Source organism: Kiritimatiella glycovorans (assembly GCF_001017655.1).
GTDB classification, from domain to species: domain Bacteria; phylum Verrucomicrobiota; class Kiritimatiellia; order Kiritimatiellales; family Kiritimatiellaceae; genus Kiritimatiella; species Kiritimatiella glycovorans.
Genome location: NZ_CP010904.1, coordinates 1,604,044 through 1,661,714, shown reverse-complemented (window position 1 = coordinate 1,661,714; position 57,671 = coordinate 1,604,044). Strand labels below are relative to the sequence as shown.

At 63.6% G+C, this 57,671-nt stretch carries 39 protein-coding genes and 1 tRNA gene (1 of these 40 running past the window's edge); 30 read left to right on the top strand and 10 right to left on the bottom strand.

Features of this window, described 5'->3' with window-relative positions; genetic code table 11:
• Window positions 1–484 precede the first annotated feature (484 nt).
• The 3 genes from L21SP4_RS06865 to L21SP4_RS06855 all read left to right on the top strand — a co-directional run bounded on the left by L21SP4_RS06865 (window position 485) and on the right by L21SP4_RS06855 (window position 9,029).
• Window positions 485–4,429 carry a PAS domain S-box protein gene (locus L21SP4_RS06865; protein WP_082116596.1) on the top strand — a complete coding sequence of 1,315 codons (3,945 nt, stop codon included), beginning with the start codon at window positions 485–487 and terminating at the stop codon, window positions 4,427–4,429.
• Window positions 4,430–4,639: 210 nt separating this feature from the next.
• Window positions 4,640–6,538: a DUF4914 family protein gene (locus tag L21SP4_RS06860; RefSeq protein ID WP_052881958.1), complete on the top strand. Its 1,899-nt coding sequence runs from the start codon at window positions 4,640–4,642 to the stop codon at window positions 6,536–6,538.
• Window positions 6,539–6,611: 73 nt separating this feature from the next.
• A complete protein-coding gene (locus L21SP4_RS06855; RefSeq protein WP_052881957.1) occupies window positions 6,612–9,029 on the top strand; it encodes a heparinase II/III domain-containing protein in 2,418 nt (805 codons plus the stop codon).
• Window positions 9,030–9,043: 14 nt separating this feature from the next.
• On the opposite strand, the gene L21SP4_RS06850 is transcribed toward L21SP4_RS06855, so the two are convergent.
• On the bottom strand, window positions 9,044–9,463 hold the full coding sequence (locus tag L21SP4_RS06850) for a hypothetical protein (protein WP_052881956.1): 420 nt from the start codon (window positions 9,461–9,463) through the stop codon (window positions 9,044–9,046).
• A gap of 192 nt (window positions 9,464–9,655) precedes the next feature.
• On the opposite strand from L21SP4_RS06850, the gene L21SP4_RS06845 reads away from it, so the two are divergent.
• A complete protein-coding gene (locus tag L21SP4_RS06845; protein WP_052881955.1) occupies window positions 9,656–10,279 on the top strand; it encodes a class I SAM-dependent methyltransferase in 624 nt (207 codons plus the stop codon).
• Window positions 10,280–10,963: 684 nt separating this feature from the next.
• Here L21SP4_RS06845 and L21SP4_RS06840 read toward each other — a convergent pair.
• Window positions 10,964–11,050: transfer RNA gene (locus L21SP4_RS06840), tRNA-Leu, on the bottom strand.
• 185 nt (window positions 11,051–11,235) lie between these two features.
• Between L21SP4_RS06840 and gyrB the strand changes: the two genes are divergently transcribed.
• From gyrB to hisB, 3 genes are all read left to right on the top strand, one after another.
• Window positions 11,236–13,683, top strand: coding sequence for a DNA topoisomerase (ATP-hydrolyzing) subunit B (gene gyrB / locus L21SP4_RS06835; RefSeq protein ID WP_052881954.1), 2,448 nt, complete (start codon window positions 11,236–11,238; stop codon window positions 13,681–13,683).
• Window positions 13,684–13,747: 64 nt separating this feature from the next.
• The gene (gyrA, locus tag L21SP4_RS06830) at window positions 13,748–16,258 is read left to right on the top strand and encodes a DNA gyrase subunit A (RefSeq protein ID WP_074041409.1); all 2,511 of its coding nucleotides are present in this window, start codon (window positions 13,748–13,750) and stop codon (window positions 16,256–16,258) included.
• Window positions 16,255–16,851, top strand: coding sequence for an imidazoleglycerol-phosphate dehydratase HisB (hisB, locus tag L21SP4_RS06825; RefSeq protein ID WP_074041408.1), 597 nt, complete (start codon window positions 16,255–16,257; stop codon window positions 16,849–16,851). Before gyrA ends, hisB begins: the two co-directional genes overlap by 4 nt.
• A 14-nt stretch (window positions 16,852–16,865) precedes the next feature.
• On the opposite strand, the gene pyrF is transcribed toward hisB, so the two are convergent.
• Window positions 16,866–17,576 (bottom strand): orotidine-5'-phosphate decarboxylase, encoded by a 711-nt coding sequence (pyrF, locus tag L21SP4_RS06820; protein WP_052882988.1) that lies wholly within the window; start codon window positions 17,574–17,576, stop codon window positions 16,866–16,868.
• Between the two features lie 131 nt (window positions 17,577–17,707).
• Between pyrF and L21SP4_RS06815 the strand changes: the two genes are divergently transcribed.
• Complete coding sequence (locus L21SP4_RS06815; protein WP_082116595.1) at window positions 17,708–21,256, top strand: LamG-like jellyroll fold domain-containing protein; 3,549 nt, start codon at window positions 17,708–17,710, stop codon at window positions 21,254–21,256.
• Window positions 21,257–21,625: 369 nt separating this feature from the next.
• Complete coding sequence (locus L21SP4_RS06810) at window positions 21,626–21,892, top strand: hypothetical protein (RefSeq protein ID WP_144413787.1); 267 nt, start codon at window positions 21,626–21,628, stop codon at window positions 21,890–21,892.
• 161 nt (window positions 21,893–22,053) lie between these two features.
• On the opposite strand, the gene amrB is transcribed toward L21SP4_RS06810, so the two are convergent.
• Window positions 22,054–23,526, bottom strand: a complete 1,473-nt coding sequence (gene amrB / locus L21SP4_RS06805) for an AmmeMemoRadiSam system protein B (protein WP_052881950.1) — start codon at window positions 23,524–23,526, stop codon at window positions 22,054–22,056.
• A gap of 298 nt (window positions 23,527–23,824) precedes the next feature.
• Between amrB and L21SP4_RS06800 the strand changes: the two genes are divergently transcribed.
• From L21SP4_RS06800 to L21SP4_RS06785, 4 genes are all read left to right on the top strand, one after another.
• On the top strand, window positions 23,825–25,207 hold the full coding sequence (locus tag L21SP4_RS06800) for an ammonium transporter (protein WP_052881949.1): 1,383 nt from the start codon (window positions 23,825–23,827) through the stop codon (window positions 25,205–25,207).
• Between the two features lie 62 nt (window positions 25,208–25,269).
• Entirely contained in the window at window positions 25,270–25,611 is a 342-nt protein-coding gene (locus L21SP4_RS06795) for a P-II family nitrogen regulator (protein ID WP_052881948.1), read from the top strand.
• Window positions 25,612–25,686: 75 nt separating this feature from the next.
• Window positions 25,687–26,433: a TorF family putative porin gene (locus tag L21SP4_RS06790; protein ID WP_052881947.1), complete on the top strand. Its 747-nt coding sequence runs from the start codon at window positions 25,687–25,689 to the stop codon at window positions 26,431–26,433.
• Between the two features lie 157 nt (window positions 26,434–26,590).
• A complete protein-coding gene (locus L21SP4_RS06785; RefSeq protein ID WP_052881946.1) occupies window positions 26,591–27,379 on the top strand; it encodes a hypothetical protein in 789 nt (262 codons plus the stop codon).
• 21 nt (window positions 27,380–27,400) lie between these two features.
• Here the strand turns inward: L21SP4_RS06785 and era are convergent, their stop codons facing one another.
• Window positions 27,401–28,318, bottom strand: a complete 918-nt coding sequence (era, locus tag L21SP4_RS06780) for a GTPase Era (protein ID WP_052881945.1) — start codon at window positions 28,316–28,318, stop codon at window positions 27,401–27,403.
• Between the two features lie 126 nt (window positions 28,319–28,444).
• On the opposite strand from era, the gene L21SP4_RS06775 reads away from it, so the two are divergent.
• Both L21SP4_RS06775 and L21SP4_RS06770 read left to right on the top strand, forming a co-directional pair.
• Entirely contained in the window at window positions 28,445–29,080 is a 636-nt protein-coding gene (locus tag L21SP4_RS06775; RefSeq protein ID WP_052881944.1) for an endonuclease III domain-containing protein, read from the top strand.
• Window positions 29,081–29,512: 432 nt separating this feature from the next.
• Window positions 29,513–29,701 carry a UPF0175 family protein gene (locus L21SP4_RS06770; protein ID WP_052881943.1) on the top strand — a complete coding sequence of 63 codons (189 nt, stop codon included), beginning with the start codon at window positions 29,513–29,515 and terminating at the stop codon, window positions 29,699–29,701.
• Between the two features lie 115 nt (window positions 29,702–29,816).
• Here L21SP4_RS06770 and L21SP4_RS06765 read toward each other — a convergent pair whose 3' ends face one another.
• On the bottom strand, window positions 29,817–30,689 hold the full coding sequence (locus tag L21SP4_RS06765; protein ID WP_052881942.1) for a PTS sugar transporter subunit IIA: 873 nt from the start codon (window positions 30,687–30,689) through the stop codon (window positions 29,817–29,819).
• Between the two features lie 144 nt (window positions 30,690–30,833).
• On the opposite strand from L21SP4_RS06765, the gene L21SP4_RS06760 reads away from it, so the two are divergent.
• From L21SP4_RS06760 to L21SP4_RS06750, 3 genes are read left to right on the top strand one after another with little or no spacing between them, the layout of a single operon-like run.
• Window positions 30,834–32,048, top strand: coding sequence for a cofactor-independent phosphoglycerate mutase (locus L21SP4_RS06760; protein WP_052881941.1), 1,215 nt, complete (start codon window positions 30,834–30,836; stop codon window positions 32,046–32,048).
• 28 nt (window positions 32,049–32,076) lie between these two features.
• Complete coding sequence (locus tag L21SP4_RS06755; protein ID WP_074041406.1) at window positions 32,077–33,654, top strand: DEAD/DEAH box helicase; 1,578 nt, start codon at window positions 32,077–32,079, stop codon at window positions 33,652–33,654.
• A complete protein-coding gene (locus tag L21SP4_RS06750) occupies window positions 33,651–34,286 on the top strand; it encodes an SGNH/GDSL hydrolase family protein (RefSeq protein ID WP_052881940.1) in 636 nt (211 codons plus the stop codon). Before L21SP4_RS06755 ends, L21SP4_RS06750 begins: the two co-directional genes overlap by 4 nt.
• Window positions 34,287–34,302: 16 nt before the next feature.
• Here the strand turns inward: L21SP4_RS06750 and rplT are convergent, their stop codons facing one another.
• Window positions 34,303–34,665 (bottom strand): 50S ribosomal protein L20, encoded by a 363-nt coding sequence (gene rplT / locus L21SP4_RS06745; protein WP_052881939.1) that lies wholly within the window; start codon window positions 34,663–34,665, stop codon window positions 34,303–34,305.
• 23 nt (window positions 34,666–34,688) lie between these two features.
• Entirely contained in the window at window positions 34,689–34,886 is a 198-nt protein-coding gene (gene rpmI / locus L21SP4_RS06740; protein ID WP_052881938.1) for a 50S ribosomal protein L35, read from the bottom strand.
• Window positions 34,887–35,698: 812 nt separating this feature from the next.
• Between rpmI and L21SP4_RS06735 the strand changes: the two genes are divergently transcribed.
• The 9 genes from L21SP4_RS06735 to L21SP4_RS06695 all read left to right on the top strand — a co-directional run bounded on the left by L21SP4_RS06735 (window position 35,699) and on the right by L21SP4_RS06695 (window position 49,656).
• Window positions 35,699–36,964: a transposase gene (locus L21SP4_RS06735; RefSeq protein ID WP_052881937.1), complete on the top strand. Its 1,266-nt coding sequence runs from the start codon at window positions 35,699–35,701 to the stop codon at window positions 36,962–36,964.
• A 108-nt stretch (window positions 36,965–37,072) separates the two neighbouring features.
• Window positions 37,073–38,782 (top strand): sulfatase family protein, encoded by a 1,710-nt coding sequence (locus L21SP4_RS06730; protein ID WP_052881936.1) that lies wholly within the window; start codon window positions 37,073–37,075, stop codon window positions 38,780–38,782.
• A complete protein-coding gene (locus L21SP4_RS06725) occupies window positions 38,779–41,451 on the top strand; it encodes a hypothetical protein (RefSeq protein WP_052881935.1) in 2,673 nt (890 codons plus the stop codon). Before L21SP4_RS06730 ends, L21SP4_RS06725 begins: the two co-directional genes overlap by 4 nt.
• A 6-nt stretch (window positions 41,452–41,457) precedes the next feature.
• Complete coding sequence (locus tag L21SP4_RS06720) at window positions 41,458–42,420, top strand: hypothetical protein (RefSeq protein WP_144413786.1); 963 nt, start codon at window positions 41,458–41,460, stop codon at window positions 42,418–42,420.
• Between the two features lie 13 nt (window positions 42,421–42,433).
• Window positions 42,434–43,801 carry a sulfatase gene (locus tag L21SP4_RS06715; RefSeq protein ID WP_052881933.1) on the top strand — a complete coding sequence of 456 codons (1,368 nt, stop codon included), beginning with the start codon at window positions 42,434–42,436 and terminating at the stop codon, window positions 43,799–43,801.
• Between the two features lie 23 nt (window positions 43,802–43,824).
• Window positions 43,825–45,309, top strand: coding sequence for a sulfatase family protein (locus L21SP4_RS06710; protein ID WP_052881932.1), 1,485 nt, complete (start codon window positions 43,825–43,827; stop codon window positions 45,307–45,309).
• Window positions 45,310–45,880: 571 nt separating this feature from the next.
• On the top strand, window positions 45,881–46,792 hold the full coding sequence (locus tag L21SP4_RS06705; protein ID WP_201774603.1) for a Druantia anti-phage system protein DruA: 912 nt from the start codon (window positions 45,881–45,883) through the stop codon (window positions 46,790–46,792).
• On the top strand, window positions 46,792–48,231 hold the full coding sequence (tnpC, locus tag L21SP4_RS06700) for an IS66 family transposase (RefSeq protein ID WP_074041560.1): 1,440 nt from the start codon (window positions 46,792–46,794) through the stop codon (window positions 48,229–48,231). The genes L21SP4_RS06705 and tnpC overlap by 1 nt, the downstream gene beginning before the upstream one ends.
• Window positions 48,232–48,480: 249 nt before the next feature.
• Window positions 48,481–49,656 carry a hypothetical protein gene (locus L21SP4_RS06695; RefSeq protein WP_144413785.1) on the top strand — a complete coding sequence of 392 codons (1,176 nt, stop codon included), beginning with the start codon at window positions 48,481–48,483 and terminating at the stop codon, window positions 49,654–49,656.
• A 3-nt stretch (window positions 49,657–49,659) separates the two neighbouring features.
• Here the strand turns inward: L21SP4_RS06695 and L21SP4_RS06690 are convergent, their stop codons facing one another.
• Window positions 49,660–51,279: a right-handed parallel beta-helix repeat-containing protein gene (locus L21SP4_RS06690; RefSeq protein WP_160300732.1), complete on the bottom strand. Its 1,620-nt coding sequence runs from the start codon at window positions 51,277–51,279 to the stop codon at window positions 49,660–49,662.
• An 80-nt stretch (window positions 51,280–51,359) separates the two neighbouring features.
• Window positions 51,360–52,601 (bottom strand): ISL3 family transposase, encoded by a 1,242-nt coding sequence (locus L21SP4_RS06685; RefSeq protein WP_052881181.1) that lies wholly within the window; start codon window positions 52,599–52,601, stop codon window positions 51,360–51,362.
• A 337-nt stretch (window positions 52,602–52,938) separates the two neighbouring features.
• Here L21SP4_RS06685 and L21SP4_RS06680 point away from each other — a divergent pair, with 337 nt between their 5' ends.
• The 3 genes in view from L21SP4_RS06680 to L21SP4_RS06670 are tightly spaced (at most 59 nt apart) and all read left to right on the top strand, a layout consistent with a single transcriptional unit that may run on beyond the window.
• Window positions 52,939–54,396, top strand: a complete 1,458-nt coding sequence (locus L21SP4_RS06680; RefSeq protein WP_052881928.1) for a sulfatase family protein — start codon at window positions 52,939–52,941, stop codon at window positions 54,394–54,396.
• 18 nt (window positions 54,397–54,414) lie between these two features.
• Window positions 54,415–55,962, top strand: a complete 1,548-nt coding sequence (locus tag L21SP4_RS06675) for a sialate O-acetylesterase (protein ID WP_052881927.1) — start codon at window positions 54,415–54,417, stop codon at window positions 55,960–55,962.
• Window positions 55,963–56,021: 59 nt separating this feature from the next.
• Window positions 56,022–57,671 carry the 5' portion of an alpha-L-rhamnosidase gene (locus tag L21SP4_RS06670; RefSeq protein ID WP_144413784.1) on the top strand. 1,380 nt of this gene lie beyond the right edge of the window, so 1,650 of the gene's 3,030 nt are visible here — the first part of the coding sequence; its start codon is at window positions 56,022–56,024; its stop codon lies off the right edge, out of view.

The following is a 57,671-nucleotide window of genomic DNA, read 5'->3' as shown; positions in this document are numbered from 1 at the left end:
GCCCTGGCACATGACGCAAAATGGGTGCAAGAAAAAAACGATGTGTCCCGGTGGACGGTTGAACGGTTGAAGTCGGCGGCGGTACTTTGTCCGCTGAAGTGGCTTGTTCGAACCTTTTTTCTCTCGCCAAACCGCCAGGGTCGCCGGGGATTTTCTTCCGAACGTTCGTAGTCGCGCCGCAAGGCCCGAAGGGTCAAGGCGCGTGAGATCGTTCGTAGTAGCGCCGCACGCCTGCCCCCCCGGCAGGCCAGGCGCGTGAAGATCACGGCCCTTGTCCGCTGCGCGGACCTGCGGGCCTACTACGAACGTAAGAGAGAACGCACGATTTGTTTGCCCGTGCTCTTCTCATTCATCTTTGCGATCCCGGCGCCTTTGCGAGAGTCATTGTTTGTGTTTTCGAACAGTAAGATTGATGTTCGACTTTTTCCCGCTATAATCCTCTCAAGTTCAGACTGATGCAATACAGGCTGTGGGGAGGCTGTCGATGGAGTTGTTTGCAATGCGCGGCAGGAGGTCTCCCGACCCGTATCGTGTGCTGATCTCGATTCTTCTGGGATGCGCCGGATTCGCGGTGAATTTTCTGGATATCGAGATCGTTCATTTTCCGGAGCTGAAACTGAGCATCCTCGCGGGATTGATCTTCCCGCTTCTGGTCGCCCTGGCCTGGGGGTGGAAATACGGGCTTCTCTCCGCGCTGGCGGGGGGCGGCCAGTCGATGTGGTGGCTGTGGCGTGCGGACGGATACGGGCTTTTCTACTCGGTGCCGGTCTTCACGCTCTGGATCGTGTGGCACGGATACTGGGCCGAAGTCCGGCAACGCATGGAAGAGCCCCGGTGGTACCGTTCTTCCTTTGCGGTTGAACTCCCATTCAGGCTCGTGGTCGAGCTGGGGTTCTTCACGGTGTTTCGCGGCCTGATCGCCCTGAATCCCCCGTTCTGGGACCCGTCCATTACGACGCGTACGGTATCCATGGCCTGGCTGCAGGCCATGGCGGTCAAGCATGTGATCTCGGCGTACGTTTTTCTCATGGCCGGCCATGCGCTCCTGAGCCTGACACCCGTCCGGCGTTTCTTCCGCCTTCCGCAGGAACAGAGCGGACGTCTCAAGAATGCGATCTACAGCGCCGCCGTACTGCTCGGCCTTCTTCTCTGGTGGCTGGACAGTGTGTTCACCCATCTCTGGGTCGATCCGGGCGGCCGCACCTTCTGGCAGATTCTCGCCTTCGACGTCACCCCGGACCGGCTGCTGACGCGCAATCTCTACCTCGTCGTGGCGGTTGCGGGCGGCATCGGTGTGGCCCGGCTCATCGACAGGCGACTGGATCTCGAAGCGGTTCAGGACCGGCTAAACCGCGTGCTCAAAACGGTACGAAACGTAAACCAGCTCATCACGCGGGAGTCCGACGCTTCGAGGCTGCTCGACAGGAGTTGCCGCACGATGGTGGAAATCAACGGCTATGCGCACGCTTGGATTGCGCGCACCGACCCGGAGGGCGGGATCGTCTCCCTCCACGGCGCCGGCGTCGGGGAGTCCTTCGAGACCATGCGGACACGGATCGAAGAGGGGTTCAGGCCGCCCTGCGTGGAGCGGGTGCTCGGCACCGATGCGGTTCGGGTTGTGAAAGATCCGGCCGGGGTCTGCGGGGAGTGTCCCTTGGTCCCGGCGTGTGAGGACCGGATCGGTATGACCGCGCGCCTCCAACACGGAGGGCGCATCTACGGCTGGGTTTCCGTGTCGGTGCCGGAGGGCCGGACGGATCTCAACCAGGAACGAGAGCTGCTCCAGGAACTGGCGGGCGACCTCGCCCTCGCTCTGGATCACAGCGAACAGGAAGCGGCGCGCGTTCAATCGGAACAGGCGCTGCAGCGGGAACGGGATCGGGTCAAGCGCATCACGGAATCGACGCCGGTCGGCATTATCCTGCTGGGCTCCGGGGGATTGATCAATCGCGTCAATCCCGCCGCCGAAGAAATCCTGGGTTGGTCCGCCGAAGAGGCGCTCGGCCGGTCCTTCGACGACCCCTGCCACCCCTGCTGGGGGGTCGATGACGATCCGTCCACGCGACCGGCGGAGCCCCTGCCGTTCGAGCAGGTCCGCCGCACAGGCCGTCCGGTGTACCAGGTCCGGCGCGGTTTGACCCGCCCGGATGGGGCGCGGCGGGTGGTGTCGGTGAGCGCGAGACCCCTCTTTGACGCGCAGGGGGACTTTGACGGCGTCGTGGCGGTGATCGAGGACGTCACCGACCGTGAGAAGGTGGAGTCGGATCTCGAATGCATCGAGTGGCTCCTGGAGCAGGAATCCCTCGCCAACGATCCGGTCGCGCCCTACACGCCGTATTACGGGGATGTCACGGAGCTGAATACCGACCGGACCATTCTGGAGGCCGTGCCGGGCGAGACGATGGAGATGCTCGCGGAGGATATCATGGTGCTGGTGGACAGTTCGGTGGCCGTCTACGAGCGCAGCGGCGATTATGCCTACGGGATCTTTGCTTCCGGGTGGTGCCAGCTGCTCGACGCCGCCTCGCGGCGGCTCTGCGGCACGGACGACAACCGGGAGGCCCTCGACGGCGGCCGCTGGCTGTGCCATGAGTGCTGCTGGAACCGTTCGGCGCGCCCGGCCATGGAAACGGGCGCCCCCACCGATATCGAATGCGTGGGCGGGATCCGGCTCTACGCCGTGCCGATCCGCGCCAACGGCGAGATCATCGGCGTGATCAATCTCGGGTACGGCGACCCGCCCCGCGATCCGGACCGGCTGCGCGAGCTGGCGGAACGTTTCCGGGTCTCGTACGACCGGCTCGAAGAAGCGGCACGGGCCTACAAACCCCGCCCCGCCTTCATCGTGGAAGTCGCCAAGCGGCGCCTCCAGAGTGCCGCCCACCGCATCGGCAGCATAGTCGAACGCAATCGGGCCGAAGCGGCGCTGGCGAGATCGGAACAGAGGCTGAATTCGATTCTGAACGCCCAGACCAACGCGGTCATCATGCTGAACACGGACCTGACCATAGCCTGGACCAATCGGGCGGCGTGTGAATCCGTCGGGGAGGACCCAGACGGGCTGAAGGGGCAGTACTGTTTCGCCCGGTGGGGTGAGAACAGCGGCCCCTGTCCCGGGTGTCCTGCGCTGGAGGCGATGCACCTGCGCCGGACCCGGCACGCACACCGCGTCACGCCCGACGGGTGCGAGTGGGAGGTGGTCGCGACCCCGGTGTTCGACCGGGCAGGGGAGGTGAGCGGCATGGTCGCCGTAGGTGAGGATGTGACGGAGAAACGGGAGCTTGAAGAACAATACCGACAGGCCCAGAAGATGGAGGCGATCGGCCGCATCGCCTCGGGCGTCGCGCACGACTTCAACAACATCCTTCAGTCCATCACCGGCTATACCGAACTGGCCCGCTCCCAGGCAGCGGACCGGGATCCGGACCTGAAGGCCTACCTCGAAGAGGTGATGCACGCGACGGCGCGGGCGCAATCGCTGACGCAGCAGCTGCTGATCTATACGCGCAAGCAGCAGATGCGGCCGGTCACGCTGGACCTGAACGAGAAGATCGAGGCCATGGACTCCGTGGCCCACCTTACGCTGGGCGAGCACGTAGCCTACGTGTTCCATCCGCAAACCCCGCTCGATTCCGTGCGGATCGATCCGAATCAGCTCGAACAGCTGTTCATGAATCTGCTGGTGAATGCACGCGACGCCATGGACGGGGGCGGGCGGGTCACGGTCGAGACGCATGCGGTGACGCTGGATGAGGAGTTTGCGGACCGGTACGCGATGCCGCGGCCGGGACGCTATGTTCAGCTCGTGGTCGCCGACACCGGATGCGGTATGGACGCCGAGACCCGAAAGCGGATTTTCGATCCTTTCTTTACCACGAAAGACGTGGGCAAGGGGACCGGGTTGGGGCTCTCCACGGTCCAGGGCATCGTGCGTCAGCACGACGGGCGGATCCTCGTCTACAGCGAACCCGGAAGGGGCACGGCCTTCAAAATGTATTTTCCCGCCGTCACCAGGCCGCGTCACGAGGTTGAAACGGCGGAGGAGACAGACGCGGCGGGCGGTGATGAGACGCTGTTTCTGTGCGAAGACGACGAAGACGTCCGGAAGTGGGCGTCGTCGGTTCTCCGTCGGGCCGGCTACACGGTGCACGTCAGCCGCGACGGGAGCGAGGGCCTTGAAAAGGTCGGGGAACTCGCGGACGTCATCGATCTCGCCGTGCTCGACGTCATCATGCCCGGTGGGGATGGCCCCCAGGTGGCCGGGCGGCTGGCGGCGAAAAAGGGGAGCCCCCTTCCGGTGGTTTTCATAAGCGGCTACAGCGACGCTCACATGCCTGAGGCGGAAGAGGTCGACTATCGGTTCACCCTGCTGCAGAAACCCTGCTCCGCGACCGCCCTGCTGGACGCCATCCGCGCCATGCTGGACTGAGCCCGTCTCTTTGATGCGTGTCCGCGGTTGAATCCCCTGCGCATCGGTTTGACACCTCTCCGCGGGCCCTGTAGCCTTCCGGCTCGATTTTGAAGGGGGGCCTCCGGACGGGACGGCGATCCGGGCCGGGAGAAGGGGCGGTGACGTGATGTCGGTGTGTTCATAGGCGGCCTGACTCCACGAGAGGCCGATCAGCAAAGGAGTGTTCTCATGCGTGAAGTGTATCATCCCCTCAAGTTCAAACTGCCCCCGAAGGTCAACGAGATCCTGGAAGCCTGCCCCGGATTTGTGGTCGCCGGCAGCGTTCAGGACCTGGTGGAGCTGGCCACGCGGGATGCCGTCCACGGCTGGCAGGAGGTTTCGTACGACGTGCCCGGGCGCGGACCGGTCACCGAGGCCCGCGTCTGCCGCACCCGCAACGGGGTCGCCGCCAACTACCTCGAACCCTACATGCGGCGCCGCGACCCCGAGTGCATGGTGATCGCCGACGACCGGCCGACCAACAAGCAGCATTTCAGGGAGCGGTTCGGGGAGGACTTCGACCCGCTGCGCGAGGAGACCTTCGAATGGCTCAAGACGCAGGAGCTGGCCCTGTACCCCTTTATCGCCGGGCAGCGGGGGAGCGGACTCGACACGCTCGTCATTGCACCGGCCAATGCCGGTTTCTTCGCCCTGGGGCTGGCGCTGCTCCAGGGGATCATCAGCCCGGAGAACCTGACCGACGACTTCAATCCGGCCGCGGTCATCTATGTGGCCCCGCCGTTCCGCCATACCCGCTTCGACGGCAGACAGGTCGTCGTCCATAACCGCCAGCCGGACATGTACGAGCTGTTCAGCTATAATCTCTACCCCGGGCCGAGCGCCAAAAAGGGCGTTTACGGTATGCTGATCTCGCTGGGCGAGGAGAAGGAATGGGTGACGATGCACTGTTCGACGGTGCAGGTGATCACCCCCTACGACAACAAGATCACGATTTCGCACGAGGGGGCCAGCGGCGGCGGCAAGTCGGAGATGCTCGAGCTGATGCATCGCGAGGACGACGGACGGCTGTTGCTGGGGGAGAATCTCGAGGACGGCGAGCGCCGCTACCTGGTGCTGCCGCGGGCCTGCGAACTGCGCCCGGTCACGGACGACATGGCGCTGTGTCCGCCCTCGCTCCAGTCGGGCGACGGGCGGCTTACGGTGACCGACGCGGAGGACGCCTGGTTCGTCCGCGTCAATCACATCGAACACTACGGCACCGATCCGCATCTCGAGGAGATGACCATCCATCCCAAGGGGCCGCAGCTGTTTCTCAACATCCGCGCCGTGCCCGACAGCACCGCCCTGATCTGGGACCACGTCGAGGATGAACCGGGCGTGCCGTGCCCGAATCCCCGCGTGGTGATTCCGCGCGAGTCGGTGCCCGGCGTACTCACGGGCTCCGCACGGGTGGACATCCGCAGCTTCGGCGTGCGCACGCCTCCCTGCACCAGCGCGGACCCCACCTACGGTATCCTCGGCATGCTGCACGTGCTGCCGCCGGCGCTGGCCTGGCTGTGGCGGCTGGTCGCCCCGCGCGGGCACGCCAACCCCAGCATTACGGATACCAAAGGGCTCACCTCAGAGGGAGTCGGGTCGTACTGGCCGTTCGCCACCGGCCTGCGGGTGGACCAGGCCAACCTGCTCCTCAAGCAGATGGTCGATTCGCCCCGCACGCGCTATGTCCTGATTCCGAACCAGCACGTGGGCGCGTGGAAGGTCGGCTTCATGCCGCAGTGGGTCGCGCGCGAATACCTCGCCCGGCGCGGGGGGTTCCACTTCTATCCCGGCCAGTTGAAAGAGGCCCGCTGCCCGCTGCTGGGATACAGCCTGCGCAACCTGATGGTCGAAGGCCAGACCATCGGCTCGTGGTTCCTGCACGTGGAGAAACAGCGCGAAGTGGGCGAGGCGGCCTACGACGCCGGCGCGACACAGCTGCGGGAGTTTTTCCACGAACATCTCGGACAATTTCTGGTCGACGGGCTGGATCCGCAGGGACGCCGCATTATCGAGGCCTGCATGGACGGCGCCCACGTCGACGACTATATCGAGATGATCGAGTCCGATCCGATCATCGTCGATGAGTGACGGGCGGCGCGACTGTATGCGCGCATAGATCGATCCGGGACAGGCGCACGATCGGGGAAAAGAAGGGGTGTTGATGCGGATCTCAGTTCGCGATTGCAGGGTCTGCCCGCTGCAGCGTATTCCGGCGGCGGCCCTGGCGGGGATGCTTCTCGTCGCATCCTCCCCGGCGATGCCCGATCGGGCGCGGGTAGAGGAAATCGCGCGGATGCTTCCGGAAAGGCCCGTCGGCGTGGGGCCGTCGATCTCCGACCGTCGTGCCTGGAACGGGCTTGCACGTCAAAAGGCGTTTGCCGCGACGGTCGACAGGGCAAAGGCCATGGCTTCCAGGCCCATTCCCGAACTCACGGACGAACTCTACCTCGAGTTCTCAGAGACCGGCAGCCGGGCCGAGTGGGAAGTCGTCGCCAACCGGCGCCGCAGCCGGCTGCGCACCCTCGTGCTGGCGGAGTGCATCAGGGATGACGGGCTGTTCCTCGAACCGCTCGAGGATCTCATCCGCTCAATCTGTGCCACAAAAACATGGGTGATGCCCGCGCATGACCGGTCGTTGAAGAACTTCGAGGGCGAGTCGGTAACGATAGACCTGCGCTCCTCGTCGATCGCCTGGGATCTCGCCATGACGGATTATCTGTTGAACCGTAACCTTGCAACGGACGTGCGTGAGCTGATTGGCGAAGAAGTGCGCCGCCGGGTGCTGGACCCCTTCGCCCGTTCGCTCGGGGACGCGGGTAAACACGGCAACTGGTGGATCGACGGAGCCAACAACTGGAATGCTGTCTGTCACGCCGGAGTGGTCGGCGCGGCACTGGCACTGGAACCGGATCGCGGACGCAGGGCCGCGTATATCGCCGCCGCCGAGGAAAACCTTCGTCACTTTCTGGGCGGGTTCGGCGAGGACGGCTACTGCTCGGAGGGGCTCGGATACTGGAACTACGGGTTCGGTCATTTCATCCTCCTCACGGAATCGGTGCGTCAGGTCACGGAGTCCGGGGTTGATTTTTTCGCTATGCACGGCGTGCGCGAGGCGGCGGCATTCCCCTTGGGACTGGAGATCAGCGGCGGAGTTTATCCCGCCTTTGCCGACTGCGGTGTGGCGGCGAAGCCCGCGGCGCACTATGTCCGTTATATCAGGTCGAGGATGCAGTGGTTTGAAGCGGACACGGCCGAAGAAACGGATGAACAGGATGGAGACGAAGGAAGAGGGTCCGGCACGGCGGTGCTGGGGCCGCTGGCGGAAACCCTGATGTTTGCGTTTCCCGAAAAATGGAGCGAAGCTCCGGTTGCCGGAGCGGACGGGCAGGTCCAGCTCGATCCCCTGCGGACGTGGTTCGAGGCCTCGGGCGTGCTGATCAGCCGTGTAGCGGACACACCCTTCGGAGTCGCCGTCAAGGGCGGTCACAACGCCGAACATCACAACCACAACGACGTCGGTTCATATATCGTGGTCGTGGAGGACCGCCCTGTGCTGCTCGATCCGGGGCCGGAGGTCTACACCGCACGCACCTTCAGTCAACAGCGATACGTGAGTGCTGTACTCAACTCCTTCGGCCACCCGGTGCCGGTGGTTGCGGGGCAGCTGCAGCGCCGGGGACGCAAGGCCGCAGGACGTGTGGTCCGGAGCGATTTCACAGATGAACGGGATACGCTCATCGTGGATATGACCGCGGCCTACGCGGCGGAATCGCTCGAAACGCTCGAGCGCACGTTCATACTGGATCGTACCGGGAAGGGTGCCTTCACGGTGAGCGATCATGTCGAGTTCGCGGTGCCCGACCATTTCGAAACCGCCGTGATCTTTCAGGGACGGAAAATCGATCAGGCGGCGGGAGATTTCGTGTTGGTCCACGAGGATTCGCTGCTCCGCGTCCGGATCGATGCGGGCGGACTTCCTTTCACAACCCGGAAACAACGGATCGAGGAGGACCATAAAGTTCCCGGCCCCCTGAGACGACTGGGGATCAGACTTGAGGAGCCGGTTGAAGAAGCGGTGGTCACCGTGCGCATCCAGCCCGCAGAGCTGACCGATTTTGTGGAAAGCAACGGATTGCTGCCCAACGGGAATTTTGAACTGAGGGCGGTCGGGTGGAGTATTCTGGACGAGGGTATGGGGACAATCGTGAAAAAGGATGCAGGCGAGGGGACCTGGTCGCTGCGTGTCCGCGACCGGCGCGAGAATGACGGGTCAAGCATCTATTCGCCGCTTTTTCCCGTGCGCCCCAAACAGGATTACGAACTCCGCGGCATCGCCAGGCACCTGGAGGGAGAAGGGCTGGGTGTTTACGTTCGTTATTACGACGCGGACGGAGAAATGATGTCCGACCTCAGGAAAGAGGGAGCCCTCGGGGCGCTCTCGCCCTCGGACGAATGGGAACCTTTCTCCTTTTCTTTCGAGGGCGAAGGGGACGCCGCGTATGCGCGAATCTGGATTCACAGTTACAACAGCGCGGAAGTCGACGTCCTGATCGACGATCTGGCGGTGGAAGAGGACTGAGCCCGTCTGTTGCTCTATTCCCCGTTCCCGTCCCCGGCGCGCTGTCTGCGGGCCAGCTCGAAAACCCGCACGATTACAAACGCGATCAACGCGAAGACAAAGAAGACCAGCAGCATCCACGCGATACCCTGCAGCGTCTGGATAATCGTGCGGTAAATCTCCAGCACCCAGCGCGAAGACGTCAACTCCACGATCTTGGCATCTTTGTATTGCGGCGCCGTGACATACTGCTCGATTTTGCGGAGGTTGACGCCGCTGGAAATCCCCGTCACGTAAATGGCGAACCGGAGGTACTTTGCCCACGCGCGGCTGATGGTGTCCGCGATGATGCGATGAAGGATCGACTCGATCGGCGTGCGGAACATCCTGACCACCACAAAACAGACCGCGAACGAGATCAGGAACGTGATGCCGAGAAGTGGAATAAAGGGCATGGGAACCTCCGTGTTTATTGTGGCGCTGCCAAAGCCGCGTAAACCATAAGCATAATCGTGGCCGTAATTCCAGTTCCAACCGGTCGGAACTGGGATGGGCCGATGAAAGGTCGCATGCCGGAGCATTACGTATGTGGCTGCTTCACTTCTTTGATAAGATGTGCTGTCGCAGGCACACAGGAGGAGACGGACATGGATGGGGATATGCGCAAGGCCTATGCTCGACTGGCCGGGGATTACGATCGCAACCGCGGCGCATTCGACATGACGGAGGTGCTGGAATCTTTCTACCGCCGACTGGACACGAGACACGGTACACTGCTGGACCTCGGGTGCGGCGCCGGCGAACCTTTCGCGCGCTGGTTCGTCGATCGCGGATGGGAAGTGAGCGGAGTGGATGGCTGCCCGGAAATGCTCGACCTCGCACGGAATTACGTGCCCGAAATGCAGCTCGTTTGCGAGGATATGCGGAAGCTGAAGTATGGCGACGGGATCTTCGATGCGGTGACGTGCGTCTACAGCCTGTTTCATATTCCGGCCGACGATCAGTTCGCGCTGCTCGCGAACATCTTCAACTGGCTGCGGCCCGGCGGGAAGCTGCTTTTTACTTACGCGACCCGGGAGTACACGGGGGAGGAGACGTTTTCGGGGTGGAAGGAGTTCATGGGCGAGCGGCTATTCTACAGCCATCGTACGCCGGAGGAACTGAAGCGTCGACTTCAGGAGATCGGCTTTGTCGTGAACGAGCTTACCTTCCGCGCGATAGGCGGCGAGACGTTCCTGTGGGTAACCGCAACCAAAGCAGACGCATCATGATATGATGGCCCGCATCCCGCCTCTTCCCTGACGAGTTTTCACAAAAAGCGGACTCTACGTATATTTTGGGTTCTTCGTGGATTTTTATGGAAAGTCGTTCGGGGGAAAGGGCGGGGTGCGGAAGATCAGGGAGAGCGTAGAATCGCGATCGTGGGGAAAGAATGAGATTCACCATGAAGGCCATGAATCGCATGAAGGGGTGAACACAATTCGTACTCGTACTCGGAGCGCCGAAGGCGCGATCCCGCTCCCCCGGTTCAAGGAACTCGAGTACGAATTACGATCTCTATGAATCCCGATTTCGACTTCGATTCGGATTTCGAGATCCCATCCGTGTCATCGGTGTAATCCGTGGTCGAAAACACAAGAAAGGTCTCTCGCCAAGGCGCCGGGATCGCAAAGATGAATGCGAAGAGCGAAGGCAAAGAGATCGTGCGTTCTCTCTTACGCTCGTATTAGGCCCGCAGGCCTGCGAAGCAGGGTCAGGGCCGTTATCTCTGTGGTGAATCCCCATCCCCGCGCGGGAAGGCGGGGAGAAATCATCGTGGAAACGTCCTGCCGTACGGCAGGGCAGCAGGACTCGTCGAAATCGTGACCCGAGGCGCGCGGCGCCGTTGACACGTGTTAAACGTGCGGCGTAACCCCCGTGCTCTACCTGTGGGGGACGTGACCCCTGGGGACGAATGGTGCCGGAGGAGGGATTTGAACCCTCACGGTATTGCTACCGCTGGATTTTGAGTCCAGTGCGTCTACCGATTCCGCCACTCCGGCCTTTACTGGGGGAATGCATCGCATACCGCATCGGGGAGCGGGGTTCAAGGGGATTCACAGCGGGACCGTTCCCGTTCCGGTTATTCCGCTGAAAAGCGGGTCATTCCGCGCACTCGCGTGTTGCCCCGGCTGCGTACTTTGCGCTACAATCACCCGTTTATAACAGACCCAACCCGGAGACCGAAATGACGAACGAACCGCAGCCCGCGTCGGGGGCGTATGACGCCACGCAGATTACCGTGCTCGAGGGCATCGAGGCGGTGCGCAAGCGGCCGGCCATGTACATCGGGGATACCGGTGAACGGGGCGTTCATCACTGCGTGTACGAGGTCGTCGACAACAGCATCGACGAGGCGCTGGCGGGACATTGCAGCCGGATCCAGGTGATCATCCATGCCGACGGATCGATCGCCATCAACGACGACGGCCGCGGCATTCCCGTGGACATGCACGCCACGGAAGGCAAACCCGCGGTCGAGGTCGTCCTGACCACCCTGCACGCGGGCGGCAAGTTCGACAACAGCAGCTACAAGGTCTCGGGCGGGCTGCACGGCGTCGGCGTCTCGTGCGTCAACGCCCTCAGCGAATGGCTCGAGGTGGAAGTGCGCCGCGACGGCACCGTCTACCACCAGCGCTATGAGCGCGGCGCGCCGAAAACCGGCCTGGAACGCATCGGCAAGACGCGGGAGAGCGGCACGCAGATCACCTTCAAACCCGACGAGCAGATCTTCGGCGCCACCACGTTTCAGTGGGATATCCTCACCTCCCGGCTGCGCGAACTGGCTTTCCTGAACCGGGGCGTCTGCATCGTGCTCGAAGACGAGGGTCAGGGCCGCCGCGAGTCGTTCCAGTACGAAGGCGGTATCCGCGAATTCGTCGAACACCTCAACCGCAGCAAACAGGCCGTCCATCCCGAAGTCATCTGCTTCGAGCAGATGCGCGACGATATCCAGGTGGAAATCGCGATGCAGTACAGCGATGCGTTCACCGAAAACATCTACTCGTTCGCGAACAACATCAATACGATCGAGGGCGGCACGCACATGAGCGGGTTCCGCTCCGCGCTGACCCGTACCATCAACCAGTACGCGCGGGCGAACAAGCTGCTCAAAGACAACCAGGACGCCCTCAGCGGGGAAGACGTGCGCGAGGGCCTCACCGCCGTCATCAGCGCTAAGATCCCCGACCCCCAGTTCGAGGGGCAGACCAAAACCAAGCTGGGCAACGGCGAGGTGCAGGGCATAGTCGAATCGGTGCTCAACGAGAACCTCTCCACCTTCTTCGAGGAACACCCGAACGTCGCCCGCGCCGTGATCCAGAAGGCGCTCACCGCCTCCCGCGCCCGCCAGGCGGCCCGCAAGGCCCGCGATCTCACCCGCCGTAAAGGGGCGCTCGACAGCGGTTCGCTTCCGGGCAAGCTGGCCGACTGCTCCTGCCGGGACGCGTCGAAGACCGAGCTGTACATCGTGGAGGGCGACAGCGCGGGCGGTTCCGCCAAACAGGGGCGCGACCGTGAATTCCAGGCCATCCTCCCCGTGCGCGGCAAGGTGATCAATGTCGAAAAAGCGCGCCTCGACAAGGTGCTCAGCAACGAAGAGATCCGCACGATGATCACCGCGATCGGCACCGGGATCGGAGAGGACGAGTTCAATATCGACAGTGCACGCTATCACCGGATCGTGATCATGACCGACGCCGACGTCGACGGCGCGCACATCCGGACCCTGCTGCTCACTTTTTTCTACCGCCAGATGCCGGAACTGGTCGAACGCGGCTACATCTATATCGCCCAGCCCCCGCTCTACAAGATCAAGCGGCGCAAACACGAGCAGTATATCGAAAGCGAAGAGCAGCTCACCCGCGTACTGCTCGAACTCGGCATCGAGGAACAGGTTTTCGAGGCGGTCGACTCCGGCCCGCGCCTGGCGGGCGATGAACTGCGCGACTTCCTCATGCTTCTCTCGCATTTCGAGCGGCAGGCCGACCAGGTGCGCGCCAAGGGCATTCCGTTCGAGGAATACCTCCGGCACTGCGATCCCGAGAGCGGGGCGTTTCCCCAGTACCGCGTCGAGATCGACCGCGGCGAAGAGGGACTCGAATACCGCTACGCCTTCGACGAGACGTCGCTCCGCACCCTGCGCGAGGAAGCCGAACGCGAACTCGGCGGCGAACTCGAGATCGAGCTGAAAGGCGGACCCCGCGCCCTGAACGACCGCCCCGTGCTGCGCTGGACGGAGGTCTTTTCCGCGCCCCGCCTGAGCGAACTGGCCGTCCGGCTGAAGGAGGCCGGGTTCGAGGTGGGCCGGCTCTGCCCGGGCGAACAGCCGGTGGGGCACCTCTACGACCAGGAAGACTGTATCCCGGTCGACTCGCTCTTCGGACTGCTCGAAAGCCTCCGGCGCGAAGGGCGCAAGGGACTCACCATCCAGCGGTACAAGGGCCTGGGCGAGATGAATCCCCAGCAGCTGTGGGATACGACGATGGACCCCGGGCGGCGCAAGATGACCCGGGTGATGCTTGAAGACGCCGTGAAGGCGGACGAGATGTTCAGCATCCTGATGGGCGACGACGTGGAGCCGCGCCGGGCGTTTATCGAAGCCAACGCCCTCAACGTGCAGAATCTGGATATATGAACGAGTGCATTTCAGGAGAACCTGCCCGTCCAGCGGACAGGGCAGAGCGGAAGGAACGGAGACTATGATCGAGCCCGGGCAGGAAAGGATTGACCGCGTCAATCTCGAAGAAGAAATGCAGCGCGCCTACATCGACTACTCGATGAGCGTCATCGTGGGCCGCGCGCTACCGGACGCGCGCGACGGGCTCAAGCCGGGCCATCGCCGCATCCTCTACGCCATGCGCGAACGCGGGTGGAGCAGCTCCAAGCCGTACGTCAAATGCGCGAAAGTGGTCGGCGAAACGATCGGGAATTACCACCCGCACGGCGATATGGCCGTCTACGATACGCTCGTGCGGATGGCGCAGGACTTCTCGATGCGCTGCGGGCTGATCGACGGGCAGGGGAACTTCGGGTCGATCGACGGGGATAACGCCGCCGCCTACCGCTATACGGAATGCCGGCTCACCGCCGCCGCCGAGGAACTGCTGGCCGACATCGATAAGGAAACGGTCGATACGCGGCCGAACTTCGATGAAACGACCACCGAGCCGGTGGTGCTGCCCGCGCGCCTGCCGAACCTGCTGCTCAACGGCAGTACCGGCATCGCGGTCGGAATGGCCACTAATATCCCTCCGCATAACCTCGGAGAAATCGTCGACGGTATCATTCACCTGATCGACCGCCCGGATACCCCCTGCACCGAGCTGCTCCAGTTCGTCAAAGGCCCCGACTTCCCCACGGCCGGGATCGTGCGAGGCGCCGCCGGTATCCGCTCGTTCTACGAGACGGGCCGCGGGCGTATGAAGATGCGCGGGCGGGCCGAGATCGAGGAGGACGACAAGGGCAGGGCGCGCATTATTATCACGGAGATCCCGTACGCCGTGAACAAGGCCGCGCTGATTACCAAGGCGGCGCAGCTCGTGCGCGACAAGAAGCTCGAGGGCATCTCCGACATCCGCGACGAATCCGATAAGCGCGGCATCCGGGTGGTGGTCGAAATCAAGCGCGGCGCCGTGCCGAAGGTCGTGCTCAATAATCTCTACCGCCACACCACCCTGGAGTCGACCTTCGGCGCCATCATGCTCGCCCTCGACCACGGGCGCCCGCGCGTTATGAACCTGAAGGAAGTGCTCCAGTGCTTCGTCGACCACCGGCTGGAGGTCCTGACCCGCCGCACCCGCTACGAGCTGGAGAAGGCCGAGGCCCGCGCCCACATCGTGGAAGGCCTGCTCAAGGCGCTCGATCACCTGGACGAGGTGGTCCGCACGATCCGCGAATCGCGGAATCGCGACGAGGCCGAATCGAAACTTATCGCCCGCTTCGAGTTCAGCGAGGCGCAGGCGAAGGCCATCCTGGAGATGCGGCTCTACCAGCTCACCGGCCTCGAACGGGAAAAACTGGAAGAGGAATACGGCGAGCTGCAGGAACGGATCGCCTACCTGCGCAGCCTGCTCGAAAGCCGCCGCAAGATGCTGGAAGTGCTCAAGGGCGACCTGGTCGAGATGAAGGAGCGCTACGCCGGACCCCGCCTCACGGAACTGCAGCCGGGCGAGGACGACATGGATATGGAGGACCTCATCGCCGATGCCCCGTGCGTGGTCACGCTCTCCCGGGCCGACTACATCAAGCGCGTGCCGGTCGATACCTATCGTCAGCAGCGTCGCGGCGGCAAGGGCGTACGCGGCATGGCGACCAAAGATGAGGACGCGGTCAAGCACGTGATGACCGCCATGCTTCACGACACCATGCTCTGCTTCACCGAAACCGGGCGCCTCTACCGCCTCAAGACCTGGCAGATCCCGGAGGCGGCGCGCCAGTCGCGCGGCCGGTCCGTCGCCAACCTTCTCCAGCTGGAAGAAGAGGAATCCCTGGCGTCCATCCACTGCGTACGCGAGTTTACCGACGACTGCTGCCTGCTGATGGCCACGCGGAAGGGCATCGTCAAAAAAACGCCGCTCTCCGCGTACCGCAATATCCGTACCGTCGGCATCCGCGCCGTCAACGTGGAAGACGGCGACCGCCTCGTGGGCGTGCGCCTGGTCCGGGAAGGCGACGACGTGCTGCTCACGACCCGCCGCGGAATGACGATCCGCTTCAGCGAGGCCCAGGCGCGGCCGATGGGGCGCGTGGCCCGCGGAGTGCGCGGCATCTCGCTCTCGTCCGGCGACGAAGTGGTCAGCCTCGAAATCGTCGACCCCGAAACGGACCTTCTTACGGTCACGGAACAGGGTTACGGCAAGCGGACGTCGTTCGACGAGTACCGTCGCCAGAGCCGCGGCGGAAAAGGGCTGATCGGTATCCGCCTCACGGAGCGCAACGGGAACGTCGTAGGGGCGCACGCCGTGCGCGAGGAGGACGGCGTGATGCTGATCACGCAGAGCGGACAGCTCGTCTGCATCGCCGTGAACGAAGTGAGCCGCATCGGCCGCAATACGCAGGGGGTGAGGCTCGTCCGGCTGAATGAGGACGACCGCCTCGTCTCCGCCGCCGTCCTGCTTCAGGATGCGACGGAAGGGGAGGACGAAGCGGACGCGGAACAGCAAAGCGCGGAACCGGAAGAAACGGAACCGCCGAGGGAAGAAGGTGAATGATGGATGCACGCACCGCCACGCTCGAGCGTGAAACCCGGGAGACGCGCATACGGGTCGAGCTGAACATCGACGGCGCCGGCGTTTTCGATATCGAAACCGGCATCCCCTTCATGAACCATATGCTCGAACTGTTCGGGCGGCACTCGGGGCTCGATCTGACCCTGAAGGCGACCGGGGATATCGAGGTGGACTATCATCACGAGGTGGAGGACATCGGACTCGTGCTGGGCGAGGCACTCGACAAGGCCCTGGGCGACCGGGCCGGCATCCGCCGCTACGGCGACGCACTGCTCCCGATGGACGACGCCCTGAGCCGCGTCGCCGTCGACCTCGGCGGCCGACCCTTCCTCGTGTACCACATGGCGAACCGCACGAAGAAAATCCGCGACTTCAACCTGTGCCTGATCGAAGAGTTCTTCCGGGCGTTCACCATTCAGGGGCGGATGAACCTCCATATCGAGCAGCTCTACGGCAAGGAACCCCACCACGCCTACGAGTCGGTCTTCAAGGGTGTGGCGCGCGCCCTGCGCGCTGCCTGCGAACCCGACCCGCGCTACGGCGGCGAGATTCCCAGCAGCAAGGGCCGGATCTGAACGGGCGGCCGGATCTAAGCGGGCGGATTGCGCAACTCGTTCAGGATCGTCTGCGCGGCCGCCGCCGGATCTTCGGCCTGTACGATCGGGCGGCCGACCACGATATGGCTCGCGCCTTCCCGGGCGGCCAGCGCGGGAGTGGCGATGCGTTTCTGATCGCCCGTCTCCTGGTCGGGCAGCCGGATGCCCGGCGTGACCAGCCTGGCTGCGGGATGCCGCGCGCGGAGCGCCGCCGCTTCCCAGACACTGCAGACCAGACCGTCCAGCCCCGCTTCGATCGCCAGATCCCCCAGCGACCCCGCCTGCTCATCCACGGTGCGATCCACCCCCAGCTCGCCGAGATCCTCACGGTTCAAACTGGTCAGCACCGTCACCCCCAGCAGCAGAGGAGGGCGGTCGCAGGACGCGGCCGCTTCCGCCGCCTGCGCGCACATGGCACGTCCCCCGCCGGCGTGCAGGGTCATCATGTCGGCACCCGTCGCCGCAAGAGAACGCACCGCGCGGCCCACGGTCCTAGGGATGTCGTGGAGTTTCAGGTCGAGAAACACCTTTCGCCCGCGTTCCTTCAGGGCCCGTACTGCCGCCGGCCCGTCGGCGCCGAACAGCTCCAGCCCGACTTTGCACCAGGTCACCTCGTCCGGAAGCCGGTCCGCCAGCTCACACGCCCGGTCAAGCTCCGGTACATCCAGCGCGACAATCAATTCAGGTTGCGATCGAATGTTCATGAGATACATGCTAGCGGAACCCGCAGGGTTTGTCAGCGGAACTCCTGCAAAACGGGGGCGCTCGTTTTTGATAGAAACAAAGCGAAAGGCATGCTAGCGTCCGAAAGGATGGCGTCAGGGGGGCGAAGGGCATGAAGACACGATCTGCGAGTTGCGTGATAACGGGCGCGGTGTTAGCGCTGGTGCTGGGATGCGTCATGTGCGGGGCTTCGCCGCGCGTGGTGGCCTGGTATCCGTTCGACGGGAATTGCGCAGACGCCGGAACGCGCGGGTACGACGGGATTCCGACCAACGTTTCGTTTTCGTCCGACGTTCCCGAGGCGCTGGGTGAGGGACAGTCGCTTTTTTTCAGTGAGTCGTTCGACGAGCGGTACGTGGAGATCCCCGACGTCACCGAACTGGCCGGCCGCTATGCGCTCACATGCTGGCTGAAGGTGCCCGCGGGCTACACCAATACCGCCGGGGGGCGGATGATCCTGGCTAACCGCGCCGCCTCGGAGGGCGTCTGGTTCTGGGTCAACGCCTGGAATCACGACACCCGCTCCATCCATGCGGGATCAAGGACCGTGGAAGGCGTTTCCGGCGAGGCCAATACGCCGCACGGCATCGTGCCCTACGGGGAATGGATGCACGTCGCGCTCAACTGCCACGGATCCAACGTCACGTTCTATCTCAACGGGCGCGAGGTCTCCACCGCCCCCGTTCAGCCCGGCTACCCCTTCGATCACGCCTGGCGGATCGGGGGGAGCTTCCAGGCGAACCCTACCTGTTGGACGGGGTGGATGGACGACGTGGCGCTGTGGAACGACGTGCTGCCCTCCAACCTCGTCTACCGCCTCGCCTACAACACGGCCTCGCCGGCCGATCACCTGCACCCCTGGTGGGACGAGCTGCTGCGCATGGGGGAGTTTCATCGCTTCTACCAGGCGACGAACGCCAATGCGAGTGCCGCCATGACCACCGGGGGAAGCGACCCGATGTGGGGATCCTTCGCTCTGCGCACCGCCTTCCTGCGCTGTGAAAACGGACTGGGCTGGGAGGCGATTGCCGATACCGAAATGCGCAGGATCGGCTGGATCGAGGCGTTCGGTACCTCGCATGGCTATCATGCCGAAGTGCGCACGAACGAGTTCGGCGAGTGGATCAAACGCGAGGACGATCCCGAATGCACCCGCATCTTCCGCAATTCCTGGGCGTGGAACGGCTACGAGCCGGAGGGCGAGGTCGTGTGGATCGGTGCGCCGAACTACTTTGAAGACGATGATTTCGCGCGGCCCTATACGCGGATCCACCCGGAATACGGCACGGACCATATCGTCCGCTACCCCGACGGAACGGTGGCCACGGGCTATCTCGACACGGTCGAGTCCTGGCATACCGGCCCCGAAGACCCGCGCCTGCTGCGCTTTTACGATGCCACCTGTGCGAAGAGCGTGAACAGCAACCGCGCCATAACGGGCTATACCAGTTCGACGAATGTGATCCCTTACGCGTGGGACGACGAAGGCCGATTAAAACCCGGCTATCTGCCCGATCCCGACGATCCCACCAATTCGGTCGCCCTTACGGTGCACGTGCTTAAAGACCCGATGTGTCCGACGTGGGAGGTGTATCTCGACGGCTGTCTGCGCCAGCTTCTCGACGAAGGCTTCGACGGGCTTTGGGTCGACAACTGGAGTTCGTTCGACTTCTTCGGATCGAAGCCGATCAACAAGGCCTTCGGGGAGTGGTCGGTCGCACTGTTCCGCGACTACCTCGCGGAACATTTTTCGGCCGGTGAGCTGAACGCGATGGGCGTCGCCGACGTGGAGAGTTTCGACATCCGCGGCTGGTTGCGCGAGACCTGCCGTTCCTTCGGCGGCAATCCCGTGAACGAATCGGACCGGACGTGGCGCGACGCCCGCTGGCGCGATGAAAAGCTGTGGCGTGTTTACAAAATCTACCTGCGGCAGGAGGCGGGCGCCGCGCTCGACCGCGCCTACCACCTCATCAAGGATATCGCCAACGAGTACGGAAAACCCGACTTCTGGATCGCCGGCAACGACCTTCAGATCAATATGGGCTTCGCCCGCACCGAGCTGGATACTGCGTTCCCCGAGCTGACCTGGACGTTCGGACTCGCGACCGGAGGCATGCACGAGGGGCTGGGCTTCCGCCCCCCGCCGTACGGGAGCTACGTGCCGCATCATAAGATGGGCCTCGCCCACAGCCGCAGCCGCAAGTTTTACGTCTGGTACTACATGCCGGTCTACTACGACGAGAACGATGAACCGCTTCCCAAGACCGATAATATGGCCGATATCCTGCACTACCAGGGCCTCGCGCACAACACCCTGCCGCGCGTGCAGCCCGATTCGGCCAAGGTCGCCGGCACCGAAGCCGAGGTGCGCGCCTTTTTTGATTTCTGTGAGGCCGTAGAGGATATCCACGGGGCGCGTGCTCCCGTCGAGCAGGTCGGCCTCTTCTTTTCCTCGTCCGATCAGCTGCTCAATATCCTGCCCGGGAATATGCACGACAACGGTCAGCCGCACATGTTCGCGCACTGGGGATGGGGCACGGCACTCGACTGGAACCGCTACCACTACCGCGTCGTACCCGAGTGGAAACTCACGGAGGAAAACCTCGGGGATCTCACCGTCCTGATCGTTCCGAACGTGGAGGTCTTCGATCCGTCGCGGGTGAGCGAACTCACCGCCTGGGTGGAGGACGGCGGCAACCTGATCGTGACCGGACCCTCCGGGCAGCGCCGGGGAGAGAGCGGCTGGTTCGAGACGATGGCCGATCTCTCGCTTGCGTCGCTCACCGGCGTCTCCGATTACGGCAGTGCGCCGGAAGAGCGTTTGACGGCCGTCGGGGCCGGGCAGGTGCTCTTCCTGAAAGATACGATCGGGTACGATTTCTTCTGCGCCACCGAGTCGCGGCCGTCCATGCTCGATTCCTTCCGCGACGCCATCGGCCGGTTCGGTCTCGGCGACGACTTCCCGGTCGTGCAGGATGCGGTCGACGAGCCGTTCACCCTGGGCATCTCCGTGCATCATGACATGCCGGAACGACGTTATTTTATCGACCTCTACAATACCGACATCGATGTAGACACCGACGTGATCACGCCGACCGAGCCGGCGTCCTTTAAGGTGCGGCTTCCCGCCTGGCTGGCGGAGGAACCGCTGTCCGTTCAGGCTTACACCCCGGACGGTTCGGTCGATCTGGACGTGGCCCAAGCGTCGGGCGATCGAGTCGAGATCAGCATCGGCAGCTTCGAGCGCTATATTTCGATCGTCCTGACCAGCGCGCGCAGCACGGGAAACGTTAAGCTCGACGACTGGCTCGACCGACACTACGGCGCAGCCTGCACCAATTACCTGCAGTGGGCGGCCGGGGATACGGACGGCGACGGGTTTACGGCGGAGCAGGAATACGCCGCCGGCACGGATCCGAGGAACAGCTCATCCCGCTTGCGCATGCGTTCGGCTCCGGACGCGGATGGAGACGGGTTCCGCATCCGTTGGACCAGTGAAGGCGGGCGGTATTACGCGGTCGAAAAGGCGACCCGTCTCGAAGCGGGTTTTACGCAGACGCTGGCAGCGCGCATGGCCGCCACGCCCCCGTCGAACTCGGTCATCGACGCGGACGTCGACGCCCGCGCGGGTTTCTACCGCGTTCGCGTCGTGGACCCGTAATCCCCCGCTCGAGCATCCCCGCCGGTGTGGAGGGTCGGCTGCCACGCCGACCGGGGATCCAGTGGACGGGGTGGAACCCGTCCCTCCAGGGTGCGGATGAGACTCTCCGCATTTCGGGCAGGGCGCGGTCTCCGAACGCGCCGTCACCGCCGGTGTGGAGGGTCGGCTGCCACGCCGACCGGGAATGCAATGGACGGGGTGGAACCCGTCCCTCCAGGGTGCGGATGAAACGTTCCGCATTTCGGGTAGGGCGCGGTCTCCGAACGCGCCGTCCCCGCCGGAGTGGAGGGTCGGCTGCCACGCCGACCGGGGATCCAGTGGACGGGGTGGAACCCGTCCCTCCAGGGTGCGGATGAGACTCTCCGCATTTTGGGGCAGGGCGCGGTCTCCGAACGCGCCGTCCCCGCCGGAGTGGAGGGTCGGCTGCCACGCCGACCGGGGATCCAGTGGACGGGGTGGAACCCGTCCCTCCAGGGTGCGGATGAAACCCTCCGCATTTTGGGGCAGGGCGCGGTCTCCGAACGCGCCGTCCTCGCCGGAGTGGAGGGTCGGCTGCCACGCCGACCGGGGATCCAGTGGACGGGGTGGAACCCGTCCCTCCAGGGTGTGGATGAAACGTTCCGCATCTTCGGGTAGGGCGCGGTCTCCGAACGCGCCGTCCCCGCCGGAGTGGAGGGTCGGCTGCCACGCCGACCGGGGATCCAGTGGACGGGGTGGAACCCGTCCCTCCAGGGTGTGGATGAAACGTTCCGCATCTTCGGGTAGGGCGCGGTCTCCGAACGCGCCGCATTCCTGCCCTACCGTTCCTCGCCGAACACGATCGCTTCAAAAACCCTGAAGCGCGTGTTCCCGCGCCAGGCCCCGGGCGGAAGTCCCGCCTTGGAGGCGAGGTGATCGAGGGTCTCTTCAAGATCCCAGCCCTGTTCGGCGGCCACTTGGGGCAGAAATACGGCGCTGTGACCCTCCTTCTCGAGAATGATCCCGTGACGGCCGAGTTCGATCTCCTTCCAGTCGTCGACCGGCTGCGGCGGTGTGAGCACCGAAATCTCGATCTCCGTCCGATCAAGCTCATCCGAAGTCAGCGGCGGGAAGCGGTAATCATGCACGGCGGCATCGACCGCGCGTTCGAGGACCACGCGGAAGACCTCCCTGCGCGGCATGATTTCACCGATGCAGCCCCGGAGCCGGCCCCCGAGGTGCAGCGTGACGAATGCGCCTGCTTTCCGCCTCAGATCGCGGCTCAGTTCCATTCCGAGGTCTTCGGGTTCCGGGATCCTTTGCCGCTCCATGAAGTACTCGATGCTTTTTCGCGCGAGGGTCAGCAGTTCCATCCTCTCCCGCGTGCCCGGAGTCGCGGACCCGCGGCCGTCTTCCTGCGCTTCGGCTTTCCGCCCGGCACCCTCCCGCTCCGGCCAGCGGCCCGGAACGGCCGCACTGACGTAGCTCACCGAATGATCCGTCTCACCCGTGATCCGGCCCGAAGTGTCGTATTCGATCAGCTCCACCGTGTCGCCGGGTCCGAGCAGCGCCAGGAGCACAGCCACCGGGTCGCGCCCGCAGATGGTGGCGCCGGTCTCGTCGATATAGGAGAACCAGCCCTCGAGATCAACCGCGCGGATCTTCTCAAACGCCCCCATATCCAGTTCGCGCAGCCGTTCCTGAATTTCGCGGTGAAAGGGCGTGTACCCGAATCCGGGGCCGTAATGCGTGAAATCGGAACTGATCACCAGAAGCGTGTGCTCATCGAGATGAGGCGCGATCCGCGCGGCCACCCTGCGCGCCGAGGCGGCGTCCAGCCGCCCCGCAAGGATCGGCACCAGCGAAAAATCCTTCAGGGCATACTGCAGAAGAGGAACCTGGATCTGGACGCTGTGCTCCGCGGCATGCGCTTCTTCGCGCGAGGTCACCTCGGGGTGTTCCCGAAGCGCCCCGATCACGCGCGTGTCCAGAGGGATCCGCCCGAGCGGAGTCTCGTAATGGGTGGCGTCCGGCACGCTGATTGATCCCGCCAGCGGGGTCTGGTGCGAGGGGCCGATGATGACGACCCGCCGGTACTCGCCTCCCCGGACCGCCCTGAGGCCCGCCGCCGCCACGGCCCCCGAATAAGGGTATCCGGCGTGCGGCAGCAGCAGGGCGCGGACCGGTCCCTCCACGGGTGCGCCCCCCGCCCTGCATATGCAGGACTCGATCATCGCTTCGAGCTCGCTGGCCCCGGCGGGATACCAGGTCCCTGCAAGCGCCGACTGGAGTATGCGCTTCTCTTTTTTCATCCATCAACCTCCCTGCGTAACGTGCGCCCCCGCCTCCTCCGATGTACACGATCCGGTCGCCCCCTTCAATCTATCATAAATGCCCATAAATGTAACAAGCTCGATGCTATAAACATAATTGTAACTTCAATCGATCGGCGTTAATCGCGTCCGCATCATTAAAAGGATCTATAAATTACTAACGGTGAACTATTAACAAATATCACTCCGCGCTGTATTCGTGTTTGGCATGCGGGATGCAAGGGGTTTATCGCAGTTCGCGGGTGCGGACATAAACGGAAGGCACAGGAGGTGTGCGATGAGGAGAAGGAATGGGCGAAGATGGAGGCTGCTGATCCCGGCGCTTCTGGCTGCGGCCCCGGCGTGGGCTGCGGGGGAAGCGGAGGCGGCCGCGGAGGTGCAGCACAACGTGAACGTGGTCTGGACGCTGGTGGCGGCGGTCATGGTGTTCTTCATGCAGGCCGGTTTCGCGATGGTCGAGGCCGGGTTCACTCGCGCCAAGAACGCGGTGAACATCCTGATGAAGAATCTGATGGATTTTTCCATCGGATCGCTGGCGTTCTTCCTGGTGGGATTCGGGTTGATGTTCGGGGCGACCGGCAACGGCGTCTTCGGCGGCAGCCTGTTCGGCATGGGGGGCATCGTCGGTTCGGAGGGCGGAACGGCCTGGGGGTATACTTTTTTGATCTTCCAGACCGTATTTGCGGCCACGGCGGCTACGATCGTTTCCGGGGCGATGGCGGAGCGGACGAAATTCACCGGTTATCTGGCCTACAGTCTGATGATCTGTCTGTTCATTTACCCGGTGTTCGGAAAATGGGCGTGGGGTTCGCTGTTCATCGCCGAAGGCGCGGGATGGCTTGAGAATCTGGGTACGGGTGCGTTCTGTGATTTCGCGGGCTCGACGGTCGTCCACTCCGTGGGCGGATGGCTCGCGCTGGCGGGGGCGATCGTGCTGGGTCCCAGGATCGGTAAATACGCGAAGGACCGGAGTCCGCGGGCGATCCCGGGGCACTCCATCCCGCTTGCGGCGCTGGGTGTGTTCATCCTGTGGTTCGGATGGTTCGGGTTCAATCCCGGCAGCACCACCACCGGCGACGGCGAAATCGGGCGCGTGGCGGTGACCACGAACCTGGCGGCGGCGGCCGGTGCGGTAGCGGCCATGCTGACTTCGTGGAAGGTCCTGAAGAATGCGGATGCTTCCATGGCCCTGAACGGTGCGCTTGCGGGCCTGGTGGCGATCACCGCGCCCTGCTACACCGTTACGCCGTTGGCTTCGATCCTGATCGGCGTGATCGCGGGAGTCCTCGTGGTGTTCAGCGTGCTGTTTTTCGACCGCGTGCTGCGGATCGACGACCCGGTCGGTGCGATCAGCGTGCACGGGGTCTGCGGTCTGTGGGGAACCCTGAGCTGCGGGCTGTTCAACGCCGAGGCCGTGCTCGGTATCGGCGAGGCGAACAGCGGGCTGTTCTACGGCGGCGGCTTCAGTCAGCTCGTGAGTCAGCTCATCGGCGCCGGCGCGGGCTTCGTCTGGGCCTTCGGAACGGGGCTGGTCCTGTTCACGGTCATCAGGAAGACCATCGGTCTCAGGGTCAGTGAAGAGGAGGAACTGCGCGGGCTCGATATCGGCGAGCACGGAATGGAAGCCTACAGCGGGTTCCAGTTCTTCACCACGCAGTAACGGATCCCGGTAAGAGTGCAGGGCGGCGCAGGGGCGCCGCCGGATAAACAAGGAGGACAACCATGAAACTGGTCATTGCTTTCATCCAGCCGGAACGGCTGACCCCGGTGAAGCAGGCGCTGTACGAGGCGGAGGTGTTCAAGATGTCCGTGACCAACGCCCTCGGGTGCGGTCAGCAGAAGGGCTACCACGAGACCTACCGCGGCGCGGAGATCGAGGTGAACCTGCTCAAGAAGGTGCGCATCGAAATCGCGATCAACGACGAGTTCCTTGAACGGACGGTCGAGGCGATCGTGAGCGGCGCCAGGACGGGGAGCATCGGCGACGGGAAGATCTTCGTGCTGGATCTGCAGGACTGCATCCGCATCCGCACGGGGGAGAACGGAACTCAGGGCATAGGTTGAGGAGGCATCCCCGCCCGGCAGGTCCGGGCCGGGCGGGGAACGAACGGTCGATCCGGACGAAAGGGAGGACTGGAAATGAAGATGAGAGAAGTGATGACGGCGGCGGTGGTAGTGTTGGGGCTCGCGGCGGCAGGCGCAACGCACGCGGCGGAGGCGACCGTGGGCGTGGATGCGGCCTCGGCGTACGTGTTTCGCGGGGCGACGTTTAACGACGGGTTCGTCCTGCAGCCGTATATGGAGGTCGGCGGACTGATGATCGGGGAAGCGGAGGTGTCGCTCGGAGCCTGGGGCAATCTCGACATCGACGACTACGACGGGATCGTGGAGGACGGGCAGTTCCAGGAGTGGGACTTCTACGGTTCGATCGCGTTCCCGCTGGAGGTCGTCGACCTGGCCCTCGGTTATACGGAGTACACCTATCCGTCGAGCGGATTGGATCATGACCGCGAGTTCGGTCTGACCGTGGCGAAAGAGGTGGCGGACACGGGCGTCACGCCCGGTCTCGGGGTGTACTACGGCGTGGACGGCGGGATCGAAGACAACGTCTACGTCGAGGGTACGCTCGACTACGGGATGGCCCTCACCGAGGCGCTGAGCCTGTCGCTCGGCGGCGCGGTCGGATATCTGGAGGCCGATGCGGGTCCCGACGGGTTCTCCCACGCCTCGGGAACGATCGGCCTGGGCTATGCGCTCAGCGAGGCGGCGGAAATCCACTGCTCGCTGACCTACGTGGGCCAGCTCGACGACGACGTACTCCCCGACGGGAAGGGGGCCTACGACGTGGATACGTACGGTCTGGTCGGCATCAGTTACGCCTTCTGACTCAGGCGTCTCCTCCAGGACGCAGGGCGTCCCCGTTCGCGGGGGCGTCCTTTTTTTGGTTTCACCGCTGCCCGGTCAAATTCTGCCTCGAAAAGAAACTCTCCTGATTTTACGGTCATCCGCGTGATTTCGGAATTCGGCGAAAGGGAGATCGGCTGTGAGTGTGCGCATCCTGTTCTGTTGTCTGTGGGCCGGCCTGACCCTGCCGGTCGGGGCGGGCGGGCCGGCGATCGAGACGGCTGCGGGGGTGGATTCGGCTCGGGTGTTCCGCGGTCTGGAACGTCACGACGATCTCCTGCTGCGGGCGGAGGCCGACGCGGCGGTCCGCCGCCCGAACGCGGAATACGGTATCCGGCTTACGACGTATAGCGGCGATGCGGCCCATGAAATAGACCCGGCGGTGTACGTGCGCGGCGTCTGTGAAAACCTCGACTGGGAGGCGGGGTGGCGCGGTTATTATTACGATGTTCAGCGCCCTCCCGCGCTCTCGGGGTTCGCGCCCGCCCGCCGCCGCGCAGCGGAAACCTCCTCGGGCACCTCGGAACTCTACCTGCGCGGACAGTGGAACGGGGCCTTTTTCGCGGTGCCCCGCGCTTCCGTGGCGATGGATGTCGACCGGGCCGGTGGATGGTACGGCCGGGCGGGGGTGCTGCGCGAGATCGAAGCGGTCGATAACGTCATGCTGGGACTGAGCGCCGATCTCGGGGCCGGGAGCGCAAGACACAACCACTGGTGGTATCACTACGACGTACAGCCGGGAGCCGCGGGCGGGCTGACCGATTTCGAGGCGGCCGTGCGGTTGAGCTGTGCGCTCAGCGCGCGGCTCTCGCTGGAAGGGCGTATCGCCTGGGCCCGCCGTTTCGACGCCGCGCGGCCGGACGGAGCGGGGGAGGGGGCGCCCCGGGATACGGTGTGGACCGCGGTCGGCGTCCGCTGCCGTTTCTGATCCGGCGGTCGGCCGACCGGACTAGGCATAGCCCAGCTCGCGCAGGATCCAGTAGTTCTCCCGCCACTTCGGTTCGACTTTGACGCGCAGTTCGAGCGCGACGGGGCGGTCGTACATCTTCCGCACCTCGCGCCGCGCCTCTTCGCGGACTTTTTTGATCAGCCTGCCCTTGTGGCCGATGACGATCCCCTTCTGGCTGTGGCGGTCGACGTACACGGTGGCGCTGATGTTCCAGCCGCCGCCGGCGTCGGTTTCCTCGATGTTTTCAACCCGGACCGCCAGCGCGTGAGGCACCTCTTCACGCAGGCGCCGGAAGAATTGTTCGCGGATGAGGTCGCCGATGTTGAGCTTGCGCGGATAATCGGTCAGCACGTCGGGAGGGAAGAGCAGGGGACCCGCGGGCATCAGCTCGAAGAGCCGTTCCATCAGTTCGGGGATCCCGGCTCCGGTCAGGGCGGACACCGTGTGCCACTCCGCGCGGCGGTCCCGCCCTTTTTCTTCCGCCACCCGTTCCCAGCAGTCGCGGTAGGCCCGGGCATGGCGCCCTCCCAGATCGTCCTTGTTCAGCACGACCAGCACGTGCGACTCCGAGAAGAGCAGCCGGCGGATCCACCCCTCGTCCTCCATCGCGGGCGGCGCCGACGCGTCCACGATCAGCAGCGCCGCATCCACGCCGTCCGCCGCATTGCGCGCGATTTTGTTCATTCTCCTGCCCAGCGGCTCCTTCGCGCGATGGATTCCGGGGGTGTCGAGAAAGACGATCTGGCCCCGGGGATCGGTCAGTACCGCCCGGATCAGGTTGCGGGTCGTCTGCGCGGTGCCGCTCACAATGGCCACCTTCTCCTCCACCATCCGGTTGAGCAGGGTGGACTTCCCGGCGTTGGCGCGTCCGATCAGCGCGGCGATGCCGGAACGGGATGGAAGCGGAGGCTGCGTCATGCGGATATTCTCCTTTTCCGCCCCGCGGCACTCAACCGAAAAGATGTTTTATCGTCCGGCGACGATCGGACATAGTGCGGGTCGCCGGACGCCGGCGCGACTCCTCGCGAATCGCGGAGAACACCGATGGACGCCATGGAAATCTACGAAGCGCTGTACCGCCGCTGGGGGGCGCAGCACTGGTGGCCCGCAGAGAGCGGATTCGAGGTCATGGTCGGTGCGATCCTGACGCAGAATACGAACTGGCGCAACGTGGAGCGCGCGATCGCCCGTCTCCGCGAGGCGGGCGTGCTCGACGCGCGGGCGATCGACAGGATGCCGGCGCCCGAACTGGCCGGCCTGATCCGTCCGGCGGGCTACTTCAACGTCAAGGCGGACCGTTTGAAGGCCTTCGTGCGCTTCTTCATCGAAAGCTACGGGGGATCGCTCGATCGAATGTTCGCGGAGAGCACGGGCGCGCTGCGCGAACAGCTGCTCGCGGTGCGCGGCGTGGGGGCGGAGACCGCGGACAGCATGCTCCTCTACGCCGGAAACCGCCCGGTGTTTGTGATCGACGCCTACACGCGCCGGGTGCTGCTACGCCACGGGGCCTGCCGTGAGAAGGCGTCGTACGATGATCTGGCGCAGTGGTTCACCGGACAGCTCCCGCGCGATCCCGCGCTGTTCAACGAATTTCATGCGCTGCTGGTGCGGGTCGGCAAAGAATACTGCCGCCGCACCCCGCGCTGCGAAGACTGCCCGCTGACGACGCCCGCGGCGTAAGCAGGCGCTCAGCGCACCGTCTTCCGGGTCGGTCCGACCCCGGGCGCGCCCCAGGTAAGCAGGTGAAAGGAGATTGACCGCTGAAAAATGTGAAAAATGTGATACGTATTGTGATGACAATATGGAGTTTCTTATGCAAAAAACCGTTGATGTCTTTTCTTCCCGTGATCTGCGAAGCAAGGCCGGAAAACTGATTAAAGAAGCTCAGGCCGGACACCTGTCCATCATAACAACCCACGGGCGCAGCAGTTCTCATTATGGCCGCATTCCGACCGCGGACGGCGTGGCAGCCGTCCCTCCCGAGTCGATATCCGACGCATTTTCGGGCACTGGGAGGGTCGGGTGCCACCCCGACCGAAAAGGGTGAAGCCATAATGAGAATCGCTGCACGGGCGCCCGGCGGCTATCGCGCTGCCGTTTAATGCCCGTTTGATGGAACAGGGGGCCCATCATCATCTGGCGGCAACCCTTTTTGAGCAAAAACAGGTTACGCTGGTTCAAGCGGCAAAAATTGCAGATCTTTCGGTGGAAGAATTCCTGGAGGTGCTCAAGGTTTCGAATATCGACGCCGTCGATTATTCCCCTGCGGAGCTGGAAGACGAGCAGAGCGTTTTTGAGTGAACGCCGGCAGACAGCAAGTCATCATCGCCGACACCGGCCCGCTGATCGCCTTGGGAGTCAGCGGGCCGTTGCGCCTTTTGCAGCAGCTCTTTAAACAGACGGCGTAAGCAGGCGCTCAGCGCACCGTCTTCCGGGTCGCTTTCTGCAGCCGTTTCCAGAGTTCCTGCGGCGTTTCGGCGCCGAGCACCTCTTCGCGCACTTCCTTCCTGCTGAGCGATTCCGAGAGGCCGGAGACGAGCCGGAGGTAGAACGCGCTCGCCGCGGTGGGGATGGTCATGAAGAGGAAGATGCGCGACAGACGGCGGCTGTCGGGATCGAAATGAATCCCCTTGCGGTGCACGCCCGCCGCGAGCGTGAGCCCCCCGCCTTCGACCCCGCGCACGTGGGGAAACGCGATGCCGTGCTCCATCGCCGTCGTCGAGATCGCCTCCCTCTGCATGGCCTGCTCCAGGAGCGCATCGGAGTTCTCGATGAACCCCTGCTCCTCCATGCAGCGGCACATCTGACCGAGCACCTCTTCCGGGGTGCCGCCCCCCAGGCGGGGGATCATCAGCGCTTCACAGGAAAATCGTTCCAGGCCCTTGCGGTCGTTCGCCCGCCGCCGGCGCCGTTCGGGGCGGCGCCTGATCTCGCTCTCGCGGTAATAGAGGATTCGCGTGCAGCTCGGGCAGCGGTAGATGGCACGCGCGGCATGCACATTGTTTACGAGACTGACGGGGAGGGCCATTCCGCAGCCGGTGCAGGTCCGGTGGTGTATGGGCACCACGGCCAGCGGCGAACGGCGCAGGAGCTGCCGGATGTGAGTGCGCCGGTCCGCGGCGAGTTCGTCGAGCATGGCCTCGATCGAACGGTTCAGTTCCGCGAGCCTTTTGCCGGGGCCGGCGGCCTTGCGTTCGTCCCGCGCAAGCACGAGGTCCTGGAGCTGAATGAGCGTGTTCAGGGTGCCCTGAACGTGCGGGTCGGGCTGGTGAGATGAAGGCGGTACCATAACGGAAATCCTCCCTGAATACGTTTTCCTTCGCTTCAAACCGGCCATTATGCGCGGCGGACCGCGCTCTGGGAAGTCCGGATTTGGATTGAGTGCCTCCGCGGTTTCCGTCATGCTCTCCCGGTTGCAGGAAAGGACGTTTTTATGCGAACGGTAATACTCACGGGCGACGGCATGGGCGACTACCCCCTGGAGGAGCGGGGCGGGCGCACACCGCTGGAACTGGCCCGCATTCCGGCGATGCGGCGGATCGCCGCCGCCGGCCGCGTCTTTCCGGTGCGCACGATACCCGAGGGCATGGAGCCCGGCAGCGACGTGGCCAACATGGCGCTGATGGGGTACGACGCCGGCGAGCACTATACGGGCCGCGCCCCGATCGAGGCCGCGGGGATGGGCATGAGTCTGGAGCCGGACGACATCGCCTTCCGCTGCAATCTCGTGCATGTGCGCGAGGGGATGATGGAGGACTATTCCGCAGGGCATATTACCGATGAGGAGGGAGCCGAACTGATGGGCGACCTCCAGCGGGAACTGGGCGGAGAGGGCATCGCCTTTTATCCCGGCGTCGGGTACCGCCACCTGATGGTGATTAAGAACGGGCCCCGCAGCCTGCGCACCGAGCCCCCGCACGAATTTTCGGGCGACGTGACGGCGGCGCACATGCCGACGGGCGAGGGCGCGGAAGCGATCACCCGCCTGATGGAACGATCACGCACGATTCTCGCCGGCCATCCCGTGAACCGCAGGCGCGAGCAGCGCGGCGAACGGACCGCGACCCAGATCTGGTTGTGGGGGCAGGGGGCGCCGCTGCACCTGCCGAAGTTCAGCGATCGTTACGGAATGACCGGCGGCGTGGTTTCGGCGGTGACCCTGGTCAAGGGCATCGGGCGTCTGGTCGGGCTGGAGGTCCGGGACGTGGAGGGCGCCACGGGGTTTATCGATACGAATTACAGGGGCAAACGCGAAGCGGTGTACGATCTGCTCCGCGACCATGCCTTCGCCTACCTGCATGTGGAGGCCCCGGACGAATGCGGCCATATGGGTGACGCCGACAAAAAGATCGAGGCGATCGAGGCGTTCGACCGGGAGATCGTCGCCCCGGTCTGGAACTGGCTGGAAGAGCAGAACCGCCCGTACCGGCTCATCGTGGCCACGGATCACCGCACGCCGATCGTGCGGCGGGGACACACCGACGACCCCGTGCCGATGGCCATGCTCGACGGCCCGGCGGGACCGGTCACGGACGAGGCGCCTTTTGACGAGTCGGCGATTACGGGACAGACGGTGTCCCGCGCCGCGGAACGGGTACACGCCCTGCTGCTGGCCAGCGCCTCGGCCGGCGTAAACGACGAGCCGTAAGACGGCAACGAAGGAGTACGAGAACTTGATGGGTATTCGCGACTGGTTCACGAGGAAAAAGACCACCGGAACAGATGAGGGCGGAGCGTCGAAGACGCGCCAACGGCGCGGCCGGATCCGCGAAGAGGGTAAACAAAGCGGAAAGACGCAGCGGAAAGGCGAGACATGGCGTCCGGCAGGGGGCGAAAAAGAAAAACCGCGCCGTGAACGCCCGCCGGAAAAAAACGCTGCGACCGGGGATGCGAAGGAGCGTCCCGGGGGCGGAAAGGCGGCGGAAAAGAAGTGGAAGCCCGAGTCGTTTCAGGTCGAGCCGCAGGAGGGCCGGACCCGTTTTCACGATTTCGATCTGCCGGGCGAGGTGATGCGCGCCATCGCGGAACTCGGGTTCGAGTACTGCACGAAGATTCAGGCCGAGATTCTTCCCCACACGCTCCAGGGCCGGGACGCCGCCGGCCAGGCCCAGACCGGCACCGGGAAGACGGCCGCCTTTCTGATTCAGATCTTCACCGTCCTCCTCCGCCGGCCGGTGCAGGGCGAACGCAAAAAAGGCGCCCCCCGTGCGCTGATGGTTGCCCCCACCCGGGAACTGGTGCTGCAGATCGAGAAAGACGCCCACGATCTCGGTAAATACACGGGGTTCAAAACGGTCTGCGTCTACGGGGGGATGGATTTCAACAAGCAGATGCGTGATCTCGACGGCACCGTGGACCTGGTGGTCGCGACTCCGGGACGGCTGTTGGATTTCAACCGGCGGCGCGTGATCGATCTGCGCCAGGTGGAGGTGCTGGTGCTCGACGAGGCCGACCGTATGCTCGACATGGGATTCATCCCCGACGTACGGAAGATCGTGCGCGCCACCCCGTTCAAGGACAAACGGCAGACGCTGCTGTTCAGCGCGACGCTGGACGAGAGTGTGATGCGGCTGGCCCATTCCTGGATGACCGAGCCCGTGCGCGTGGAGATCGAACCCGAGCGGCTGGCGGCGGAGGCCATCGACCAGAAGGTCTACATCACCACCGAAGAACAGAAGTTCAAGCTGCTCCACAACATCCTCGAGAAGGTGGTGCACGGACAGGCCCTTATATTCGTCAACCGCCGGGACCAGGTGGACCGCCTCACGGACCTGCTGAACCGGCACGGCATTCCCTGCGAGGCCCTCTCCGGCGCGGTCAATCAGAAGAAGCGCATGCGTATCATCGAACACTACAAGTCAGGGAAGATACGCTGCGTCGTCGCGACCGATGTCGCCGGACGCGGGCTGCACGTGGAAGACATCAGCCACGTGATCAACTACAACACGCCGCAGAACCCGGAGGACTACGTGCACCGCATCGGCCGTACGGGCCGCGCGGGTTCCGAGGGTACTTCGGTGACGTTCGCATCCGAGACGGAGGCGTTCGAGATTCCGGCCATCGAGGAACTCCTTGGCGACCGGCTTAGCTGCGAACATCCGCCGGATGAACTGCTGCAGGAACTTCCGAAGCCGACCCGACCGGCGGCAAAGCCACGGGGCAAGAGGGACGGCGGCGGCAGCGGTTCGCGGCGCTCGGGCCGCTCGGGGCGCCCGCGGGGCCGGCGATCGGGAGGCGGAAGGCGGCGGTCATGAGTGGTGCCCGCCGCACGGTCGTTCTCTTTCAGGGGGACAGCATCACCGACGCGGACCGCGTCCGGACCGTACCCGGCGATCTGGGCCGGGGCTACGCGATGATCGTCGCGGGCCTGTGGGGCTCCCGCAATCCGGAACAGAACGTGCAGTTTCTCAATCGCGGCGTCGGCGGGGACCGCGTCCGCGATCTCGTCGCACGCTGGGACCACGACACCCTCTCACTCAGGCCGGATGCGGTATCAATCCTCGCGGGGATTAACGATACGTGGCGTCGCTTTGACTCCGGAGAAAAAACGATCCCGGAACGGTTTGAACGCGAGTATCGCGAACTGATCGGGCGCACACGCGAAAAGACCGGGGCGCGGATCATCCTGTGTGAACCCTTTGTTCTGCCCGTACGCGTCGGCCAGAAGCGATGGCTCAAAGATCTCGATCCGAAGCGCGAGATCGTGCGGGCGCTGGCGGAATCGGAAGGGCTTTCGCTCGTACCCCTGCAGGAACGGTTCCGGGATGCGGAGAAGAGGCGGGAGGCCTCGTTCTGGCTTCCCGACGGGGTGCACCCTTCACCGGCAGGTCATGCGCTGATTGCCCGGGCCTGGCTGGAAGTGTGGTCGGCCGCCTCGTCCGACTGATCCGGCGGCCCGCTCTTCAGGAATTCTCCAGGGCGGCGTTCGCCCGGCCCACGATCGCGCGGAATCCTTCCTGATCGTGGATCGCAATCTCGGAGAGCATCTTGCGGTTCAACTCAATGCCGGCCTTGCGCAGGCCTTCCATGAAACGGTGATAGGAAATGCCCTCGTTGCCGCAGGCCGCGCTCAGGCGGCTGATCCACAGTCGCCGGAACTGGCGCTTCTTCTGCTTCCGGCCCACGTAGTTGAACGCGAGCGCGTAGTCCACGTTCTCCGTGGCCTGGCGGTAGAGTTTGCTGCGTGAACCCCGGAACCCGCGTGCGTCTTTCAGCTTGCGCTTGCGGCGCTTACGGGATGCGGGGGCGTTACTTGATCTGGGCATGACGGAACTCCTTGCGGAACGGTTCAGCTGTAAGGGATCTGCCTGGAAAGCCGCTTGTGATAAGGCTTGGCCACGATCTCCGACCCGCTCAGGCGGCGTTTGCGCTTGCGGTTCTTGTTGGTGAGAATGTGGCTGCCGCCCATGTGAGCGTGCTTGAGCTTGCCGGTGCCGGTCTTCTTGAACCGCTTGGCCACCGCCTTCTTCGTTTTCTGCTTGGGCATGATCCCCCCCTGCGGGTGCGCGAATTTTGAGCGAAACGCGCTTTATAGGATATGAGGTGGCCGGGCACAAGACCTATTTACGGGAAAGTGGGACGTCGTGGGACATAGGTCTCCCACTCCCTCTTACTCAGGTTCCCAGTTCTTCGTAAATTTTTATGGTGAGCGGCGGCAAGTCCGCTCGCGTCACATCGTACTCGTACGCGTACTCGGCGCGCCGAAGGCGCGATCCCAAAAGATAAATGAGAAGAGCACAGGCAAAGAGATCGTGCGCGCTCTCTTACGTTCGTAGTAGGCCCGCAGGCCTGCGAAGCAGGGCCAGGGCCGTGATCTTCACGCGCCTGGCCTGCCGGGGGCAGGCTTGCGGCGCTACTACGAACGGTTGTCGTCTCCCATCCCGACCCCGGCATCCTCTGTGACCGCTGTGGTGAATCCCCATCCCGCCTCTTCCCCGAACGGCTCCACCACAAAAAACTGCGAAGAACCGGTTTCTGACTCAAATGGAAGATGGGCAGCGATTCTCATTATGGCTTCACCCTTTTCGGTCGGGGTGGCACCCGACCCTCCCAATGCCCGAAAAGGCGTCGGATATCGACTCGGGAGGGACGGCTGCCACGCCGTCCGCGGTCGGAATGCGGCCATAATGAGAACTGCTGGAAGATGGGGGGGATCAGGACTATCCCCGGTTTTTCGCAGGGAATTGAGGGAACGCCCCTGCAGGACGGCAAAAGAGGCAAAATAGAAGTGGAATAGCGTGGTCTCCAAGTGACACCATCAAAAGATGGAGGTGACAAAACAAACACAAGGAGACCGTCATGGATCGTACCCGAAGCGCGCTGAAAATCCGAGACCAGATCGGGAAATTTATGGGGATATTTTATCCCCACTTTTCGAAACCGAAACAGCGGTTCATAGAGCAAATGATCTTCGGGCTGCTGGCGGGCAAGGATGTGAAGCTGAGCACCCTATCGCGTAAGCTTGATGAGCCGGTCCAATTAAAGAAGACCGAGGAGCGGTTGTCTCGCCACCTGAACGCCCCGGGTATGGATCAGGCGATCAACAAAGAGATCGCATCCTCCGCCTCGCGCAAGATACACAAAGACACGCTGATCATTCTGGACCCGAGTGATATCCGGAAGAACTACGCCGAAGCGATGCCCTTTCTTGGCCGGGTGCGTGACGGCAGCACGGGGCAGATCGTCAACGGGTACTGGAGCTGCCTGGCCGTGGCCTGTGAAGTGGGCAAGCGCCGCATGCTGCCGCTGCATCATCGCCTGTGGTCGGCCGAAGCTCCGGACTTTATCAGTGAGAACCACCAGTTGCGGGAGATCATCAACATGATCAGCCGGGCGGTCTCTAGACGAGGCATCTACGTGATCGACCGCGGCGGCGACCGCTGCAAGATCTATAACCACCTTCTCCGTAATCATTGGCGATTTATCATCAGGCTGACGGGCAGCCGCCATCTGCGCTATCGCGGCAAGAACAGCCGGGCCCTGGATCTGGCGGAGAGTTGCCCCATGCTCTATCGCGATCAGCTCGTCAAAGAGACTCGCGAAGGCGAGAAGACTTATCAGATCGAGTACGGTTTCCGGCGAGTCAGGATGCCGGGGAAGAAACCCTGGCTTTACCTGATCGTGGTCAAAGGCTTTGGCCGGAAGCCCATGATGCTGCTGACCACCGAAGAGGTGACGAAGAGCCGCAAGTCGATATGGTTCATCGTTGAGGGCTATATTTCACGCTGGCTCGTAGAAGACGCCCTCCGCTTTATCAAGCAGAGCTACAAGCTCGAAGACGTCCGCGTCCTCTCGTACCAGCGCCTCCAGAACATGATGGCGCTCGTGCTTGCCGCGATCTACTTCTCGGCGGTCTGGCTGGGCAGCTCGGTAAAACGGGCCGTTCTCTCGGCCTATGCCATCAAGGCCTCAAAACGCTTCTTCGGTATCGCAGAGTTCCACTATTACGCGCTCGCCGATGGCATCGCCGCTCTTCTCTCCCGCATCGGCGCATCGCGCAGCCCGCATCCCCGTTCGCCTCCTGTCTCAAGCTTCCCGCAAACGTGGTTTCCGGGGTTCGGCTGAAAACTGGGGTAAGTCCAAAAATTTGCATGTCTCATTGACATGATGAGCTGCATGGTAAAGCATAAGAGGCAGGAAGTGGGAAGCGGGAGTGAGAGAGGATCAGTCCGTATGAATGTGACCGTTCGGGATCGTGTTCGAATATGCCTTGTTTCGCTGCTGCTGGTCGCCGTGTGTGTCCTCGGGGCGCCCGGCGCCCGGCGTGCGGACTGCCGGCCCAACGTGCTCGTGATCATGATGGACGATTTCGGTGTGGGGCAGTTCGCGCCGCTGGCACAGCGTATAAAAGAGGAGGATTACGACCCCGCTTTTGTCGAGTACGTCCGGGGCATGAAAAACGGGCAGTACGGGAACGACACGGCCCTCGAGGCGGCGCGCAGGGCGATGCCCGTCATGAGCGGACTGGCCTCGGACGGAATTCTTTTCACGCGGGCGTTTTCCTCGAGCGCGCTCTGCGCGCCCTCGCGCTGCGGATTCGCAACGGGCCTGCATCCCAATCGTTTCGGCGTCTACTCGAACGGCGATGTGACCCGGGAGGGTGCGCTTGATCCCGACCGCATCCTCGCGCCGCGCTTCCGCGAGGCGGGGTACCTGACCGGCCATATCGGCAAGTGGCATCTCGGGCCGCTCGACGACGACCTGGCGCGGCCCGTTTATGAGAGGCACGGGCTTGCCCCCGATACGAATCCATACGGGCTCGACCGGGAGGGCGAGGCCTGGCGCGAGCTGGAGGCCACCGGATATTTCGGATCCGTTCCCGATAAATTGCATCCGCTGAACAACGGATTCGATGTCTATTACGGCTACAACTACCACCAGTCCCGATGGTACGACGAACAGAACGTGTGGGACGGGTTCGAGCACGCCGGGGTGCAGCGGGGCTATAACACGGAGACGTTCACCGACCGCGCGGTCGCCTTCATCGACCGCGCGCAGCGGGAGGACAAACCCTTTCTGCTCAATCTCCACTATCATGCCGTTCACGGGCCGCTCTTCCCCAATCCCCCGGACCGCTATATGGAGCCGTTCGCGGAGATGCCCGGGCTTCTCAGGAACTTCTACGGTCACGTGTACGCGGTAGACCGGGGCATCCGGAGGGTGGTCGACGCCCTGAGATCCCGCGAAATGCTTGAGAACACCCTGCTCGTCTTCACCTCCGACAACGGCGGGTCGGTCTCGCGCGAAAGCACGCTGCCCGGGAACGCGCCGCACCGGGGACACAAGGGGCAGTACACTCTGGGCGGGACGCGCGTGCCGCTCGTGATGCACTGGCCGGCGGCGACAGGGGCCGGGCGCGTCACGGACGCGCCGGTGTCGCTGCTCGACATCATGCCTACCGCAATGGCTGCCGCAGGGATCGAGGCCCCGGAGGATCTCGACGGGCGGTCACTGCTTCCGCTCATCGGGGGGGCGGAGGAAGGACCGCACGATCACCTCGTCTGGTTCGGTCTCCACTCGCGGAGCTGGGGATTTCTGCGCGAAACGGCGGTGAACTTTCAGACCATGCGTGCGCATGAACCGGGGTCGTGGACGGTGGTTACGGACCGCTGGGTCCTGCGGTTCACCGGGGCCGTGGATCCGGGCCTGTACACCGACCTCCCCGAAGGACGCCCCGCGCGGCTGGCGCTCTACCGGGCAGAGGATGATCTGGAGCGGCACAATGTCGCGGATCGGTATCCGGAAACGGTGCAGAGGCTGAGGGCCGTCGCCGCGCAGCGTGCCGGAGAACTGCCCCCGCCCGCGTGGTGGAATCAGCGGAAGTGGCGGGAACTGATCGACAGCTTCCCGGGCGAAGCGCGAGGAGGGAAAAACGGGTTATGATCCATTCCGGAACCAGGCGTGTGAACCGTGCGGAGGCGGATCGGGAAGACCCGCGCCGCGGCGTCGCGCTCGTGATCGTGCTGGGGATGCTCTCGATGCTGATCCTGCTGGTCGTGGGCTTCGCGGTGAGTATGCGTACGGACCGGCTGGTGAACCGCACGATCATGGAAAAGACCCGCGCCGATCAGCTCCTCTATGCGGGACTCGTCCGCGCGCTTCGACAGATCGGAGACGATACCGGAGCCGGGGAGGTCTACCCGGGTCACCTGGCCTGGTCCTCGGGCGCGGGTGAGGAAATCTTCGGCGATGACGTGCTGGACTATCTGCCCGGCATCCTGCACGACAAACTTCCGGATGACGACGGGTGGGTGGATTTCCCGGACGATAACCGCTGCGCCTGGCTGGCCGTCAACTGCTCGGGCTTTCTGGACGCCAACGCAGTCGCCCGGCGGAGCCGCCGCAGCGGCCTGTCGGTCGATGAAATCACCCCGCCCGCGGGAGCGGATCCGCTCTTCGACTTTGCCGGCGAGCCCGCGCTGCTGGCCTTCAGAGACCGCGTCGAGCAGTGGAAACATCTCTATACCCAGACGGAGCTGGATACGGTCTACGCGGGACTCGAGTCCGAGGACCGGAACGGGAAGGCCGTGCCGGACTTCCTGTTCCCGTTTTCCTGCGCACCGTCGGACACCAACACGATCCCGGTTGTGCTGGATCAGACCGACGACGGCGTGTATCGCTACATCGACGGCCGCGGACGGCCGGCGGAATGGCCGCGGCAGGCGTCGTGGAATAATAACGGGATCCCGGACTGGGTGGATGCGCACCGCGAGGGCCTGGTCCTCCCGTTCATGGATTCTTCCCGGTATCAGAATCTCGAAATGGTGAATCTACCGCACACGGCCCGCGTCTACTGGGAGCGGATGCTCGACGAGTCAGGCGCGTACGAACTCAGCGGGACCCGTCCGGAGATTCCGATCGAGCCGGAATACGACTTCGAGACGCTGGAGCAGACCAGTCGGATGATGGTCGATTTCCTCGCCATGTACAATGCCGGGCGCGGCATCGAAAACGCGGTGCCGAGTTATCATAATGCGGAAGTCGACACCACGTATTTTCATACGGATTACGTGGCCAGTCGGCATGACCAGTGGCACTACCTGCGCAAGTGGCCCTATCTCCAGCCGGTGCCGTACCCCACGCAGGTCCGCACCTGGGCACACCCCGTAATGACCACCAACGGCGTGATCTCCGATACGGAGGTGCAGCTGCGTGCCACGGTCGAATATGTGAATCCGTTTCAGCGCGCCATTGACGTGGAGGAACTCTATCCCTATCTGCGCATTGACCCCGGGAACCTCTATTACGAGACGACGGATCCGAATACGGGTTCGGTCTCGGGGAATACGAACGAAGTCAGTGTAACCTTCCGCTGGCAGTCGAGCGGGGATCCCGGATGGCATGACGAGGGTGTCGTGAGTCCTCATGAGGCCCAGCCTGAGACGGACAGGATCTACCGCTGGATACAGAATTCCTGCCGCGCGCCCACATTCCCCGAGGCGCTCGGCGGTTCCGATTCCATGGAGCCGGGCGAGGTGGTTCGTATCGATTACGAGTACAACGTGACCTTTTCGCGCGACAACAAGGTCGTGATTCACCCCCGCGTACTCCGCGCCTTCGAACTTTCGGGCTATGAATATAAGGCCGGCATGCACTACTTCGAGTATCATACGCGTCACCGGGAGCGCGCGGTCTGGGACGAGGGACAGGACAGCTATGAACGCCTGTTCGTCGCCAATGACCCGCGCCTGATGTGGGGCGGGGAACGGTCCGACGACCATTATGTGCCGGAGCTGGACAATGGCGATATCGTGACGTTTTATCCGAATGGCGGGACGCTGGAACCCGGCACCCTGCCCGGGAACTACGACTACCGGGCGCATCCCGGGCACGGCGGCACGGACGTCAACCAGTCGCCGGACTCCGACGGCACGCACCTGCTCTACTACCCGGAGATCGATGAGGATCCGGGCTATCCCGTGCTCGACTCGCTCTCGCACATCGGTCGCCAGCCCTACAGCAACCGGCGGCACTGGACGAGCATCCCGCTGCTGGGGCCGGAGGCGGTGGACGTCGGGCGCTATTTCCAGATCACCAACCGGATGCCCTCGACCAGGGGCCGGATCAATATCAACAGCCCGTATCCCGAGGTGATCGCCGCGGGCTTCCTGGCCGCCAACACCGATATGTCCGGCGATCCGGAGTCGTCGACGCAGCCCCTCTCACCCGCCTCCGCATTCGAGGCCGCCGAGCTTATCCTGAACCAACGCCCCGCCGGAGGGTACGCGCGGCTGGTGGACGTCTGGCGGTCCGCGAGCCGGGAGGACTGGGCGGACGCGCTGGGGGTCGACAACAAGTTCGAGGCCGAGGAGATCGTGATGCGCAGCCTGCGCCTGTTCACGGTTCGCCAGCAGCTTTTCACGATCTTTCTGGCGGCGCAGTCGAGGGAGGATGAAAGCCTGGTGGCGGCTGAAGCGCGCGCCGTGGCGGTGGTCTGGCGCGATCCCTATGTCACCGGCGAAGACGATGAGGTCCTTTATCCCGGGGACGCAGGATTTGACGGCGGACGGCACCGTATTCGCGTGCTGTCGTTCACGCCGATGGAGGAGTAAATCGCCATGTTGCGAGTAAAGTATATGGTGTTGCTGCTGGGGCTGGCCGCGAGCGTGTCGGCCGGACAGGGCGGCGCGGATAATTTCGACGCGCGCATCGCCCTCAAAGTCGTCGATCCGGAAGAGCGGCCCGTCCACGGTGCGGAGGTGACGGCCCGGGTGCCCTACTGGTCGGTCGATCCCTACGGGGAACGCATCAGGGAGGTCGTCAGACAGACCGGACCTCAGGGCGGGGTCATGATCCGGGGACGAACCAGCGGCGCGCTGGAATTCGACGTCGACCACCCCGCTTACTACGCCGGTTCCTGGTCGTTCGCATTCCGCGCGCGAAGCGTCCGGCAGCAGGTGGTGCTCAAGCCGAAGAAAAATCCCGTTCCGATGATCGCGCTCAGGAAGGTGATCCTGCCGTTTCCCGCGCAGGGCGAACCGCTCGGCTTCGACCTTGTCAAGGTGGACTGGCTTCCGCCGCACGGCGAGGGGGAGGTTGCCGACATTCGTCTGAGCGCGAAGGGCCGCCACGCCTCGGAGTCCGCGTTCAGAGCGGTCATGCAGGCCCGGTTCCCCGGCGAACACAACGGTATTCTCCCGATGGACGCGCCCTCGTTCGAAGAAAAAAGCAGCCTCCGCTCCGCGCACGAAGCGCCCCGGAAGAAATATCGGCGCCGTCAGCTCTTCGAGGATGTGCAGGAGATGAAATCCGAACTCAGCGGCCCGCCGCCGGGCGGGTGGTATTTCCGCATCCGCAGCCGGACCGACGACCGGGGGCGGGTCGGTGGACTCTACGGAAAGATCTACGGGAACCCCGTGCTGATGGGCGCCGAGAAACCGATGCTGCGGTTCGAATACCTCTATATCCAGCCCGAGTTCAACTCACGCAACGTCGAGTTCGATCCGTCCCGCAACGTGGCGGAGGAGCACGTGCTCGAACGCTGGCATAAATCCCGCTATCTCGACGTGGAGAAGCCGTAAAGAGGAGGGGAAAATGATCAGGAAGTTCGCCTTAATCTCTGCGCTGATGGTCGCGCACCTGTCGGCGGCCGCGGCGAAAGAGAAGCCGAATGTCGTGTTTATCGTCGCGGATGACCTCGGCTACGGCGATCTCGGCTGTTACGGATGCGAGGATATCCGGACGCCCAGTCTCGACCGCCTGGCGGCCGGAGGCGTCCGGCTCACGCAGGGCTACGTGAGCGCTCCGTACTGCGGTCCGAGCCGGGCGGGGTTCATGACGGGGCGTTACCAGCAGCGGCACGGGTACTGGCGCAATCCCGGCAACTGGCCGGTCGACCGGACGCAGGGGCTGGACCTCGAAGAAGAGACCATGGCCGACCTCCTGCGACGCGGCGGCTACCGCACCTGCGCCATCGCGAAATGGCACCTCGGAGCGGCGGAGCAGTTCCACCCGATCAATCGCGGATTCGACGAGTTCTTCGGTTTCCTCACCGGCGGACATCAGTACTTCCCGGAACAATACGAAAAAAGCAGGCTCCGGTGGTCGCGCGATCACTCGGACACCGAGACGCCTTACCTCTATCACTACACCACGCCGCTGCAGATCAACGGCGTCGAGCTGCCCGAACAGGAAGGTTACCTGACCGATCAGCTTACCGACTACGCGATCGGATTCATGAAACGGGCGGAGGAGGGCCCGTTCTTCATCTATCTGCCCTTCAACGCCCCGCATGTCCCGCTGGAGGCCCCGGCAGAGACCATCGCCAAATATGAATCCATCGGGGACGAGAAGCGCCGCACCTACGCGGCCATGGTCGACAACCTCGACATGAATATCGGCCGCCTGCTCGATCATCTCGAGGAGACCGGTCAGCGCGCAAACACACTGGTGGTATTCATCAGCGACAACGGCGGCAAGCCACAAAACGGCGGGTTCAACGGTCCGTTGCGCGGGCACAAGGGCCAGGTCTACGAAGGGGGCGTACGCGTGCCGTTCATCGTCTCCTGGCCGGCCGCACTGCCCGCGGGACGGGTGTGCGCGACGCCGATTATCAGTCTCGACCTCCTGCCGACCTTCGCCGCGGCTTCGGGCGTCGAGCCCGGAGGGAAGCCGCTCGACGGCGTGAACGTGCTGCCCTGGCTGCGAGGCACGGCCGACGGCCGCCCGCATGAGGCCCTGTTCTGGGAGCGCGCTCAGCAGCGCGGTATGCGCGAAGGCGACTGGAAGGCCGTGCGTCGAACGGAGAACGGGCGGTGGCGGTTGTACGAATTGAACAGCGATCCCGGAGAGGAGAACGATCTGAGCACGCAGCATCCCGAAAGGCTCGAGGCTATGAAGGCCCGGTACGCGGAGTGGTGGGATACCCTGGCGCCGAGCCGGTGGGAGGATCCGAAATACTGAAAAACCCTGAAGGAGAGATGACCATGCGTTTCGCTTCACATATCCTGTGTGCCATCGTCTCGACGCTGGCGGCGCTGACGATTTCCGTGCGGGCCGCCGCGGCGCGGCAGCCCAATATCATCGTGATCCTGTCCGACGATCAGGGCTACGGCGACGTCGGGTTCAACGGTTGCGGGGATATTCCGACGCCGGCCCTGGATTCAATCGCCGCCAACGGCGTGCGCTTCACCGACGGCTATGTGACGGCCCCGCAGTGCGGCCCCTCCCGGGCCGGATTGATAAGCGGGCGATACCAGAACGAGTTCGGCCGCGAGCAGAACCAGTACCTGGATGCCTTCGGGATGCCGGACGGCGTCAGGTTCTTCAGCGAGTATATGAAGGAACTGGGATACGCCACGGGCGCGGTCGGCAAGTGGCACCTGAGCGCCGAACCGCTCCGGTCCGAACGAACCGATACGCCCAACGAACGGGGGTTTGACTATTTTTACGGTCACCTGACCGGAGGGACGCTTTATCTCCCGCACGGTGAGCGGGAGTCCATCCCCTATCTCTGGCGTAACGATGAACCGGTGAAAGAGACCCGCTACCTGACGCATGTGTTCGGCGATGAGGCGTCCGCGTTCATCGACCGCAATGCGGACAGGCCGTTCTTCCTCTACCTCGCCTTCAACGCCCCGCACACCCCGCTCCAGGCGCCAAAGGACTATCTTGAGCGGTTCGCGCACCTGGCGAGCCCGGACGATGAACCGGTGCACTGCGGCTACACGGACCGTATGATCGAACACCCCCGCCAGGTCTACGCCGCGATGGTCGCGGCGATGGACGACGCCGTCGGGGGCGTGCTCGCGACGCTGCGCCGGAACGGACTCGAAGAGGACACCCTCGTCTTCTTTCTGAGCGACAACGGCGGGCCGACCGGAAGCACCCGGGCGAATAACGAGCCGCTGCGCGGGGTCAAGGGCGATACGCTCGAGGGCGGAATCCGTGTGCCCTTCGCGCTCCAGTGGCCCGGCACGGTGCCCGCAGGACAGGTGGTCGAGACGCCGGTCATCTCGCTCGATCTGCTCCCCACCGCCCTTGCGGCGGCGGGCGCGCAGGATGCCGTAGCCCCGGAACTCGACGGGCGCAACCTGCTGCCCCTCGTGACCGGCGCCGAGCAATGGGAACCGCGCACCCTGCACTGGCGGTTCCCGCACCCGCCCGCCCGCCCCGAGTATCATGTGTGGGCCATTCGCCGCGGCGAGTGGAAGATCACAAAAGAATGGCTCCGGGGTTCGGCACGCCACGGCGACAACCACGCCCGCACCGGTCTCTATCGTCTGGACCGGGATATCGATGAGTCCGAGGACCTGAAAGACGCAAACCCGGAACGCTACGCGGAACTGCTCCAGACCTATGAGCGCTGGGATGCGACACTTCCTCCCAGACTGACCATGACAAAAAAGGAGACCCTGATGTTCGGGCGGGAACATCCGGAACTCAGAGATGCCGTCACGCCCTGGGAATAGGACCGCATTCCCTTTCCCTCTGCATTGTCCGGACGGCCCCGCTCCGTCGGGGCCGTAAATGCGGACGCGACAAAGCGCGTCTTCACCAGAGAAATCCCCCTCACCGCGATCTCTGCGAGCTTTGCGAGAAACTTCTTCCGGAGGGCTCCGCTCCGTCGGGGCCGTACATGCGGACGCGACAAAGCGCGCCGCCGATGATTGAGCGCGCTGTCCCGGTAATGGAACATGGCCTGAAGACCGGGAAAGCAAAAGAGGGCTATAGAGATGTAAATAAGATAAAAAGAAGTGATTAGTGCCAGTATGTGTGTGAATTAGGAAAATAGAAAGCTTTGCAAAAATGAGGCAATTCCAGCTTGACCTCCACCCCTTTATATGTCTAGGTGCGAATAGACCCGCTTAGTGCGGGTGGTTGTGATGTTGTTCCGATAACGCAACAGAGGAGGTAACTACTCAGGTAGCCCCACCATGGCGCTACCACTGAAACAATCGTAGTCTACCCCCCCCCGAGCGCAACAGAAAAAACCCGATTTTCTGCTGGACTCGGATCGCGTGGTCTTCTACGCTGCTGACCATGGCACAGGCTATGGTCATTCAGGGGCGGAGAATCACGGACGGCGAGATCGCCTTGATCCGGGATTTGATGGCGAAGAACCAGGACTGGGGCCGTACCCGCCTGAGCGAAGAACTGTGCCGCTGCTGGAACTGGCGCAACGCGCAGGGCCGTATCAAGGACATGGCGGCGCGCTCCCTGCTGTTGAAGCTGGAGCGACGCGGATGCATCGAGTTGCCGGCGCGTCAACGCCCGTCTTCCAATCATTTCCGCAACCGGTGCGTGCCTGCCGTAGAACCTGCCGCCGAACCGATTCGCTCTGACCTGAGCGCATTGCGGCCCCTGTCGGCAGACCTTGTCGCCCCACGTTCGGATAACTCGCAGTTGTTCAAAGGGCTGCTGGGCCGATACCACTACTTGGGCCATCGCAACACGGTGGGCGAGAACCTGCGCTATCTGATCCGCGACCGGCACGGTCGGCTCGTGGCCTGTGCGCTGTTCGGTTCGGCGGCATGGAAATGCGCGGATCGGGATCGTTTCCTCGGCTGGGATCGGGCCTGCCGTGAACGCAATCTCCAGGCATTGACCAACAATACGCGTTTCCTGATCCTGCCCTGGGTCGAAGTCCCGCATCTGGCCAGCCACGTCCTCGGCCTCATTGCCCGGCGCATCCGGGATGACTGGCAGGGCAAGTACGCTCATCCCGTGCATGCCTTGGAAACGTTCGTGGACCGTTCCCGATTCAAAGGCACCTGCTACCGGGCCGCGAACTGGATGCGCCTGGGCGCAACGCAGGGGCGGACCCGCAACGATCGAGACCGCCGCATCCAGGCGCCGGTCAAGGACGTGTATCTGTATCCGCTTATCCCGGAGTTCCGGCGGGAGTTGTGCGCACCCGCCTGCTCCCGAACCGAAGGGAGGGCGGGCAGGTGATGACACGCCAAGAGGCCGAAGCGATCTACGACGCCGGCAAGGAAACCGTCGTGCGGGTACTGTTGATGATGGATGCGCGCATCCGTGCTCTGGAAGAACGCGTTCAGTCTCTTGAGAACCAACTCGCCAAAAACTCGCGCAACAGCAGCAAACCGCCCTCCAGCGACGGCTTCAAGAAACCTGCGCCCAAAAGCCTGCGCAAGAAGGGCAAGCGCAAGTCCGGCGGCCAGCCCGGCCATACCGGCCATACGCTCGCGATGGCCGACAAGCCCGAGCACACCGAAGTGCACCGTGTGAAGGAATGCGAACACTGCGGCCGCTCTCTAGCCGATCAATCCGTCGAGGGCATCGAAAAGCGTCAAGTCCATGACCTGCCACCCCTGCGGCTGATCGTCACCGAGCACCAGGCTGAAACCAAAACCTGCGCCTGCGGCCATCTGAACAAAGCCGCGTTCCCCGAAGGGGTCAACGCTCCCGTGCAATACGGCGAGGGGATCAAGGCTGCGGCCGTGTACCTGAAGAACTATCAGTTCCTGCCCTATGACCGAACCTGCGAACTGCTGAATGACTTCTTCGGCTGCCCGATGAGCGAAGGCACGCTCTGCAATATCATCGCCCAATCCCACACGTTGGCCGCCGACCCCGTCGAGAAGATCAAGGAGTTGATCGAGCAGGCCGCCGTGGCACACTTCGACGAGACCGGCTCACGGGTAGACGGCAAGCTGTGGTGGCTGCATTCGGCCTCGACCGCACAGGCAACCTATTATGACATCCATCGCAAACGCGGCCGCGAAGCGATCGATGAGATCGGCATCCTGCCCGACTTCCTCGGACGCGCCGTTCACGACTTCTGGAAACCGTACTTCGGCTACGACTGCCTCCATGGCCTCTGCAACGCCCATCACTTGCGCGAACTGATCTTTGCGCATGAGCAGCACCAGCAGGACTGGGCCGACCACATGATCGACTGCCTGCTCGACATCAAAGAGGCCGTCGATCTCGCCAAACAGTCGACCGATCATCTTGACCGGCGGCAGCTACACACCTTCGAAGCCCGCTACCAGCAAGTCCTCGACGAAGGCTACGCGCAGAATCCGCTGCCGCCGTTGCCGCGCAACGCGAAGAAACGACGGGGCCGCCGCAAGAAGACCAAAGCCCGTAACCTGCTCGAACGGCTCGACGAGCACCGCGATGAAGCGCTTGCGTTCATGTACGACTTCAACGTGCCCTTCGACAACAATCAGGCTGAGCGCGATCTACGCATGATGAAGGTGCAGCAGAAAATCTCGGGCATGTTCCGAACCGAGGATGGCGCCAAAGCCTTCTGCCGCATTCGAAGCTACATCTCAACCGCCCGCAAGAATGCCGTCGGCGCTATGGATGCGCTGACCCGCCTGTTCAGCGGAAACCCCTTCGTTCCGGCGCTCAATACCTCGTAGCCTCTGCCGCGGATGAACGGACCTCGCCGATCCTACTCGCACTCGCCCCCTCGCAAATCCAGGCGGAGCCATCCCGACTTGCCGCCATCGTCTCGATCCCGTATAGCCCATCTGGAATCGGCTAACGATAACGGGCGACGAGAACGGCTCACGAGTTGGAAGCGCCTATCGTCCACCGCTCTCGTCGCCCGTTATCGTCAACCGTCCTCTGGGAGAGGGGTACCTGAGTAGTCACCAGAGGAGATGATGATGAAGAAGTTGTTTGTGTTCGCGGCACTGGTCACGGTCGCCGGTATAGCCGGTGCGACGGATTACACTTGGGACAGTGGAACCGGGGACTGGAGCGACACGACAATGTGGTCGCCCAGCGGGAGTGTTCCGGACGATAACGGCGACACGGCCGAGCTCGGTTCGGGGGAGCTCGATCTCACGATGGACGGGGATTACACCATCGGGTACCTGACCACGGTCGGGGCGAGTGTGATGAGCCTGAACGGGCCGAACACGCTTACGATCGATCCGAACACGGGTACGGCGGCGGATGTGATCCATGTGGGTAACGCCAAGCTCACGGTGGGCGCCCCGATCAGTATCATTAATTCCGGGGCAGGGGCCGACCTGACCATCGATACCATCGCGCCTTCGACAACTGCCTACCTGACGTTGAATGACATTACCGTCGGCGATATCGGCGGTGACATCCTCTTCTCGGCCGAGCAGGAGGGCACCATAAACCTCGAGGGGACCATTGATGCCACGGCTAACGATGCGGAGGTCAAAATCGAGAGCAGCTCGGTCCTTAATTTCAGGGGCACCATCCAGGCTCATGCGGATAACGTCGTGCGTGTTCAGAATCACGACGGTGTGCTGAATTTCGACGGTTCGGTGACCAGCGGACTCGGCGTGCGCTTCGTGGGCACGGGCCATTCGCTCGGGAATACCGGCGGTCCGGCGCTGGATGGGGTGGCTCTCCGCCTGGTCAACGGTGCGGGCGTCCAGCTCAACGCCGATAATCAGTTCACCTCTCATCTCCGGTTCGATAACTCGGGCAGCTCGTTGGTCGATTTCAATGGACACGACAATGCGGCCGGCGTCCTTAATCTGAGCTCGGCTGATATGGACCTCACATTTGATTTCAGCGATGCCGCGGGCGAATCGGTTTCGTTCAGCGACAGCTCCGGATTTTCATGGACGGGGAGTTCGCTCGAACTGACCGGATTTGAATTCGGAACGGACAGCCTCCGGTTCGGGACCAGCTCGGACGGTCTGACTTCCAGTCAGCTCGAGCTCATCACCATTGACGGCGTGAGCGGTGACTACTCGCTGGATAACAGCGGATATCTGATCCCGGAACCGGCCACGATCACGATGCTCGGGACCACCGGTCTCGCCCTGGGATTTATCCGCCGGCGTTTCGTGTTCTGAGGTTCAAGGCCCCGTGGTACGGGTAAAGCCCTCTCCATCGAGCGTGTTGCCGGAAAGGCGAACGTCGCGGACGTTGCTGAGGCAGAGCGGAGGACGAAGCAGATCGCGGAAGCGGTTGTTGAGGATGCGGAATCCGCTGTGAGGCGCGCCCCGCTGCGCGGGGCTGTAATCGAGCCGGCGTGCCATCACGCGAATCGCGCCGCTTCGGGGATGTTTCAGGAATCCGTGATCGAACCCGCAGTGCACGATCTCATTGTCCCGGATCACGACGTTGTGACAGAACGGGCCGTTGGGTGCGCCGGGTTCGTTGTGAAACGACATCGCGCAGGAGCTTGTTCCTCCGATCCGGTTCCCTGCGATAAGGACGTCCGAGGCCTTGACATAGATTCCGTACCGCCGGGAGTTGACGATCGTATTATCGATCAGGACGCATCCGCGTGCCATTGAGCGGTTCCAGATCTGGGTGCGGTCTTTCCCTGCGCCGACAAGCATATTCGTTACCGGTGCGTCGAGCCGGATGATCTGCTCCTCGGGCAGGAATTCCCTGACTGCGGCCGTGGCGGTGACCACCCCCGTATTCGGGTTCAGAAAATCGAGGATGTCGTCCCGCCGGATCTCGCCTTCCCGCGGAAGCGCGGCCTCGCCGCGGTTCGTCAGGCGCGCGATCCTCAGCCGGGTCGGAGAGATCTGTTCCGTAATCGAAAACGGGCGCGCGTAAACCACGAGCGCATCGTCGCTGATCCCCTCAAAGAGGCAACCCTCCACCCACGGCCCGATGCGTGACGACTGTACATGTACGGCGTCGGCGTTGCCGCCCTTCCAGAACCCCGGCATGATCGGGGACCGGCAGCGTATAACGTTCAACGCGTCCGTGCGCACGCTGATGTAGTGGCCCGCGGGCGTGTGGTACGTGGTCAGATCCATCGCTGTGATCTGCCGGCAGTATTGGGCAAAAAGAAACTCCGCATGCGTCCGGGCCAGCATGGTGAACCGGTCGCCGACCTTGAATCCGGCCCAGTACTCCGGACGGCCCGGCTGAATCGTGACCCGGAAGCGTCGCGTCCCGATCCGCCGGACCTCCTTATAGCGATGAACGTTCACGGCCCCGTGCATGACCCGGCCGGGGATCTCGGGGTCCAGTCGGTAGCCCCATCGCGCCGAAGCGGATTCAAACCAGGGGCGGTCGGGGCAGGGAAAGCGTCCGGGGATTCGCAGATCCAGGGTGCCCTCCCGCGGGTCGACCGCTTCGATCACGCCCGCCGTGTGAGGCTGAGGATCGTACTCGAACGTCCCGTCACGCAGGATTATGTTGCGGCATCGATCGAGATGTATGAATCCGGAAGCGGGGTCACGGATGATGAATCGCGCACCCGCGAAATCGATCACGGCGTTGGTGACAGATTCGAGCCGGGTCAACCAGCGCGAATCCCCGTCTGCGGAAGCGGGCGCGTTCAGTACGTAAGTGCCCTTTTCAAACAGAAGCCGAGTCGGCTCGGCGGATGCGGCGAGGGCGTTGAAGGCTGCCTGAACCGCCGCGAGGTCGTCCGCCCCGTCATCCGGCATCGCGCCGTACTCCCGCGCATGGATCGTGCGGGCGACTTCGAGGCTCCTCAATGGAGGCACCCTGAATTCCGGCTATTTCCGAATCTCTCAACGGGGTGATTTCGATTTGATGTCGATGGATACTGGTTCATCGGGCTGTCCTATACTGTGCGGAAACGGGTTGGGATTTGCGCAGGGATATCTACGTCTCCGACTGTGAGGAATATCATGTCAGTGAAGGCATCGAGCGTGCGGAATCCGCTGGCGCGGTTCTTGACGATTTTGACGATGCGGTTGAGCCCCTCGGCTATGGCATTGGTGAGCCGTGAGTTAACGAAAGCGAGGACGCCGAAGTAGTGCTGGCGCAGCGTGGTGACGAACTTGCGCAGAGGTTCCAGACGGCTTCGAAGGGCGGAGGTCGTCCAGCTCTTGAGGAAGCGTTCGGCAGCCCAGGGTGCCTTGTATTCCCAGAACTGCTCGAACTCGTCCTTCAGCCGCCATGCTCTATAGATGCGGTTGTTGGCCTTCTCAAGTGCCCGAAGGGTCTGGGTGTCGTCTTTGGATCGCGTTGAGGAGTGACGGTAGAGAAGCCAGCGCAGTCCCTTCAGAGCCTTGCGCTCGTCACCGCCGGCCAGCCGCCACTGCTCCTTACGCACACCGTCGACGGCCGTGTTGAGGGCTTTGACGATATGGAAACGGTCCAGGACAAGCGTGGCATTCGGACAGTGCGCCTTGATGGCCCCCATGAAGGCATCACTCATGTCGCAGCATGCCCACCGGATCTGTTTCTTCTGGTAGTCGCTGAGCACTTCATGGAAGAAAACATCAATGGTTTCGCGCTTCTTGCCCCTCCCGACCCACACCACACACGAGCGGTCCAGGTCGTAAACCAGTGTGGCGTACTTGTGGCCTTTGGCGTAGGAGATCTCATCGATGCCGATGGTCTTCAGCCCTCGAATCCGGTGACCGTCGCGGATACGGGTAATCGTCCGGTGGAGCACATCGGAGAGCGTGGAACGGGGGATACGCAGCAACTGGGCCGCCGCCTTCTGCGTCATGATCTGGCAGTACTTCAGCATCACGTACTCGAAGCGATAGGTGACACGCGCGAACCGCCCCGCCCAGGGGATCGCTTCAACCACCCGTCCGTGGGTCGGACACCAGATCTCCCGGGGGCAGTGTTGAAGCCATACGGTCCACCCGCAGACGGGGATGTCCCGCCACCGCCGCGGCTCGGGCATCACCCGAACAATGGTTCCGCGGCGGCCGCACTCCGGACACCGGCACCCGTTCTTGTGTGGCGTCACCGTCACCACGAAGTTGCTCCTCCCCTCGAAACCGAAGCCCACTACGCGCAGCCCCTTGAATCTCAACAGCTTCGCGACTACTCTGTTCCCGGTCATAGGTCGTGCTCCTTTCCTGCTGGTCGTCTTCGAACAACAACCAACAGTATGGACCGACCTATGGCCGTGTCACCTCCCTAAAGAAAGCCGTTGAGAGATTCGGATTGAGCCTGAATTCCTCCGGACTTGGCGACGACTCGTCGTTTCGCGCCGTCATCGGAACCGCCGGGCCGGACCGGACGGGGTACAGGCCCGAGGTGCAGAGGATCGTGAGGATGACTATGGTCCGAATCGGTGTTTTTTGAAGCCTTATCATGGGGAAAGATTGACGAATGCTGCACATTTATGCAAAGTAATTTCACGTCTCCACCATGAAATCCGGAGAAGGTGTTTTCCCGTGAATAAGACGGATCGACCCAACATTCTGCTGGCGATTGCGGATGACGCGTCCCACATGAGCGCCTGTGGTGATCGTTTCCTGACGACCCCCGGGTTTGACCGCGTGGCACGGGAGGGCGTGCGTTTCACCGCCGCCTTCACGACCAACCCCAAGTGTGCCCCGTCGCGTGCGTCCCTGCTGACGGGGCGTCACACGTGGCAGCTTGAGGAGGCCTGCAATCATTTCAGCCTGTTTCCGGACCGTTTTGCCGTATATCCCGATCTGCTCGAGGCGGCCGGATACCACATCGGGTTCACGGGCAAGGGGTGGGCGCCCGGCAATTATGAGGCGGGAGGGTTTTCTCACAATCCCGCGGGTCACGAATGGAACGCGCGCACGCTGACGCCGCCCGCGGATTCAATGATCTCGTCGACCGACTACACGGCGAACTTCGAGGCCTTCCTGTCGGCGCGGCCGGAGGGTGCGCCGTTCTGCTTCTGGTACGGCGGCCGCGAGCCCCACCGCGCCTATGTGCCTGGCGAAGGACGGCGCGGCGGCAAGGACCCGGACACGGTCGAGGTCCCGCCCTATCTGCCGGACGATGCGGCGGTGCGCGAGGACCTCTGCGACTACGCCTATGAGATCGAGTGGTTCGACGCCCACCTCGTCAACATGATGCGTATCCTCGAGGACCGGGGCGAACTGGACCGGACGCTGGTGATCGTCACCTCCGACAACGGGATGCCGTTCCCGCGCGTAAAGGGACAGATGTACGACTACGATTTCCGGATGCCGCTGGCGATTCGCGGACCGGATGTCGCGAAGCCGGGAAGGGTCGCAGACGATCTCGTCAGCTTCATCGATTTCGCGCCGACCATCCTCGACGCCGCGGGGCTCCCGCCCCATGAACAGATGAGAGGGCGGAGCCTGATGCCGCTGCTGCGCTCCGGACGCGGGGGGGCGGTCGGCGGCGACCGGACCCGCGCGTACATGGGACGCGAACTGCACGATCTCGGGCGCGAGGGCGACGTCGGGTATCCGGTGCGCTGTATCCGGACCCCGCGGTATCTCTATGTGCGGAACTACCATCCGGAGCGGTGGCCCGCCGGCAATCCGGAGACCCTCTTCACGAACTGCGACGGGTCCCCGACGAAGGACCGGGTCATCGAGCTGCACGAGACGGGGGTGACGTCGTTCTACTACGCATTGGCTTTCGGCAAACGTCCCGCCGAGGAGTTGTACGATATTGTCGAGGACCCCTCCTGCATGACCGATCTCGCCGCACGACCGGAATACGCCGGGCTTAAGGAACAGCTGCGGACCGAGCTGGAGGACGAACTGCGCGAGACCGGCGACCCGCGCGTGTTCGGAAACGGGGATATCTTCGACCGCTATCCCACGTATAATCCGACGTCGAGCACCTGGAAGCGCTGGATGGACGGAACGTTTGAGATCTCGGATCATCTGAAATACTAAAGAAAGGAAGGATGCCTCATGTTGAAAATGCTGCGTCTGATCGGGTTGTTCGTTCTTGTTCCCGCCGCCGCGGCGGTACGCGCCGGGGTGGATTTTGCGCCGATATTTAATGACGGCGCGGTGCTCCAGTGCGGGATGGAGGTGAATGTCTGGGGCGACGCCGATCCCGGGGCCGGGGTGGAGGTTCGGCTGGACGATGAGGTCGTCGCGAGCGGGACGGCCGACGCGGACGGGCACTGGCGCGTGACGATCCCGCAGCAGGCCCCGGGCGGCGGGCACCGCCTGATCGCCCGAACCGGAAACGGGTCGGCCGAAGTCAGGGATGTATGGTTCGGCGAGGTCTGGCTCGCGACGGGGCAGTCGAACATGGTGGTGCCGCTCAGCGGATCGCACGGCGGGAAAGAATGGCTTCAGAAGACGCTGCCCGACATCCGTTTCGTCAAGGTCCCGAACCGGGTCGGGCTGCCCGTGCAGGAGGATTTCACGCCGGAGGATCTCGCATGGGAGACGTTCAGGCCGGGGGTGAACCACCAGATTGCGGCGGTGGCGTTCTATTTCGCGGAAAAACTCCGAACCTCGACAGACCGAAGGATAGGGATCATTCAGAGTTCCTGGGGCGGGACCCCGGCCGAGTCCTGGACCCCGCTCGATACCCTGGACCGGCATCCGGAACTCGAACACTACGCCGACATGGTGCGCGACTCGATGATTTCGGGGCGGACCCCGGAGGAGTTCCGGGAGGATCAGGACGAATTCGAGCGGCGCTTCGCGGAGTTCAGGACGTGGGTCCGGGAGGGGCGCAAGGGATCGGGCCCGGGAAATCCGGGGCCCTGGCCGAAGGACAATCCCTGGAGCCCGAAGTGCCCCACGGTGCTTTACGAGAACATGATCGTCCCGCTCGTCCCGTACACGGCGCGCGGGGTCATCTGGTATCAGGGCGAATCGAACGCGGGAGATCCGCAGGAGTATCGCGTGCTGTTCCCCGCGATGATCCGTTCATGGCGGCGGGCCTGGGACCGGCCCGACTGGCCGTTTTTCTTTGTCCAGCTCGCCGCCTTCGGCCACCCCACCCTGGACTGGCCCGGGCTGCGCGCCGCCCAGACCTATACACGCGACACGCTCGACCATACCGGGATGGCGCTGGCGATCGACTGCGGCGAAGAAAAAGATATCCATCCGAAGGCGAAGCGCCCCGTGGGAGAGCGGTTGGCCCTGCTGGCGCTCGATCAGGTTTACGGCCGGGATGTCGTCTCACGCGGCCCGTCGCCGGAACACGTGAACGCGGACGGTGCAGCGGTGCGCGTGGAGTTCGAGTATGTCGCTCAGGGACTGGAGAGTTCGGACGGCGCGGCGCGGATCCCCGGCTTCGAAATGGCCGGTCCGGACGGTGTTTTCCATGCGGCGCGCGCGCGGATCGTCGATGAGGACACCGTGGAGCTCCGCTGCGATGCCGTCGCCGAACCGGACGCGGTCCGCTACGCCTGGCATAACTGGGTCGAACCCCCCGTCACCCTGCAGAACAGCGCGGGACTCCCCGCCGAACCCTTCCGTGCAGACGATTTATGAACCGCCCGGCCCGGGCTTGAGATGCGCATCCGGACCGGTCGATTGAATGGAGGCGAAGGGTGAAACGACTGCGTTGCGAAGGGCAGGAGGATCCGCCTGCGGTGGATGCCGGATCTCCGGCGCTCAGCTGGAACTTTGAGCCGGGCGAGCGTCCCGTGGCGATTCAGGTTCATGCAGCGGGCGACGAAAAAGCGCTGCAGGACGGCGAACTGCTGTGGGACAGCGGATGGGTCGAGCCCGCGGTACCTGCACTGCGTTATCGGGGCCGCGCCCTTGACGCTTATGAACCCGTGGCCTGGCGCGTCCGATGGCGGGATGCCGAAGGCGGGGTTTCGCCGTGGAGCGACACGGCGCGCTGGCGTATGGGGGTGCTGGACGCCGCCGGATGGCGCGGCCGCTGGATCGGACGCAGCGATCCGCTCCCGGGGGTGCGGGACGACGGCCCGACGGCGCGCGCGCTCAATCTTCGTTCATCAGCATGGATCTGGGCGGTAGAGAAAGAGGGTGACGTGAAGCCGCGCACCCAGCAGGCCCAGCGTCCAGGAACACGGTACGCCTTCTCCAGGACCTTCCGGTGCGGGGAGAAGGTGGAGTGGGCCGTACTCCGCATGGCCGTGGACGGGACCGAGACGGAGGTGCGCGTCAACGGCACGCTGGCTGATCTGGTCACGACCTCCGCCAACGGGGGCGCCGACTCCTGGGTCCTCCCGGTCGATCTGGATCTCAAACCCTTTCTGCGGCCGGGAGAGAATCATCTGGAACTCAGCACCCACCAGGTGCGCGAGCATGAGGGCTACGGGATTCAGGCGACCCTGGCGATACGGGATGAGGAGGGCGAGCACCGCATCCTCACCGACGATTCATGGTCGGCACGCCATGCGCCCGACGGGGAGGAGCGCGAGCTGCTGCAGTATCCGCCCATGTGGAGGGTGCCGCGGCAGATGGCCCGGCTGCGCGACGACCGGTGGGGACAGACCCGGTCGACGCCGCGGCTGCGGAAGACATTCCGGATCGAAAAACCCGTCCGCTCCGCGATCGCATCCGTCTGCGGCCTCGGCTTCTGCGAGTTGCGGCTCGATGGCCGCCGCGCCGGAGACCGGGAACTCGATCCGGCCTTTACGAATTATGAGCGCCGCGTCTTTTATGCGACCTGCGATCTCACCGCCCAATTGCCCCGGGGAGAGCACCGGCTGGAGGTGTGGCTCGGCAACGGATGGTATAACGTGTGCAACTACGAGTTCTTCGATCTGGATCTCGCCTCGTGGCGTGACGATCCGAAGGCGCTCGTTCAACTCCGCATCGAATACGAGGACGGCGGAATCGACTGGATCGTCACCGACGAGACGTGGGAGGCCGCCCGCTCCCCGATCGTATTCGACGGCGTCCGCAACGGCGAGGTCTACGACGCCCGGCTCGAGGACGGGGTCTCGTGGGGGGAGGTCCGGGACATGTTGCCCCCCCGCGGAAGGCTGGAAGCGGCGCGCTTCCCGCCCGAGCGCGCCGTGGAGGAACTCCGCGCCGTTTCGATCGAGGAGACCCCGCGTCATACGTTCCTGTTTACGTTTCCGCGCAACATCAGCGGCCGCCCGCGCCTGAGGGTGTCGGGACCCGAGGGGACGCGTGTGGTGATGCGCTGTTTCGAAGCGCCGGACAACCGGTTGCAGGCCTGGACTCATCAGGGGCCGTACCAGACCGACACCTTCATCCTC

Coding starts and splice junctions, on each gene's coding strand:
- L21SP4_RS06865 (WP_082116596.1), top strand. CDS start 485: ATGGAGTTGTTTGCAATGCGCGGCAGGAGGTCTCCCGACCCGTATCGT.
- L21SP4_RS06860 (WP_052881958.1), top strand. CDS start 4,640: ATGCGTGAAGTGTATCATCCCCTCAAGTTCAAACTGCCCCCGAAGGTC.
- L21SP4_RS06855 (WP_052881957.1), top strand. CDS start 6,612: ATGCGGATCTCAGTTCGCGATTGCAGGGTCTGCCCGCTGCAGCGTATT.
- L21SP4_RS06850 (WP_052881956.1), bottom strand. CDS start 9,463: ATGCCCTTTATTCCACTTCTCGGCATCACGTTCCTGATCTCGTTCGCG.
- L21SP4_RS06845 (WP_052881955.1), top strand. CDS start 9,656: ATGGATGGGGATATGCGCAAGGCCTATGCTCGACTGGCCGGGGATTAC.
- gyrB (WP_052881954.1), top strand. CDS start 11,236: ATGACGAACGAACCGCAGCCCGCGTCGGGGGCGTATGACGCCACGCAG.
- gyrA (WP_074041409.1), top strand. CDS start 13,748: ATGATCGAGCCCGGGCAGGAAAGGATTGACCGCGTCAATCTCGAAGAA.
- hisB (WP_074041408.1), top strand. CDS start 16,255: ATGATGGATGCACGCACCGCCACGCTCGAGCGTGAAACCCGGGAGACG.
- pyrF (WP_052882988.1), bottom strand. CDS start 17,576: ATGAACATTCGATCGCAACCTGAATTGATTGTCGCGCTGGATGTACCG.
- L21SP4_RS06815 (WP_082116595.1), top strand. CDS start 17,708: ATGAAGACACGATCTGCGAGTTGCGTGATAACGGGCGCGGTGTTAGCG.
- amrB (WP_052881950.1), bottom strand. CDS start 23,526: ATGAAAAAAGAGAAGCGCATACTCCAGTCGGCGCTTGCAGGGACCTGG.
- L21SP4_RS06800 (WP_052881949.1), top strand. CDS start 23,825: ATGAGGAGAAGGAATGGGCGAAGATGGAGGCTGCTGATCCCGGCGCTT.
- L21SP4_RS06795 (WP_052881948.1), top strand. CDS start 25,270: ATGAAACTGGTCATTGCTTTCATCCAGCCGGAACGGCTGACCCCGGTG.
- L21SP4_RS06790 (WP_052881947.1), top strand. CDS start 25,687: ATGAAGATGAGAGAAGTGATGACGGCGGCGGTGGTAGTGTTGGGGCTC.
- era (WP_052881945.1), bottom strand. CDS start 28,318: ATGACGCAGCCTCCGCTTCCATCCCGTTCCGGCATCGCCGCGCTGATC.
- L21SP4_RS06775 (WP_052881944.1), top strand. CDS start 28,445: ATGGACGCCATGGAAATCTACGAAGCGCTGTACCGCCGCTGGGGGGCG.
- L21SP4_RS06770 (WP_052881943.1), top strand. CDS start 29,513: ATGGAACAGGGGGCCCATCATCATCTGGCGGCAACCCTTTTTGAGCAA.
- L21SP4_RS06765 (WP_052881942.1), bottom strand. CDS start 30,689: ATGGTACCGCCTTCATCTCACCAGCCCGACCCGCACGTTCAGGGCACC.
- L21SP4_RS06760 (WP_052881941.1), top strand. CDS start 30,834: ATGCGAACGGTAATACTCACGGGCGACGGCATGGGCGACTACCCCCTG.
- L21SP4_RS06755 (WP_074041406.1), top strand. CDS start 32,077: ATGGGTATTCGCGACTGGTTCACGAGGAAAAAGACCACCGGAACAGAT.
- L21SP4_RS06750 (WP_052881940.1), top strand. CDS start 33,651: ATGAGTGGTGCCCGCCGCACGGTCGTTCTCTTTCAGGGGGACAGCATC.
- rplT (WP_052881939.1), bottom strand. CDS start 34,665: ATGCCCAGATCAAGTAACGCCCCCGCATCCCGTAAGCGCCGCAAGCGC.
- rpmI (WP_052881938.1), bottom strand. CDS start 34,886: ATGCCCAAGCAGAAAACGAAGAAGGCGGTGGCCAAGCGGTTCAAGAAG.
- L21SP4_RS06735 (WP_052881937.1), top strand. CDS start 35,699: ATGGATCGTACCCGAAGCGCGCTGAAAATCCGAGACCAGATCGGGAAA.
- L21SP4_RS06730 (WP_052881936.1), top strand. CDS start 37,073: ATGAATGTGACCGTTCGGGATCGTGTTCGAATATGCCTTGTTTCGCTG.
- L21SP4_RS06725 (WP_052881935.1), top strand. CDS start 38,779: ATGATCCATTCCGGAACCAGGCGTGTGAACCGTGCGGAGGCGGATCGG.
- L21SP4_RS06720 (WP_144413786.1), top strand. CDS start 41,458: ATGTTGCGAGTAAAGTATATGGTGTTGCTGCTGGGGCTGGCCGCGAGC.
- L21SP4_RS06715 (WP_052881933.1), top strand. CDS start 42,434: ATGATCAGGAAGTTCGCCTTAATCTCTGCGCTGATGGTCGCGCACCTG.
- L21SP4_RS06710 (WP_052881932.1), top strand. CDS start 43,825: ATGCGTTTCGCTTCACATATCCTGTGTGCCATCGTCTCGACGCTGGCG.
- L21SP4_RS06705 (WP_201774603.1), top strand. CDS start 45,881: ATGGCACAGGCTATGGTCATTCAGGGGCGGAGAATCACGGACGGCGAG.
- tnpC (WP_074041560.1), top strand. CDS start 46,792: ATGACACGCCAAGAGGCCGAAGCGATCTACGACGCCGGCAAGGAAACC.
- L21SP4_RS06695 (WP_144413785.1), top strand. CDS start 48,481: ATGAAGAAGTTGTTTGTGTTCGCGGCACTGGTCACGGTCGCCGGTATA.
- L21SP4_RS06685 (WP_052881181.1), bottom strand. CDS start 52,601: ATGACCGGGAACAGAGTAGTCGCGAAGCTGTTGAGATTCAAGGGGCTG.
- L21SP4_RS06675 (WP_052881927.1), top strand. CDS start 54,415: ATGTTGAAAATGCTGCGTCTGATCGGGTTGTTCGTTCTTGTTCCCGCC.